General features: G+C 63.2%; 61 protein-coding genes and 2 tRNA genes (2 of these 63 cut by a window edge). 24 read left to right on the forward strand and 39 right to left on the reverse strand.

The window, feature by feature from the left end; genetic code table 11:
• The 26 genes from NKH33_RS07590 to NKH33_RS07715 form a co-directional block, all read right to left on the reverse strand.
• On the reverse strand, nt 1–248 hold the start of the coding sequence (locus tag NKH33_RS07590) for a hypothetical protein (RefSeq protein WP_352918742.1). 514 nt of this gene lie to the left of the window's left edge; only the first 248 of its 762 coding nucleotides appear in the window; it begins with the start codon at nt 246–248; its stop codon lies off the left edge, out of view.
• The gene (locus tag NKH33_RS07595; protein ID WP_352918743.1) at nt 245–676 is read right to left on the reverse strand and encodes a hypothetical protein; all 432 of its coding nucleotides are present in this window, start codon (nt 674–676) and stop codon (nt 245–247) included. The genes NKH33_RS07590 and NKH33_RS07595 overlap by 4 nt, the downstream gene beginning before the upstream one ends.
• A gap of 52 nt (nt 677–728) precedes the next feature.
• Nucleotides 729–1757, reverse strand: coding sequence for a major capsid protein (locus NKH33_RS07600; protein WP_352918745.1), 1029 nt, complete (start codon nt 1755–1757; stop codon nt 729–731).
• Between the two features lie 95 nt (nt 1758–1852).
• Nucleotides 1853–2521 (reverse strand): head decoration protein, encoded by a 669-nt coding sequence (locus NKH33_RS07605; RefSeq protein WP_352918747.1) that lies wholly within the window; start codon nt 2519–2521, stop codon nt 1853–1855.
• A gap of 46 nt (nt 2522–2567) precedes the next feature.
• Entirely contained in the window at nt 2568–3617 is a 1050-nt protein-coding gene (locus tag NKH33_RS07610) for a head maturation protease, ClpP-related (RefSeq protein ID WP_352918749.1), read from the reverse strand.
• Complete coding sequence (locus NKH33_RS07615) at nt 3598–3897, reverse strand: hypothetical protein (RefSeq protein ID WP_352918750.1); 300 nt, start codon at nt 3895–3897, stop codon at nt 3598–3600. The genes NKH33_RS07610 and NKH33_RS07615 overlap by 20 nt, the downstream gene beginning before the upstream one ends.
• A complete protein-coding gene (locus tag NKH33_RS07620) occupies nt 3897–5501 on the reverse strand; it encodes a phage portal protein (protein ID WP_352918752.1) in 1605 nt (534 codons plus the stop codon). Before NKH33_RS07620 ends, NKH33_RS07615 begins: the two co-directional genes overlap by 1 nt.
• Nucleotides 5498–7600 carry a phage terminase large subunit family protein gene (locus NKH33_RS07625; RefSeq protein ID WP_352918754.1) on the reverse strand — a complete coding sequence of 701 codons (2103 nt, stop codon included), beginning with the start codon at nt 7598–7600 and terminating at the stop codon, nt 5498–5500. Before NKH33_RS07625 ends, NKH33_RS07620 begins: the two co-directional genes overlap by 4 nt.
• Nucleotides 7597–8226 (reverse strand): hypothetical protein, encoded by a 630-nt coding sequence (locus NKH33_RS07630; RefSeq protein WP_352918756.1) that lies wholly within the window; start codon nt 8224–8226, stop codon nt 7597–7599. The genes NKH33_RS07625 and NKH33_RS07630 overlap by 4 nt, the downstream gene beginning before the upstream one ends.
• A 143-nt stretch (nt 8227–8369) precedes the next feature.
• Nucleotides 8370–8906 carry a phage tail protein gene (locus tag NKH33_RS07635; RefSeq protein WP_352918758.1) on the reverse strand — a complete coding sequence of 179 codons (537 nt, stop codon included), beginning with the start codon at nt 8904–8906 and terminating at the stop codon, nt 8370–8372.
• A gap of 93 nt (nt 8907–8999) precedes the next feature.
• A complete protein-coding gene (locus NKH33_RS07640; RefSeq protein ID WP_352918759.1) occupies nt 9000–9836 on the reverse strand; it encodes a hypothetical protein in 837 nt (278 codons plus the stop codon).
• Nucleotides 9837–10196: 360 nt separating this feature from the next.
• Complete coding sequence (locus NKH33_RS07645; protein ID WP_352898178.1) at nt 10197–11984, reverse strand: DNA primase family protein; 1788 nt, start codon at nt 11982–11984, stop codon at nt 10197–10199.
• Nucleotides 11985–12004: 20 nt separating this feature from the next.
• Nucleotides 12005–13246, reverse strand: coding sequence for a DUF7146 domain-containing protein (locus tag NKH33_RS07650; RefSeq protein WP_352918761.1), 1242 nt, complete (start codon nt 13244–13246; stop codon nt 12005–12007).
• A gap of 1 nt (nt 13247) precedes the next feature.
• Entirely contained in the window at nt 13248–14465 is a 1218-nt protein-coding gene (locus NKH33_RS07655) for a phosphoadenosine phosphosulfate reductase domain-containing protein (protein ID WP_352918763.1), read from the reverse strand.
• Nucleotides 14462–16645 carry a DNA cytosine methyltransferase gene (locus tag NKH33_RS07660; RefSeq protein WP_352918765.1) on the reverse strand — a complete coding sequence of 728 codons (2184 nt, stop codon included), beginning with the start codon at nt 16643–16645 and terminating at the stop codon, nt 14462–14464. Before NKH33_RS07660 ends, NKH33_RS07655 begins: the two co-directional genes overlap by 4 nt.
• The gene (locus NKH33_RS07665) at nt 16645–16890 is read right to left on the reverse strand and encodes a hypothetical protein (protein WP_352918767.1); all 246 of its coding nucleotides are present in this window, start codon (nt 16888–16890) and stop codon (nt 16645–16647) included. The genes NKH33_RS07660 and NKH33_RS07665 overlap by 1 nt, the downstream gene beginning before the upstream one ends.
• Nucleotides 16878–17168 carry a hypothetical protein gene (locus NKH33_RS07670; RefSeq protein WP_352918769.1) on the reverse strand — a complete coding sequence of 97 codons (291 nt, stop codon included), beginning with the start codon at nt 17166–17168 and terminating at the stop codon, nt 16878–16880. Before NKH33_RS07670 ends, NKH33_RS07665 begins: the two co-directional genes overlap by 13 nt.
• A complete protein-coding gene (locus NKH33_RS07675; RefSeq protein WP_352918771.1) occupies nt 17158–17460 on the reverse strand; it encodes a hypothetical protein in 303 nt (100 codons plus the stop codon). The genes NKH33_RS07670 and NKH33_RS07675 overlap by 11 nt, the downstream gene beginning before the upstream one ends.
• The gene (locus tag NKH33_RS07680; protein ID WP_352918773.1) at nt 17453–17713 is read right to left on the reverse strand and encodes a hypothetical protein; all 261 of its coding nucleotides are present in this window, start codon (nt 17711–17713) and stop codon (nt 17453–17455) included. The genes NKH33_RS07675 and NKH33_RS07680 overlap by 8 nt, the downstream gene beginning before the upstream one ends.
• Nucleotides 17710–20421 (reverse strand): DNA methyltransferase, encoded by a 2712-nt coding sequence (locus NKH33_RS07685; protein ID WP_352918774.1) that lies wholly within the window; start codon nt 20419–20421, stop codon nt 17710–17712. Before NKH33_RS07685 ends, NKH33_RS07680 begins: the two co-directional genes overlap by 4 nt.
• A complete protein-coding gene (locus tag NKH33_RS07690; RefSeq protein WP_352918775.1) occupies nt 20418–21008 on the reverse strand; it encodes a DUF1643 domain-containing protein in 591 nt (196 codons plus the stop codon). The genes NKH33_RS07685 and NKH33_RS07690 overlap by 4 nt, the downstream gene beginning before the upstream one ends.
• Nucleotides 21005–21505, reverse strand: a complete 501-nt coding sequence (locus tag NKH33_RS07695) for a GcrA family cell cycle regulator (protein WP_352918776.1) — start codon at nt 21503–21505, stop codon at nt 21005–21007. Before NKH33_RS07695 ends, NKH33_RS07690 begins: the two co-directional genes overlap by 4 nt.
• Nucleotides 21502–21936 carry a hypothetical protein gene (locus tag NKH33_RS07700; RefSeq protein ID WP_352918778.1) on the reverse strand — a complete coding sequence of 145 codons (435 nt, stop codon included), beginning with the start codon at nt 21934–21936 and terminating at the stop codon, nt 21502–21504. Before NKH33_RS07700 ends, NKH33_RS07695 begins: the two co-directional genes overlap by 4 nt.
• Entirely contained in the window at nt 21933–22424 is a 492-nt protein-coding gene (locus NKH33_RS07705) for a hypothetical protein (protein WP_352918780.1), read from the reverse strand. Before NKH33_RS07705 ends, NKH33_RS07700 begins: the two co-directional genes overlap by 4 nt.
• 134 nt (nt 22425–22558) lie before the next feature.
• Nucleotides 22559–22756, reverse strand: coding sequence for a hypothetical protein (locus NKH33_RS07710; protein WP_352704973.1), 198 nt, complete (start codon nt 22754–22756; stop codon nt 22559–22561).
• Entirely contained in the window at nt 22753–23037 is a 285-nt protein-coding gene (locus NKH33_RS07715; protein WP_352704975.1) for a helix-turn-helix domain-containing protein, read from the reverse strand. Before NKH33_RS07715 ends, NKH33_RS07710 begins: the two co-directional genes overlap by 4 nt.
• 73 nt (nt 23038–23110) lie before the next feature.
• Between NKH33_RS07715 and NKH33_RS07720 the strand changes: the two genes are divergently transcribed.
• The 18 genes from NKH33_RS07720 (at nt 23111) to NKH33_RS07805 (ending at nt 34408) form a co-directional block, all read left to right on the forward strand.
• Entirely contained in the window at nt 23111–23497 is a 387-nt protein-coding gene (locus NKH33_RS07720) for a helix-turn-helix domain-containing protein (protein WP_352918782.1), read from the forward strand.
• A 419-nt stretch (nt 23498–23916) separates the two neighbouring features.
• The gene (locus tag NKH33_RS07725) at nt 23917–24186 is read left to right on the forward strand and encodes a hypothetical protein (protein ID WP_352704979.1); all 270 of its coding nucleotides are present in this window, start codon (nt 23917–23919) and stop codon (nt 24184–24186) included.
• 116 nt (nt 24187–24302) lie between these two features.
• Entirely contained in the window at nt 24303–24797 is a 495-nt protein-coding gene (locus tag NKH33_RS07730) for a hypothetical protein (protein WP_352918783.1), read from the forward strand.
• A complete protein-coding gene (locus NKH33_RS07735; protein WP_352918785.1) occupies nt 24797–25315 on the forward strand; it encodes a hypothetical protein in 519 nt (172 codons plus the stop codon). Before NKH33_RS07730 ends, NKH33_RS07735 begins: the two co-directional genes overlap by 1 nt.
• Nucleotides 25312–26058, forward strand: a complete 747-nt coding sequence (locus tag NKH33_RS07740) for a hypothetical protein (RefSeq protein ID WP_352918786.1) — start codon at nt 25312–25314, stop codon at nt 26056–26058. Before NKH33_RS07735 ends, NKH33_RS07740 begins: the two co-directional genes overlap by 4 nt.
• The gene (locus tag NKH33_RS07745) at nt 26055–26258 is read left to right on the forward strand and encodes a hypothetical protein (RefSeq protein WP_352859743.1); all 204 of its coding nucleotides are present in this window, start codon (nt 26055–26057) and stop codon (nt 26256–26258) included. Before NKH33_RS07740 ends, NKH33_RS07745 begins: the two co-directional genes overlap by 4 nt.
• A complete protein-coding gene (locus NKH33_RS07750; protein ID WP_352918788.1) occupies nt 26258–26509 on the forward strand; it encodes a hypothetical protein in 252 nt (83 codons plus the stop codon). The genes NKH33_RS07745 and NKH33_RS07750 overlap by 1 nt, the downstream gene beginning before the upstream one ends.
• 1 nt (nt 26510) lies before the next feature.
• Nucleotides 26511–26795 carry a hypothetical protein gene (locus NKH33_RS07755; RefSeq protein WP_352918790.1) on the forward strand — a complete coding sequence of 95 codons (285 nt, stop codon included), beginning with the start codon at nt 26511–26513 and terminating at the stop codon, nt 26793–26795.
• Complete coding sequence (gene ssb / locus NKH33_RS07760) at nt 26795–27274, forward strand: single-stranded DNA-binding protein (protein WP_352918792.1); 480 nt, start codon at nt 26795–26797, stop codon at nt 27272–27274. Before NKH33_RS07755 ends, ssb begins: the two co-directional genes overlap by 1 nt.
• A gap of 107 nt (nt 27275–27381) precedes the next feature.
• Nucleotides 27382–27726 carry a YfdP family phage-associated protein gene (locus tag NKH33_RS07765; protein ID WP_352704999.1) on the forward strand — a complete coding sequence of 115 codons (345 nt, stop codon included), beginning with the start codon at nt 27382–27384 and terminating at the stop codon, nt 27724–27726.
• Between the two features lie 34 nt (nt 27727–27760).
• Nucleotides 27761–28723: a DUF2303 family protein gene (locus NKH33_RS07770; protein WP_352918793.1), complete on the forward strand. Its 963-nt coding sequence runs from the start codon at nt 27761–27763 to the stop codon at nt 28721–28723.
• Nucleotides 28720–29850 (forward strand): DNA polymerase III subunit beta, encoded by a 1131-nt coding sequence (gene dnaN, locus NKH33_RS07775; protein ID WP_502906726.1) that lies wholly within the window; start codon nt 28720–28722, stop codon nt 29848–29850. The genes NKH33_RS07770 and dnaN overlap by 4 nt, the downstream gene beginning before the upstream one ends.
• Nucleotides 29850–31169, forward strand: a complete 1320-nt coding sequence (locus tag NKH33_RS07780) for a hypothetical protein (RefSeq protein ID WP_352918795.1) — start codon at nt 29850–29852, stop codon at nt 31167–31169. Before dnaN ends, NKH33_RS07780 begins: the two co-directional genes overlap by 1 nt.
• Nucleotides 31162–32238, forward strand: coding sequence for a DUF5131 family protein (locus NKH33_RS07785; RefSeq protein ID WP_352918796.1), 1077 nt, complete (start codon nt 31162–31164; stop codon nt 32236–32238). Before NKH33_RS07780 ends, NKH33_RS07785 begins: the two co-directional genes overlap by 8 nt.
• On the forward strand, nt 32235–32507 hold the full coding sequence (locus tag NKH33_RS07790; RefSeq protein WP_352918798.1) for a hypothetical protein: 273 nt from the start codon (nt 32235–32237) through the stop codon (nt 32505–32507). The genes NKH33_RS07785 and NKH33_RS07790 overlap by 4 nt, the downstream gene beginning before the upstream one ends.
• Nucleotides 32504–32965 carry an ASCH domain-containing protein gene (locus tag NKH33_RS07795; RefSeq protein WP_352918799.1) on the forward strand — a complete coding sequence of 154 codons (462 nt, stop codon included), beginning with the start codon at nt 32504–32506 and terminating at the stop codon, nt 32963–32965. Before NKH33_RS07790 ends, NKH33_RS07795 begins: the two co-directional genes overlap by 4 nt.
• Entirely contained in the window at nt 32962–33177 is a 216-nt protein-coding gene (locus NKH33_RS07800) for a hypothetical protein (protein ID WP_352918801.1), read from the forward strand. The genes NKH33_RS07795 and NKH33_RS07800 overlap by 4 nt, the downstream gene beginning before the upstream one ends.
• A gap of 169 nt (nt 33178–33346) precedes the next feature.
• A complete protein-coding gene (locus tag NKH33_RS07805; protein ID WP_352918803.1) occupies nt 33347–34408 on the forward strand; it encodes a site-specific integrase in 1062 nt (353 codons plus the stop codon).
• 99 nt (nt 34409–34507) lie between these two features.
• Here NKH33_RS07805 and NKH33_RS07810 read toward each other — a convergent pair.
• Nucleotides 34508–34583 (reverse strand) — tRNA-Val (locus NKH33_RS07810).
• A 217-nt stretch (nt 34584–34800) separates the two neighbouring features.
• Here NKH33_RS07810 and NKH33_RS07815 point away from each other — a divergent pair.
• Nucleotides 34801–34877, forward strand: a tRNA-Asp gene (locus NKH33_RS07815).
• A gap of 93 nt (nt 34878–34970) precedes the next feature.
• Here NKH33_RS07815 and rbsK read toward each other — a convergent pair.
• From rbsK to NKH33_RS07830, 3 genes are read right to left on the reverse strand one after another with little or no spacing between them, the layout of a single operon-like run.
• A complete protein-coding gene (rbsK, locus tag NKH33_RS07820) occupies nt 34971–35912 on the reverse strand; it encodes a ribokinase (RefSeq protein WP_352501556.1) in 942 nt (313 codons plus the stop codon).
• A gap of 4 nt (nt 35913–35916) precedes the next feature.
• Entirely contained in the window at nt 35917–36369 is a 453-nt protein-coding gene (locus NKH33_RS07825) for an RbsD/FucU family protein (RefSeq protein ID WP_352471958.1), read from the reverse strand.
• Between the two features lie 31 nt (nt 36370–36400).
• On the reverse strand, nt 36401–37459 hold the full coding sequence (locus NKH33_RS07830) for an ABC transporter ATP-binding protein (RefSeq protein ID WP_352449436.1): 1059 nt from the start codon (nt 37457–37459) through the stop codon (nt 36401–36403).
• 293 nt (nt 37460–37752) lie between these two features.
• Between NKH33_RS07830 and NKH33_RS07835 the strand changes: the two genes are divergently transcribed.
• The 3 genes from NKH33_RS07835 (at nt 37753) to NKH33_RS07845 (ending at nt 41598) form a co-directional block, all read left to right on the forward strand.
• A complete protein-coding gene (locus NKH33_RS07835; RefSeq protein ID WP_023674663.1) occupies nt 37753–39417 on the forward strand; it encodes an ABC transporter substrate-binding protein in 1665 nt (554 codons plus the stop codon).
• Nucleotides 39418–39545: 128 nt separating this feature from the next.
• The gene (locus NKH33_RS07840) at nt 39546–40667 is read left to right on the forward strand and encodes a carbohydrate ABC transporter permease (protein ID WP_352456633.1); all 1122 of its coding nucleotides are present in this window, start codon (nt 39546–39548) and stop codon (nt 40665–40667) included.
• Nucleotides 40668–40680: 13 nt separating this feature from the next.
• Entirely contained in the window at nt 40681–41598 is a 918-nt protein-coding gene (locus NKH33_RS07845; RefSeq protein WP_352575954.1) for a carbohydrate ABC transporter permease, read from the forward strand.
• A gap of 48 nt (nt 41599–41646) precedes the next feature.
• Here the strand turns inward: NKH33_RS07845 and NKH33_RS07850 are convergent, their stop codons facing one another.
• Together NKH33_RS07850 and hxlB are read right to left on the reverse strand one after the other, a co-directional pair.
• Nucleotides 41647–42390 carry a creatininase family protein gene (locus NKH33_RS07850; protein WP_352918806.1) on the reverse strand — a complete coding sequence of 248 codons (744 nt, stop codon included), beginning with the start codon at nt 42388–42390 and terminating at the stop codon, nt 41647–41649.
• 5 nt (nt 42391–42395) lie between these two features.
• Nucleotides 42396–42962 (reverse strand): 6-phospho-3-hexuloisomerase, encoded by a 567-nt coding sequence (hxlB, locus tag NKH33_RS07855; protein ID WP_352918808.1) that lies wholly within the window; start codon nt 42960–42962, stop codon nt 42396–42398.
• Nucleotides 42963–43146: 184 nt separating this feature from the next.
• On the opposite strand from hxlB, the gene NKH33_RS07860 reads away from it, so the two are divergent.
• On the forward strand, nt 43147–44169 hold the full coding sequence (locus tag NKH33_RS07860; RefSeq protein ID WP_352918810.1) for an aldo/keto reductase: 1023 nt from the start codon (nt 43147–43149) through the stop codon (nt 44167–44169).
• A 74-nt stretch (nt 44170–44243) separates the two neighbouring features.
• Here the strand turns inward: NKH33_RS07860 and NKH33_RS07865 are convergent, their stop codons facing one another.
• The 7 genes from NKH33_RS07865 to NKH33_RS07895 all read right to left on the reverse strand — a co-directional run bounded on the left by NKH33_RS07865 (nt 44244) and on the right by NKH33_RS07895 (nt 53625).
• Nucleotides 44244–44516, reverse strand: a complete 273-nt coding sequence (locus NKH33_RS07865; protein ID WP_006201846.1) for an HU family DNA-binding protein — start codon at nt 44514–44516, stop codon at nt 44244–44246.
• Nucleotides 44517–44712: 196 nt separating this feature from the next.
• Entirely contained in the window at nt 44713–47124 is a 2412-nt protein-coding gene (gene lon, locus NKH33_RS07870) for an endopeptidase La (RefSeq protein WP_352501552.1), read from the reverse strand.
• Nucleotides 47125–47403: 279 nt separating this feature from the next.
• Nucleotides 47404–48678, reverse strand: coding sequence for an ATP-dependent Clp protease ATP-binding subunit ClpX (gene clpX / locus NKH33_RS07875; protein ID WP_006332719.1), 1275 nt, complete (start codon nt 48676–48678; stop codon nt 47404–47406).
• Between the two features lie 293 nt (nt 48679–48971).
• Entirely contained in the window at nt 48972–49601 is a 630-nt protein-coding gene (locus NKH33_RS07880) for an ATP-dependent Clp protease proteolytic subunit (RefSeq protein ID WP_023674655.1), read from the reverse strand.
• A gap of 345 nt (nt 49602–49946) precedes the next feature.
• The gene (locus tag NKH33_RS07885; RefSeq protein ID WP_352918812.1) at nt 49947–51041 is read right to left on the reverse strand and encodes an HlyD family secretion protein; all 1095 of its coding nucleotides are present in this window, start codon (nt 51039–51041) and stop codon (nt 49947–49949) included.
• Entirely contained in the window at nt 50972–52246 is a 1275-nt protein-coding gene (locus NKH33_RS07890) for a glycosyltransferase family 2 protein (protein WP_352918814.1), read from the reverse strand. The genes NKH33_RS07885 and NKH33_RS07890 overlap by 70 nt, the downstream gene beginning before the upstream one ends.
• Nucleotides 52243–53625, reverse strand: a complete 1383-nt coding sequence (locus NKH33_RS07895; protein WP_352918816.1) for a TackOD1 domain-containing metal-binding protein — start codon at nt 53623–53625, stop codon at nt 52243–52245. Before NKH33_RS07895 ends, NKH33_RS07890 begins: the two co-directional genes overlap by 4 nt.
• Nucleotides 53626–54011: 386 nt before the next feature.
• Here NKH33_RS07895 and NKH33_RS07900 point away from each other — a divergent pair, with 386 nt between their 5' ends.
• Nucleotides 54012–54489: the 5' portion of a hypothetical protein gene (locus NKH33_RS07900; RefSeq protein WP_352918817.1), read on the forward strand. It continues 113 nt past the right edge of the window; the window shows 478 of its 591 coding nt (coding positions 1–478); its start codon is at nt 54012–54014; its stop codon lies off the right edge, out of view.

The raw sequence follows: 54489 nt of genomic DNA on the forward strand, positions 1-54489 counted from the left end.
ATGGTGCGGCCGTTCCTCGCGACACTGCCTTGGCCTTGGCCGCGGCGCGGCGATTCCGACTTGCGGGTGAACAGCGACAGCACCGGCGTGTATTCCTCGCCGGGGTCGAGTTCGTCGATCGAAGGCCGGCGGCTGTCGAAGACGCGGTGGCGCGCCAAGGTCGGCAGCGTGGTGCCGGCAAGCATCGCGACAGTCGGGCACAGGCCTTCGATAGCGGCCAGCCGGGTGATTTCGGCGGCAATGGTCATGGCCGGCCCTTGGTGCGGTTGACGAAGATGGCAAGCCGACTGCCGCCGTCGACCGGAATGGCCGCGACAATGAAGCGGCCCTTCTCAAGGCCGGTCTCGAGGTCAAGCCAGACGATCTGGTCTTCCACCTTCACCGGCTCGAGCCAGTTGGTCGACAGCGCGGTAACGACCGCCTCATGCGCCGGCATTTCGCGCGCCCGGTCGCGATCCGAAGACAGCATGGACGGATGCGAGAAGCCGGGCGCGAGAGCGGCCGGGCCGAAATGGATCGATCCGAGGAATGGGAAGCCGATACGGTCTGGATCGGCCATGCGTGTATCGTTGACGCCGACGCGCCGCGCCGTCGGCACGACGCGGAAGCTCTCGCGGTCGAAGACTTCGGCGACGGTCGATTCGAGCGCCGCCGAAGCCTCGTTCCAGTCGATCATAACCAAGCGCCTCGGTACAGGGTATTGGCGGCGCCGAGCGCCGCCGGGGCGGTCAGGTGTTGCAGGCGCCCATCAGCGCGCCGGGACGGGTGCAGAGCTGCAGCGCATTCATCTGCAACTCGCCATTGATCCCCTTGTCGTTCGGCATCTGCCACTGCTTGGCGTAGAGACGCTCGCCGAGCGTGTTGACGGTCTCGATGTAGTCGGCCGGCGAGATGTAGGTCTTGAACAGGTTCGGCACACCGACCGGGAAGAAGCGCGCCTTGGTCGCGGCGATGCCGACGCCCTCGCCGTCGATCTCGCCGTAGTTTTCCCAGACGATGCCGCCGAATTCGAACGTCGGATTCGATGAGCGGTTCTTGCCGACGAAAGAGTCTCGCAGGATCTGGGCTTCGGACCATCCCTTGTAGGTGTCGCGAACCTCCTTATGGGTCAGCAACTGGTCGAAGAAAGTGTCGCCGACAAAGGCGTTGACGGAGGCGAACGGCACGGCGCCGAGCGCCTTCTTCTCAGCTCGGATGACCTTGGTGCAGGCGAGGCGAAGGGCGCCATCGGCAGGGGTGGGGTTGTCCAGGTCGAAATCGACTTCGGCGACCTGGCCGATGCCGAATTCGGTGAACAGATTGAGGGTCGTGCCATCGGCATAGGTGATGATGCCGGTGACGGCTCCAAGGCGGGCATGCTCCTCGGTCAGGTCGAAATCCGAGGTATTGGCCGCAATGACGGCACCGACTATCTGTTGCACCGTCGCCAACTGGTCAGACGTCCCTTTTGCGCGAACGTTCTGCACCTGGTCGGCGAGCACGCCCCAGTCGCGCTGGAAGTGCGGCACCTTGAAATCGGTCATCTTGCGCTTGGGCATGTCGCGGGTCTCGCCGGGACCGCCTCGGGCGCTCGGCTTGACCAGCTGCAGGATGTCGCCAACGCGCTCCATGGCGATGCTTGTGGTGGTGACGGGATGCGAAGAAAAAAGGCCCATCTCACCGATGCGGCCGGGCCTGTATTTCAGGTCATTGACGAAATCGGTCAGCGACGTGCAGCTGAACGCGTCATTCTTGAAGATGTCGAGGATGTTGTCCATTTTGGGTTTCCCTTGGAAATCCTGACTGGCAGGAATGGTTCGGCGCGGCGGGCCGCGGGCTCAATCGGAATGGCCGGCGGTCACCCGCCGCACCGTCAGTTGCGGATGATGATGCCGCGCGCCTCGAGCGCCTGGACCGCGTCGGCCTTGTCGGCGGCAGCGATGCCGGCCGGCCATTCGAGCTGGTGGCCGTTGACTTCCGCCGAGCGGGCGATGATGGCGATGGCCGCCGTCGCGTCGGCCGGCGTGACAGCGGGATAGAGCGCGATTGCCGCCGCGACCTCGGAACCGTCCGTGCCGGCCGGGTTGTAGGCGACATACTGGAAATCATCCGCGTCGGCCGCGACCGTGACGGTGAAGCGGTCGCCGGCGACGAAGTCCGTGGCGTCGGCGATGGTGAATTTGATTTCCTTGTTGAAGGCGACGCCGACCGCCGCCTTGCCGATCGACTTGCCCGTCGGATCGGTCACCTCGAACGTGCCGCCATTGGTCGCCGGCTCAGTGCAAATGATGTTGTAGACGCCGTCTTTGACCCTGGACGAGACGGCCGGATTGGCGAGCGTCAGCGCGCCTGAGCCGGCGGTGTTGCCAGCATCGGCGGCCGCGGTGGTGACAACGCCGGCAACGACCGCGATGCGGCCGAGCACAGTGCCGGCAAGAAGCGTCTGCAAAAAGGCGACGGTGGCGTTATCGCGCGAGCGGTGGAAATTCGCCTCGCTGAGCAGGAATTCGCCGGCATGCCGGCCTTCGGTAACAGTCGTCATGGCTTCAGCCTTTCACGATTTTGAGGATGGTGCGCGAAAGGCTCGATCAGCCGTTGCGCTTGTTGATGCTGTCCGCCGCCTTCTTCCAGCCGGCCGAAGCATCGGCGGGTTTCTGGCCGCCCGGCAGCGAGAGCCCGGCAGCGTTGAGCCGCTGCTGCTCATAAGCCTTCTGGTCGGCTTCACTGGCCTTCGGCGCCGCCGCGAGCGCCGCCTTGATGTCTTCGACCGACAGCTGCGTCGCGATCAGCGTGTCGGCAAGCGCCTCGCGGCCCTTGGCTTCGTCCAGTGCCATGACCGCCGTGCGCCGGGCGCGATCGGCAGCGATAGCGTCGGCAGCAGCCTTGGCAAGCGCAGCCGTATGGGCGGTCTTCATCTGTTCAAGCTCGGCGGCCAAGGCGTCCGCGCGTTCTTTGTCCGTCATGGAAGTCTCCTTTTGCTGACGGTTGGTCTCAGCGGACTTCGCCGCTGGCGAACTGGCCGCTTCATGCGACCAGCCGTTTTTCTTGGCCAGAGCGGTGAGCCGCTTCGGCGCATGCGCGTAAATTCGGTAATCGAAGGCGGCGACTGCGCCAGCCTTGCCGTCGCCGGCATCGTCGGCGAAACCTTGCTCGACCGCTTCGGCGGCTGTCAGCCAGGTCTCGCGCTTCATGATCTCGCGGCACTGGTCGGCCGTCAGGCCGGACTTCGCCGCATAGACACGGGCATAGGCGGTTGCCAATGCCTCGAGGCCTTCGATCGACTTGGCGTGATCGTCGGACGTGCCGAAGGTGATGCCGGACGGATCGTGGATCATCATGATCGACCCCTCGGCCATGGTCACCGTTTCGCCTGCCATGGCGATCAGCGAGGCGGCCGACGCCGCGATACCCTCGACGACAACAACCGTGCGGCCGCCGCGGCGGGCGAGCAGCGCGTGGATTGCAGCGCCCTCAGTGGCAATGCCGCCCCCGGAATTCAGCCGGACAGTCAGTTCGGCATCGTCATCGATCTGCGCAAGCAGAATGACGACCTCGGAATAGGTGAAGCTGTCGCCAAACCATGCGTCGCCTACATCGCCGGAGAGCGTCAGCTCGCCGTCAGCAAGAATTGCCGCCATTAGGATATCCTCGGATGAAACGCATGGACTTGGCGTAGCGTGACCGCTTGCCGGACAGTGCCGAACAAGCCGCAGCAAGCCGCATCAGCTCGGCATCGAGCGCGGCGACGCTGCCGACCGAGACGCGGACGCGCTGGTGGGTGACCGGCGAGCGCACCTCGGTTTCCTCGACACGTTCGCCGGCGATCAGCTTCAGCTTGGCCGCATAAAGCGCCTGATAGAGAGCACACGGATCTTCCGCGTCGACAGTGACGCCAGCGATCTTGACCAGAATTGTCATTATGCGGCTGCCTTTTTAACCGGCTCTTCGGGCGCGGCGGTGTCGGGCGGGCCGGCATTGCGCGGCACGAAGGGCGAAGGCATTTCGGCAGCGACATATTTCTGGTGCTCGCGCACGCGCTGCTCGAACACTTCTTCAGGGTCGTAGCCGAGTTCGGCGCATTCGTTGGCTAGCGTCGAGGTGCCGTTGACCAGGCGCTCGGTGGAGGCCTTTGCGCTCTTGCCGTCGTCAGCCGAAGGTTTCGCCGGGCCCTGCCAAAGCGCCCAGCATGCCAGATCGCGGTTTGCTGCGAAGGTCATGTAGCCGCCCTTGAATGGAATACGCCCCTCGCCAACGCTTTCGTCGAGCCAGTTCTCATAGGTCGACTGGCAGATCGGGCCGGCGATTCGCTCGCGGCGGCGCACGACGACGGGCCAGATCGATGCATTCTCCATGCGCGTCGACGAATAGGTCGCGTTGCTATGGTCCATCGTCAGGCCGCCATAGGTGATCCCAATTGCGCGAGCCATGTCGCGCGACAGCGCCTGCCAGACCGGCAGGAACTGCGGACCCGGTGTCTTGGCGCCGTGCAGCATAAATTCTTCGCCCGGCGCGAGATGCGAGATGCGCGGGTCGCCGGAAACTGTAATGTCGCCGTCCCGCGCCCTTTCGAGCGCTCCGCCGAAATAGGCGAGGAACTCGTCGCGCAGTTCGGACTGATCGTCTGGCAAAGCCTCCAAGGCTTCGAAGGCTTCCTTCGACGGCGAGGCGCTAGTCAGGGTTGCGGCGAAGATCGTCTGCAGGATCTGCGTCTGAATGGTCGTGTCGACCAGAACCTCGTGCTGGATGTGCTGGCGAAAGGCCGGCGCCATCCGCGAGATGCCGCGCACGTCGGTGGCATCCATCGGATCAAAAGCATGGATGACGACCGGTCGACCCTGCGCGTCGATGGCCGGATAGTCCCGCTTGTCAAGCATGCCGGCATTGCGTTCTTCGAACCGGTAATGTGTCGGCCGGCCATTGGCGTCGTGGAAGATGCCCTGGTAGAGGCCTTCGAACTCGCTGGTATCCTGGACAAGCCTGTGCGGCGGGACCATGCAGAGCTTGGTGCCGCTCCGGATGCCATAATGGCGGCGCGTGGCGGCACTCATATAGGACATGACGCCGGTCGCCTCGCCATAGGCCATATCCCAGCGCAGCGCGATATCGACCAGCTGCGGGATGGTGAACTTGCCGCGCAGGTCGCATTCGCGCGGGCTCCACGACCAGCGCTTCCATTCCTCCTTGACCAACTTGATCCAGTCGGCGACTTCCTTTTCGCTCCAGCCGAGGCGGGCGAGGTTCGGCCGCGGGCTGAGCACCAGTTCGACCCCGACTGTATCGGCAATGACCTGGTCCGCGGCGCCGCGCAGCCGGCCGGAATTCTGGATCAGGTCGACCGCAATACTGGCCGAACGGCGCCATGCTTGGCGAATATCGTCACGGCTCTCCCGCAGATAGGCCGCCCGTGTGTTGATGATCCCGGACCGGCTGTCGCGAAGGTAGGATGCGGTCATCGGCGGGCGCTGGACAGCGAGTGCCTGTGACGATGAGCCGGCCGGCACTCTGATGCGTGGCTTGCTCATTTCCGTTTTGCCCAGGCTTTCCGTTTCTCGCTCATGTCGCGAGCTGGTTTCGGTTTCTGTGTGAACGGCCCGGCGTCCGCCGCTTCGAACAGATCTGGTTCGGTCGACTTGCCATGCACTTCGGTCAAGAGATCGGCCCAGCGCTCGGTGTTGAGACGGCGCTTATGCTTCAGATGCCAGGCCAGCGCGAAGGCATAGACCGTGGTGTCGAACCAGTCGTTGGCGCGGCCTAAAATCTTCTTCCACTCGCGCGGCGCCTTCGGGCTGATCAAATTGCGGGCCCGCCGCGAGACCGTGGCGCGCGCTTCCTCGTCCGGGTCGACCAGCCGCTCGGCCGTCATCTCCTTGGCGAACTCGTCGTCGCAGAGCTCGTTCGACAGGTGGATGGTGTTGCGCGGCCAGCTGCCCTTCTCGTCGGGACCGAGCACGAAATTGGCCAGTGCTGCCATCACCGAGGTCTTGATGTCGTAAAGCCCGACCGGATAGAGCATCACCTTGGCGATGATGATGCGCTTGCGCTGGTCGCGAATATCCTTCTTCACCGGGGTGCCCAGCCAGGGCAGGCCGATCTGATGGCGGCCGTCGAGCGCATAGACGTTCGGGCGCGAGGCGCAGAAGCGGTAGACGCGATCGGTGGCGAAGCCCGAATCGACGCCGGAAATGTCGAGGCCCTTTTCGCCGCCGCCGGCGGTCCGGTAGGTCTTGCCGAGTGCGTCGGCGAGTTCGATCCAGGCATCGTCAACCTGGTCCGGCGCGCCCATGAACACCTGGCGGTCGATCAGCCAGGCGCGGTCACGCGGCCCGATCGCCCAGACCGACCATTTGATGCCATAGCCCTGGACGTCGGCGGCCGAGACGATGATGCCGGCCTCGGCCGGGATGGTGCCGCGCGGGAACGGAAACTTGCGCGCCGCCTCGACGATCTTTTCCCATTCGACGGCGACGCCGCCGGGATCATAGGGCAGCGCCAGATCCTGCTGGTAGAAGGTGCGCAGCTTGGTCGTGTCGCCTTCGGCATCCTTGAAGCGGTGCCAGATATCGGCGAAGCGTTCGCGCGGCGCGTAGGCCGCCCACAGATGGTAACTCGGCTGCCAGTCGCGGCAGCGGCCCTCGCACGGGTCGCAGCGCCAGCGGGCGATGTCGTCGGGCGCGATCGCCTCCGGCACCTTCTCCTCGCCGTCATGGACGCGGCGGGCGATCCAGTGCGCCCGCGCATTCATCTCGGCCTTGTGACCGTCGAGGATCGCGCCGTTGCAGGCGATGCAGGCCATGTGCACCGGCAGATTGGCCGCCGGGTCGGCCTCGCGCATCTGATCGAATTCGAGCACCTGATAGATGCCGCAATGCGGACAGGGCACGTAGTAGTAGCGCTGGTCGCCGACTTCGAAATCGCCGGTGATTGCACATTCTCCGGAGATGCCGGGCGTCGAGCCTTCCCATTCCTTGGCGAGGTCGCCATACATCTTCTGGCGGGCCCGGGCCTGGTCGCGCGGGCTGCCACGGCCGTCGACGTCGCGCGGATAGCCGGTGACCTCGTCCATCGCGAGGTATTTGATTGACACCATCTGCAGGCCCTTGGAGGAGCCCGCATTGACGATCTGGCAGAAGCCGCCGGCATAGCGCTTGAACGAGGTGGTCGAGCCCTGCTCGTCGCGGCTGTTGACCGGCATCACCTTGTGCGCGATGCGCGGGCTGGCCTCGATGGTCGGCTGCAGCTTGACACGGTTGAACTTGGTCGCTTCCTCGAGCGTCGGCAGCACGATCATCATCGAGCCGGGCGCCTGGTCGACGATGAAGCCGAACCAGTTCTCGATCGCGGTCGACTTGCCGAGCTGCGCCGCCCAGCGGCAGGTGACCCGGCGCGCCGGATGGTCGGGATGCAGGCAATCCTGCGGCTCGCGCAGGTAGGGAACGCGGTCGGTCTTGAACGGGCCGGGCCAGGGCGATCCCGATTCCGGCGAGACGACGCGGTAGCGGTCGGCCCATTCCGAAATCGTCAGGTCGGCGACTGGCCGGCTGGCGGCCTCGAGGCCGGTGAAGAGGATTTCGGCGCCATGCGGCAGCTCCGGAAAGGACAGCCGCGCGTCGTGATAGCTCATTGCAGGGCGGCCTGGTCGAATGGCCCGGTGTCGCCGGATGCGCGCTCGCGCGCGTGCTGGTCGAGCCGCTCGCGGATCTCTCGGTTGAAGTCGTCGAGGCCGACGCGGACAAATCCTTTCAGTGCAATGCGCGCGACACGCTCATCCCAGCCATACTTGACCGACAGGCTCGCCGCCTCGCTCTCGATCGCCCGGTCGAAGGCGCTTTGCATCAGCGCGATCGCATCGCGGCCGGCCTTGTCGACCTCTGCCGTCGGCGTCAGTTCGCCGCGACGCTTGGCGAGGTCCATCTCGCGCATCTCGGCATCGGCCTGCGCCTTGCGGGCAAAGCCGTCCGACTGGCTGCCGGCGAACCGTGAGGGCGGCTTGGCCGACAACTTGCCCGCGCCTGGAGCGGCAACAGGCAGCGCGCGAAGACGAATGTTCTCGCCACGGTGCGCAATCAGCGCGCCGAACTCGACCAGGTGGGACTTACCCTCCTCACGCGTCGGCAACGCTTGCGCGTGCTGCTTCAGGTAGCGCGACAGGGTCGAGCGGTCGATCCGGTCGCCGGCCGCGCTCAAACGCGCCGCGGCGTCCGTGATCGAAATCCACTCGCCGGCGCCGGCGTCGGTTTCGATGACCATCTCGTGCAGTGTCCCGTGCGGCACGCGTGCATCACACGTTCTTGCGTGTACCGCTTTCCGACGCGCCTACTAGAAAAATCCCGGGCTCCCCCGGGCCCGTCTGGGTCGGAGACGCTGGTACGGTCCCTACACCGGGGGTGGGGTCAGCGGGGCAAGAGGTTCTCGACCTCGTGCAGGTAGCGAGGCATCAGGCTCTGTTCGATGATCTCGGTCAGCACCTGGAGGTAGACCTCCGGGTTGTTGGTGATGTCGTGCGCAGGGTTGGGTCCGAACAGTTCGCGGATGGGCAGCCTTGCCTTGCCCTGTCGCCTGAACACACCCGTGTGGCCGCTCTTCATCCCTGCGATGAAGGCGGAGCGATATGATCCTCTCAATCGCACGCGCACGCCCTTGGCCGTCTGGGTGGCGCCGAGCTTGTAGAGCGGTATCCAGCCGGAGCGGACGATCACGTCGGACGTGTTGCCGCCCGCGTTGAAGTGCGCCGTGGTCACCGCCCTCACCCGCGATGGCGGGATATCGATGCGCTCGGCATCGCGCTTGATGATGCGGCTGCGCGCCATCTCGGTGACGCGGCGCATGGCGCGGGCAGCAGCCTTGGCCTTGATCTGCTCCGGCAGGCGCGCAATGGCGCGGCCAAGATCAGCAAAATCGGACGCATCGACATGAAGCTCGACGGTCACGGCCTTTTCCCAATGAAAAACCCCGGTCGCTTGGGGCGCCGGGGTGATTTCTTTTTTACCGTGTTCAGATGTATGTCAAGTTTCTCCCGCACGTCAACAAGCAACGGCAGTTTTTTTCGCGGGCCGATCTGCTGCCCTTTCGACGATGGCGACGCCAGGCCTGTCGGCCTCAAGCCATGGCGTCATCGAGCGATCCGAATAGACCAGCCTGTGCCCGGTCAGCTGCATGGCGATCTCGACCTCGAGCCGGCGCAGGGCCGCGACCCATATCTGGTAATCGAGCCGGCCGAGGATGTCGCCGGTCGGATCGGTCGAGAACTCGTATTTACGATAGGCGCCCTTCACCGGCCTTTGCTTGCGCTCGTCATAGCCGTGAACCTCCAGGTCATAGGTCTGGTTATGGATGTCGGTCAGCCGCTTCATGACGAACCAGGCCGGCTTGCCGCTGCGTTCCATCATACGCGTCTTGGACGGCTCGGCCGCGAAGTCCGGCTCGCGCCCGAGAATGGCCGTGCCGACGACGAGGCTGATGATGCCGGCCGCGCGCCGCTGCGGCGTGCGCACCATGTAGCGCTCGACGGCCTTCTTGACCGCCGCTTCGGCCATGCCTTCGGTATCGGGCCAGTCGGCGAGAGCATACCAGTTCGCAGGGATCGCCACGTCGCAGCGCGACAGCCCGGCAACCGCCCGCCCGACCGCAACCGCGTCGTCATGCGGCTCGCCCTGCTCGATCCAGTAATTCTCGGTATCGCCCCTTCCCCTGTCGATGATCGCGCCAAGCTCGGCAAAGCTGGTGATCTTGCCCCATGACGACGCCTCCAGCATCCGCCAGGCCGAGTTAGCGTTGTCCAGCCCGTCAACCCCGCCGCCCTTCGGCAATTCATTGACGAAGGCCCAGGTCAGCAATTCCTCAATGGTCACGGTCTTCATCTTCTTATCCTTGCGACAGTTTGCGATAGTTTGCGTGAGTTTAGCGATAGTTATGAAGCGACAGCTTTGTTTAGCGATTTCAATGCGTTGACGTGTCGTTGCGGGAGTAGCGATAGTTATTCGATGCCTATACGCATAAAACTTTTTCTCCCCCGGACCCCTCTTCACACCTATAGCCCTCGCCAAAGTGGTGCAGACTGTCGCAACCCTTTGTTTTCGCTGTCTTATTCACTGCGAAGCGAGTAGCGCGAACTGGCGCGAGTGTCGCCAAGTGTCGCCATGGAAAAGCCAATGAATTCAAGGCGCGCATGGGTTTGCGGGCCAAAATGCAAGCCAAACGAGGGGTCACGGGGAGACGCTTCATGAGCGGAGATGCTCCTCGAAATCATGCTGACCGGACCCGCCTTCGCGCTTGGGCGGCGGCACGTCGACGAGGCGGATGCCGTGGTAGTGGACGATCCGGCCATCCTCGCGCCGGTACTTCTTCTGCATGATCAGGCCGAAGCGGGTCAGCGAGACCGGCTTGCCGCCCTGGTCGACCGTGAAGTCGACATACGCCTGATAGAACTGCTTGGCCGTCACCGGCTCGCCCTCCTCGCGCACCACGCAGCGCGCCACGAAGGCGGCCGTCGGGTCCATCTGGTCGCGATACTCCTGCGTCTTCGCCAGCACCGCATCGGGCACGACGAGGCCTTCGCGCAGGAAGATCATCACGCCCTCGACCAGCCAGTTCAGGATGCCGGGGTGCTCCGGCAGGAATTCGGAAACGACCTCCTCGAACTCGCGCTGCTCACTCGCCTCGAGAACGACCGGCCAGTGGACGACGGCCATGCGCCGCCAGATGCCGTTGTCGGTGCCGGAGATCTTCGGATAGCCGTTGCCGGACATGTGGCCGGTGAAGATCGGCTTGAAGTCGAAATAGCCTTGGAACAGGTCACGCACGGCAAAGTGCTCGCCGCCGGTCAGGTCCTTGACCAGGTTCTCGCGCAGATCCTCGCCCTCCGGCATTTCCTTGACGCGCAGGAAACGGCGGCCATAGAGCCGCGCCATATCCGGATTGGCCGAACCGCCGGCCTTGCCCTCGCCGGTGAACGATTCTGACGGCAGCGTGACCGAGACCTCGCCGAGCAGGCGGCAAAGTACCTCCAGAAAGACCGACTTGCCGTTGGCGCCGAAGCCATAGTGGAAGAACAGCTTTTGCACCGTAAGCCCGATCAGGCCGAGCCCGGCCGCCACCTGGACCATGCGCCGAACCTCTTCGTGCGGCAGCATGCGCGTCATGAAGGCGAGCCATTTCGGGCAGTCGGCCTTTGCGTCGTAATCGACCGGCACGACCTGTGTGATCAGATCCTGCCGGCGATGGCCTTTGACCACCTTCAGTTCGGCAACGGGCGCCACGATGAATTCGGGCAGGTTTTCGCGGTTGTCGTCGGGATCGTCGAAGGCCGGATTGCGCACCGTCTTGATCACTTTGCGGAAGCACAATGTATGGCCGCGCAGCGCGACCTTCAGCGGGTCGGCGTTGAATTCGTCAGGCCCGCGCATGACGTGGGGTGCTGCACAGGCGAGCATCGCCTCGAGCCGCCCCTTGTTCTTCGAGGAGACGGCGTGCGACATGCGCCGGCTGATGCGCGCAGCGAGGTTCTTTTGGGCCGCCTCCGCCATCTTGGCGACTTTCTTCTCGCCAGGAGAACGCTCTTGCTCCAGCTTCTTCAGCGCCTCATGGCCGCGCTCGATCGCGATCTTCTCAGCCGGTGTGTGATCGATGTACTCGATCTCCAGCGCGATACGCCCGCCGAGGTTCTGTGCCACCGCCAGCGAGCGCGGATCGCCGGTGTCGATATCCCAATGCGTGCCAGTCCAAACCGCATAGGCGGCCTTGCGCGCCTTCGCCTGGGCCAGCACAAGCAGATCCTCGCCGAAGTGGGCAAGCAGACGCTCGGCGTTGTCGGTATCGGAATGGTCGAGGCCTGCACAAGCCTTGACCGCCTCCATATCGACCTTGCTGCCGCGGCGCGGCCCGGTGCCCGGCTCGCCATCATCCAGTTCGTCGACAGTCACATCGACATCGAGCGGGGTGCGGGGCAGCCCGGCTGCTTCGGCCTGGCGCGTCGCTTCGTCGAGAATGGTGGCCACCTCTTCAGGCATGCCAGTCTTTTTCTTGCCCACTATTCCCCCGTCTCGACTGCCATGCGTGAAAAGTCATATCCGGCGCGCGGCCAGACGACCGGGATGATGCGCCCCGGCCGGGCATGCCTTGCACGGGCCCGAGCCATTGCGGCAGCCGTCATCACCCGCTCGGAATCTCCGTCGGAAAGCAACACCAGCTCGCGGACGTGATCGGCCACCCACATGGCGTCGTCGGCATCCTGGTCGCGCTTCGGTATAGGCCCGGCGACCATCACCGGCCGCGCGACGCCCTTGGCGTCAGGCTTCTTCAACGTCGGATGCGCGAAGCGCGACGAGGGATCGGCCGGGCCAGACAGGTTGCCGAGGTCACCGGCCGCGAAATAGAACGTATCCTCGCGATATCCTTCCCACGCGGCGAAGGCCGCGCCGTTCTCGATCCCCTCGCCGCCAACCCAGCGCTGCGCCTCTGGATCGCCGACGATCGGGATCAGCCCGCCCTTCTTCGAGCCGCGCATCTTCTTGGTCGGCAGCACCTCACCCGTGGCGGGATCGGTCAACAGCGGCCGGAACTTCGGCGGCTGCTTCAGGTCGATCCAGGTGATGTGGCAGCCGATCGGCAACAGGTCAGGGCCGACGAAGGGCGCCACCATCGCCACACCGGTATAGAGGACGGCAGGGCTGCCGCGTTCGTCCTGTCCGTGCCAGTATGGCTGCTCGGCCGAGGCGCGCAGCCAGACGCCGGGCGGCGCGTCGCAACCGCGACGGTGCAGATATTCCACGACCATGCTGGCGGCCAGGCGATCGGCGCGAAGCAGCATGGTCGCCTGATAGATGCCGCGCGCCTTGGTGCGCTCCTTCTCGCGAAAGTCGGCCTGGCTATCTGCCCGCGCGGCGGCGTCGGCATCGTTCTGCAGGCGGCGTTCTTCCAGCCGTTTCTTGCGCGCGGCGCGATCCTCGTCGCTTTCGCGCTCGCCCTCGGTCGGAATGTCGCGGGCGAGCACGATCGAGCAGGCCTCGAGGAAGCCCTCGCGGCTCTTGATGTCGAGATCCTCGCAATGAGCCGCCATACCGATGGCGTCATTGCCGCCGATGCCGCCGGTGCGGCAGTTCCACTTTTCCTTGCTCGTGTTGAAGGAGAACGTGTCGGTGCCACGGCAATTCGGGCAGGGCTGCGGATGCTCGAAGCCGGTCCGCTTGAACTTGAGGCCAATGATCTTCGCGGCCTCCTCGATCGACACCGCGCGCGCGTCTTCGATGAACAGCTTGATCGCTTCGCTCATGTCAGAACAGAAGCGGCTGAACAGAGCCGTCCCTGAAAACCGTGCCCATTGGCGTGTCTGCCGTCGGCTCGTCGCCTTCCCATCCTTGCGGCCAAGTCTCAGCGGCGATCAGTTCCCGAATTCTGGCTTCTTCCTCCGCATTCAGCAGATCGATTTCCGGCCGACCGATCTGGCGAGCGCTCTCATTCACCTGGTTTTGAATGCCGAGCACACGATCGAGGCCCATCAGCCGAGCTTTGAACGTCAAAGGGCCCATACGTTGCGGATTTGACGCCGCGGACCCGTCTTTGCGAAACTCAAGACCCGTCTTCTTCAGTCGGTTTTTCGGAAGCCGCAGTTCGCGATAGAGCGGTTTGAGGCCCTTGAGTGGGGCGAGGTATGTCCAGGCTGGCGTTGCCACGATCGTATCCAGCGCCAGGTCCTTGCTGGCCAATGGACAGCCCGCACAGCCAGTTCTGGCGTTTATCTCGTTGGCTTCGTCGCCACCATAGGCATCGGCAATGGCAGCTGTCGCCCAGCCGCCATATTCCCGCATCGGCGCATAGATGCGCAACCAGTCCCAGACATTGCAGACGCGCCAGTGAAGCAACGGCGCAAGCGTCGCCAGCCTGCCCCTGATGCCCTTCGCGTTGGGCAGAACCTGCTGGTACCAGCCCTGCCCGCATTCGGCGCCGTCTTTGCCACAGGACATCGCGATCCGCTGGTCTCGGATTGCGCTTTCACCTTGCCTTACGCCGGTGATCATCAGGATGTTGCCGGCAAGCTCGTCGAGGCGCGCCTCCAGCGCTTCGGACATCGGGTCGATCTTGATCTGGCGCGTGCACCATCTCAACGTGTTGTTGTTTGGTGGCGGCACACCACGACCGAGGATGTAGACAAGAAAGCGCTTATCGAGCGGGGCACAAACGACTTCGCAGCGAATGCCACGCTCGGCCAGCTGCTCCATAATGCGCGCGGCCGCGATCGCCAGCGGCGGCAGTTCCTGGCGCGTGTCGGCATAGAATACGGTAAGCGTCTTTGGTGCCGCAATCCGGCCAACATCGATCAGGTGCACGATCAGCGTCAGGGTCGCGCTACTGTCCTTGCCCCCAGACCAGGCGATACCCCAATGTGGATGATCGGCTCCGTAAGCCTGAAGCGACTGAAGCGTGAGTTCGATCGCCTCGTCATAGACCAGGCGCTTTGATCCTCCGAAGAGGGTCGGCTGAAAGGCTTTCACTCCGCCGCCTCCCGGTACCGCACCAGATGCCCGCAATTGGCCGCGACCAGCGCCGCCGCCATCGGCGGCGAGACGCTGTTGCCGCAGCAGGCGATCTGGTCGCTCTTGGGCAACGGCTTGCCCTTGTGTTCAAGGTCGATGATGTAGTCTGGCGGGAAGCCTTGCGCCGAGAACAGCTCGCGCGGCGTCAACATCCGCATGCCGATGTCGATGATCGTGAACGTCTCGCCGTCGATATCGAGTGTCACGAACTCGCGCTCGTCCCAAAAACCGTGCGCGCGCATGAAGTCGGCAACCTGGCGCGCGCGTGCGGCTTGCTCTTCCGTGAACGGCGGCCAGCCGATCTCGCCTTCGACAAAGCCGAATCGATCCTTCGTGGTTACGGAATGGCAAGGATCATCGACGCGGGCCCCATCGCCGGTGCCGTAGTATTTCTGCATGAACGGCGCGACGACGCCGATGCCCGCACCGCCGGCCGTGATCGTATGCGTCGGCTCGTGGGCACCGTTGAACGGCTTACCAGAATTGCGCATCGTCATCAGGTGCGGCGCGACGAGCATCGACTTGTTGACCTTCGCCGTCGCGGTATGCGTCGGCTCTCCCATGTCGTGCCCGACAGAAGTGCCGAACTGGCGCGACATGAATGCTGCAATCACGCCCTGCTGCGGATTGGCGGTGATCGTCGAGACAGGTTCATCGGCCGGTCTGCCCGGATTGACGCCGCCGGTGCGCCGGCCATCGTTATTGTGCTGGGCGAGGAAGGCTGCTGTGACGCAGACATCGGCCTTGGCCGTCTGTGTCGCCGTCGGCTCGTCGCCGCCCCGTGGCCGGCTCTGCCCGGCCCGCCCGCCGCATCCGATCAGCGTCGGCACCGCCAGCGCATGCTTGACCCCGCCGGCGACGACGGTGCCGATAGGCGCGCCGATGTCGAGCACGCGCGGCGCCTGCCCTTCGCGCTCGCCGTAACCCATCTGGATCAGCGTCGGCGCGATGACGGCGTTCTGGTCTTTCTTGCTCGCAGTGATCGTATGCGCCGGATCCTCGACGCTGCGGTTCGCGCCGCCCTGCTGCGCATAGGACAGAACCGGCGCGACGACACCCAGTGGCGCGGCGCCGCCCGGCCGCTTCTTGAAGCTGTTGGCAGTGACCGTGGCCAGCGGCTCGCGCACATCGTGGCCGGTCGCGCCGGTGTTGAAGCGAATGACCGACGGCGAGACCACCGCGTGCGAGATGCCGCCGGCGGTGACGACGCCAAACGGATCATCGATCGGATATTCTCTGCGCCCGCCGCTATGGCCATGCGCAACGCTGACCAGGAACGGCTTCTTCGCCTTCAGCACATAGCGATCAACGCCCCGCGCGACCCTGCTCATGGTCGCATCGGCAAGCGGCCGCACGGCGCGCAGGCCGAGCTTTTCCATGATCTCGGCGCCAGTGTCGAAGATAGACGGGCATGGCAGCGACCAGTCGATGATTTCCGCCGCCGTCCGCCAAGGCTGCTTGCGCCCGGCGATGACATCGGGATCGTCCGGCTTGCCATGCGTCGGCTTCGGCCAGACGATCGGCATGCCGTCAAAGCGAACGATGACGAACAGGCGCTTGCGGATGGTCGGCGCGCCGAAATCGCAGGCACGCAGCTCGCGGTGTTCGATCCTGCCGCCAAGCCGGCGAAGCGCCTTGCACCATTTCTGGAAGGTCAGCCCGCGCCCGTCCGGGTCTGGCATCAGGCCTCGTTCGGTGTCGAGCAGCGGCCCCCAATCCTGAAACTCTTCAACGTTTTCGAGGATCACGACATCGATGCTGCCGCCGCTGTCCTGGATGCGCTCGACCCAGCCCGGAATGATCCAGGCGAGGTCGCGAATGTTGCGCTCGACCGGCTTGCCGCCCTTGGCCTTGGAAAAGTGCTTGCAGTCGGGCGAGAACCAGCCGAGCCCGATATGCTTGCCGGCGACATGGTCGAGCGGATCGACCTTATAGACGTTCTCGGAAAGGTGCAGCGTCTCGGGATGGTTCGCCGCATGCAGCGCAAGTGCTGCCGGATTGTGGTTGATAGCGAGGTCCGGCGAGCGGCCAAGCGCCATCTCGATGCCGGTCGATGCACCGCCGCCGCCGGCAAAGCTGTCGAGGATCAGCGGCGGATAGTCCAACTGGGCAAGCGGTGCGGCAAAGTCGAGCAGCATCACATCCCCTCCGCGACGACATTGACATCGCCGCCGCGCGTGAACGGACGCGCCTCGTCGAGGATCTGGTTGATTGTCCCCGACGACAGGCCGAGGCGAGCCTTCACCTGGCTCGCGGTCAGGCCCATTTCGAACAGCAGCCTGATACCTTCGGCCTGCATGGCGAGCGGCAGCTTCATCAGCCTGGCCGGATCGATGCTGCCCGGCTTGCCAAAGCCGGGTGCGGGTCTATTCATAGCGGCCATGCTTCGGGCTCCCAGCAAGGTTTGTGATAGGATTGGATGGAGACCAGGCCGGCGACGCCGAACATGAAATCGGCGCGGCCGCGGATCAGCCGCCCGCCCTTGCCGTCGTCGACCGTGTCGAGCCGCGAGCCATTGACGACGCCATGCTGGCGCAGCTCACGGTCGATATCGGCCGTGGTCGCGAGCGGGCATTCGAAGATGACGACGAACGCGCGGGACTTCGGACCGAAGCCGTTGACCAGCTGGACCCAGTAGACGTAGCGAGGCTCACCCGACATCAGCTTGCCCCTCTGTTTCAGTGCTCTTCCCGTGAAACATTTGTTGTGTTTCACGCTCCGGCTCGGGTGCCTGCGGCGGGTCGTAGAAGGCGCGGAACGACAGTTTCAGCCAGTCGCAGACAGCGATCGCCTTCGGCGCCGACACGCTCTGCCCGTTGCAGATGCGCGACAGGTCGGAGGCGCAGACGCCGATCTCGGCGGCGCATGCCCGCCAGCCGCGCCCGTCATCTTCCAGCCGGGCGCGCAGCAGTCGGCCCAGCCCGCGATAGTCGTAGGTGGCGAGCCTAGCCATGCCTGAATTCCTTCTTCAGGAAGAGCGCCGGCTCCTCGCCGATCCAGTCGCAAAGCGCGAAGAACTCATAGCTGCCGGGGTTGCGCCCGCGTGCCGCGCGCAGCACGGCGTCAAGCTCGACCTCGGCTTCTTTCGCGACGCGTCGCTGCGTCTTGCGGCGGTGGACGCGGCGCGCCTCGAGGAACATGGCGAACACGTCGAAATCGACATGGCTGGGATCGAAGGCGTCCGTGCAGATCGGGGCGAGGTTCATTCCGCCGCCTCGTCTATTTCCGCCCCGGCCTGCTCGGCCGCCAGCAGGTCGAACAGGCCTGGGCCCTGCCCGCCGCCGGCGGCGATCTCGGCATAGGTGACGCCGTCGGCGAAATAATCCGGGTTGAGTTCGACCGCGACCGCCTTGCGGCCCATGCGCAGCGCGCAATACGGCACGGTCATGATGCCGCCGAACGGGTCGAACACCGTCTCGCCAGGCATCGAATGCTGCTCGATCGCCCTCTCGACGATGTCGAACTGCAGCGGGCACAGATGCATTTCGCGGCCCTTGCGCTGCTGCAGCATGTTCAGCGTGCGCATGCGCGCCACGTCGGTCCAGATCTCGGGATGGTCGCTATGCGGCGGCGCGATCATGAAGGTCGGCGGCAGCCTGCCTTCGGCGTCGAGCACCTCGGCGAATTCGACGTGCAGTGCGTGATCGTAGACGTTCTCTTCCGCCCATTTCTTCCAGCCGCGATAGATCAGCTTAGCGTCGAGTTTCACCAGGCGGCGCAGCTCGTCGGGCAGCAGCGGCCGGTCGCCGCTCGACCGGCGCACGCCATGCGCGTCGATCTGCCAACGGCCGCGCGAATAGCCGGTACCGGGCACGCTGCGCAGCGCGCGTTCGAACGTCTGGGTGCGCACGCCCTCGCCCAGCGGCAGCGACTTGTCCGGCTGCTCGGTGTGATCGGTGAACGACAGCGGCTTCTGCTTGGCAACCGGATGGTCGGCGTAACCGTTCGACCGATCGGTCGGCGGCTTGCGGAAGGTCAGCGTGTATTCCGGCATGCCGTTGCCCTGCCGGGTGCCATCCTTGCATTGCTCGCTCCAGCCGAGGCGATAGGTGCCGTTGTTCTCGCGCACGACGTCGGTGCCGATGGTGACGCGCGACATGAAGGCGAAGCCGTGCCGGCGGAAATGCGAGCAGCAATCGTCGGAGAACGGATTGACCGTCTGGAAGCCGAAGCCGTTGACGCCGCCAGGCACGATCCTGTCCTTGACGTGGATGACGGCGAGCCGGCCGGGCTTCAGCACGCGCAGCAGCTGCGGCGTCAAAAAGTCCATCTGCGCCCAGAAATGCGCGTCGTCGTCGGTGTGGCCGAAATCGTTGAAGGACGGGGTGTATTCGTACTGCGTCGAGAACGGGATCGAGGTGACGATCAGGTCGACGCTGTTTTCAGCCATCGACCGGGTTTCCTCGACCGTGTCGTTGTGCACGACCAGGTAGTTTTCGCCGCGCACTTCGCGCCTGATAACACCCATCGAGCGCTTCAGCGCGCCCTCGATCGCCTGCTCGGCCAGGCCGAAACGGCGGATGATCCCCGCCATCTTTTCCGACTGCGCCTCGAACTGGCGCCAGCGCCGTTCCAGCGTGCGGCGCATCTCGCGCTCGGCCTCGGTGTAGATCAGGTCGAGGCGCACGGTATGCGTCTGTCCGAATCTCTGGATGCGGAACACCGACTGGATGAAGTCGTGGAACTTGAAGCCGATGCCGGTGTAGATCGCCAACCAGCAATAGTCCTGGAAATTGCAGCCGGAGCCGTTGATGACCGGCTTGGTCGCCAACTCTTCGAATTCGCCCTTGGCAAAGCCGACGACGCGCTTTTCCTTGGTGTCGTCGTCGAGCGTGCCCCAGACCGATTTGACGGTCGGGATCGCCTTCTCCAGCGCGTGCCGCTCGGCCTCCAGATCGTGCCAGAGAATGCGATGCGCGCCAGGATCCTCGGCGCGGATTTCCATGACCTTGGCGATGCGAGCGTCAAGGCTGCGCTTCTTCTCGCGCGCGGCCTCGGTCACGCCATGCGCGGAATTGGCGAACAACCTGCCCTGCCCGTCGCGCTCTTCGCCGGCAGCGCTATGGTCGGACGGAATCTCGTGCCAACGGATATCGAGCGGCGGCAGGTCGTAGCCTTGGTCGGAATAGCCGAGATCTGACGGCTTCTGGACGAACAGCGCCCAGCTCGCGACCCACAGCCAGAACTCTTCCTCCTTGTGCGGATGCAGCGTGAGCGCGTCGGCCTTCTCGCTGTCTCGCTTGAAGAAGCGGGTCTTTGCCTCGCCGACATCCATGACGCCGAGAAAGGCGGCATAAGCGAGCAGCTCGATATATTCGTTCGGGTCGGGCACGGCGGTGGCGACGAAGCGATAGCGCACGCCGGCATGCTTGCGCCCGGTCTTGCGATCGTCGCCGGCAAAGGTCGCCATGAACTCGCGAAACGTCTTGGTGCCGCCGAAGCCGCGCAGCACGGCAGCCTCGTCGAGCGAGGCAGCGGTGAACAGGCAGGGGTCGAGCTTGCCGTCGCGGATCGTCTCGTAATTGGTCAGGTGGATCAGCACGCTCTCGGCGCCGATCTCGTTCGGTGCTTCCATCTGCCCGGGCCGGTTGATGAACTTCAGCCTTATGTTCGGATGACGCTTCTCGACCTCGAGGAAGAATTCATGGCGCACGCCAAGCGGCACGACGATCAGCCCGTGACCTCCGGCATGCACTAGGCATTGCCGGATCACCTCGAGCTGCGTCGATGTTTTGTGCAGGCCGAAGCGCAGGAACAGCGCGCGCCGGCCGCCGCGGCAGGCCCATGGCACGATCGCCTGCGTCATCGGCTTCAGCAGCGGGTTGATTGTCGCCGGCTCGACGTCGAAGCCAAGCGCCGGCGCCAGCCGCACCTTGGCCTTGAGGAATTCGGAATAGTCGGGATGCGCGGTCATGGCCGGAACCTCGCCAACTGCGCGTCTTTCGGCAGGTAGAGCGGATGCTTCGGATGGCCGTCCTTGGTCAACCCAAGGGAATAGCGCGGCAGGTCTCCCATCCAGCCTAAGGCCGTCTCGTCCTGGCCAAGGAATGTGCCGTGCTGGCCCCATGCGCAGATGACCGTGCCGACCGGATAGTTGCTGACCAGGACGTGGTCGAACGCGGCTCGGTTGCCTTCGCCGACGGCATCATCGTCATGGTTGAGCGCCAGTAGCGCGCGCGGATCGGTGGCCCGGTAGGCGAAGAGGTTGAGAACATCGAGGCGATCGTAACCCCAGGCCTTGGCGAACCCGACGCATCGTCTGATGGTCGGATCGTCCTCATTCCCATCGGCTCTCGACGGATTGAGCATGACGAAAACGCAAGTCTTCGGCTCGCCAAGCTGCGCGCCGGCGCCATCGACCACCGGCTTGCCGCGTTCATCGGTCCACATGTCCCACTGGGCGGGAGCGGGGTGGAGCCGCCATTCCCGCCACAGCCGGTAGCGATAGGTGCCGCAGGACGATAGTTGAGCGCCCTTCTCGATGTAATTGAGGCCTTTCATGCCGGCACCCTGGGCTGGCGCTCGCTGAGCAGGTGCCGGCGGCAGTAGCGCGTCTCCAGCACGTCAGCGCGTTCGGCGCCGCAGACCGGCATGTCGGGGCCGTCAGGCGCAAACCAGTCGCAGGCATAATGCAGGCAGCGATTCGCCATCACCGCAGTGAGGAAGGTCATCGGCAGCGTCGCCGGGAGGTTCGCGACCGGCTTGGCTTCGAACAGCCGTGCTATCGGCGCTTCGATCGATGGTGCTGTGACTGCGCGCCGGACGGGCCGATACTTCCGCTTTACCGGCTTCTCGGATTTGGGCGTGGCCCGGCCGATCGCCTGGTTCTTCGGCTGGCCAAGCAACGCGCCATGGCTGCCTTTGCCGCGCTTCAGCTTGCCGATAACGGCATTGCGGCTGCGATCACCCGGCAGGCGAGCGGCAATCTGTGCGGCGGACAGGCCTTGGCCGGCCAGATCGCGCAGCGCCTGCAGGTCGTCGGCGGACCAGTCGCTCATACCGGATAGCCCTTCAGGGGCAACACCAGCCATTCGACCCAGAACTGGCCAACATCGGTCGGGCCGACGATGCCGCTGTCATCAAGCGACGGATCGTGGATGATGCGATCGTCGCGGGCGATCACCACGTGATTGGTGCCGTTGCGGCTTTGGCCGGAGAAGAGGTAGGGCAGCCCGTCGCTCAGCGTCGCGGCGACGGCAAGCGCGCCGTCGACATCGCCGCCATTCAGCGCGATGCGGATCGTGTGGACCCCTCTATCCCGCAGGAAGGCGTCCATCGAGCCGCACTGCTCTTCATTGCTCAGCACCTCGTGCCGATGCGGCACATCGTCATGATCGAGGTCGAGCAGGCAGGCGACGACGGTGCGGTAGCAGTCGCCATAGACACCATTGGCCGGATCGTGCCGGAACAGCTGCTTGACGAACCTCATGCCGCACCGCTGACCAGGCTGAGGCCGCCGGCGCCGCGGGCTGCGGCCGCCGCCTTGCGCAGTTCGGCAAGTGCGACTTCCAGTTTCGCCGCACCCCGGTCGATGCCGGCAAGCTCGGCCGGCGTCAGCCTGCCGTCGGCGAAAGCCATGGCGGCCGACGCGATCAGCTCGCCGAAGTGCACGACGACATCGGCATGCGCCGCCATCATCGTGGCGTTGGCGGCACCCGGCGCATCGGCGTCGGCAAGGCGCCGGCCGTTGAGTTCGGCCATGACGCTGGTGACCAGCGGCGTGCCGCACTCGGCTTCGAGCAAAAGCACCGCCGAGAGCGGCATCAGCTCGGGATCGCCGGCATTGTTGAAGCGGCCCATCTGGCTTTTGGACAGCGAGGCGATGGAAGCGGCGCGCTCGATCGTGCCGCAGCGCTCGATCAGGTCGCGCTGGGCTGCCTTGATGCGGTAAAACCACTGACTGGAAATTTCGGCCATGTCGGCCCTCTTTCTCGTTCAAACAAAATGCGGGCACAGTTTTCCCGGCGCGGGAAATGCGGTCTGCATTTCCCATGGCGGGAGGAGGTGGAAAGCGGTTCAACTCGCGGGCATGAAAACCCGCATTCACAGCCTCACGGCGGTTCCCTCGGCAAACGCAGCGTCCGCCGAGCCTCGTCACGCAACAGGCGCGCCAGAAGGTCGGCAGGATGCTCGCGGGCAAAGGCGGCTAGCAGCTTCAACAGCCGCAGCGTCTTTGGCGGCAACCGGCGCACCGGCTCAGCCGGTGGCGGCAACAAGGTCAACGAAGGCGAGCAGCGGAGCGCGGTCATTCGGCCGCCTCGCTAGAAAGAGGGTGGCCGGTCCCGGCTTGGGGGAATTTTTCGGGACCGGCCGCGACGCCGCCGGGGCGAGCAGCATCGGAAAGCGAAGCCTGGAGTTGGCGCAACAGGATCAGCGCCGGCCCCTTGGTCGGCGGCCTGGTCTCCCAGGTGGAGACGGTCGAGCGGTCGACGCCGCAATGGTCGGCGAGCTGCTGCTGCGTCCAGCCGAGCTCGCCTCGCAGGGCGACCACGTCGACAACCGTCTCTAGTTCGAACGAATGATCCATCATGACCGATAGTGTGAGAAAGTCACATCGATCTGTCAAGTAGAAACTCACACCAGAAATGTGAAAAAGTCACGCCATGACGGATATAACCCGAGTAGACGAGCAGGCGGCGCGGCTGCGCCAGGCGCGCGAGATGCGCGGCTTCGACAATGCGAAGGCCGCCGCGAAGCGTTTCGGCTTTAACTACAACACCTACATCCAGCACGAAAGCGGCCGGACCGGCATCACCCGCGCGGTCAAGGACTATGCCCGCGCCTACAGGGTCAGGGAAGCCTGGCTCATCACCGGCGAAGGCTCACCGCAGGATATAGACGGCAGCGACGAGCTGCGCGAGATTTTCATGCGCTTGGCGGCGGCGCCACGGGAGGTCCAGGCCGCCGTGCTGACCTATGCCAGATTCGCGCTGGGCGAGCCGAGCGGCACCGAGAAATCCCGCGAAACCGCGACCACGCCAACATCGTGATCGATAAGCACGCGCCAGTGCCCACCATGGATTTCCTTCATCGCCTCGGCGATTGATCGCGTGTCCCTGGCAATGCGCTCGGAGATCGTCGCTGCTCTTGATTGAGGCGATGTCGCGATCGCTCGCAATTTGTCCATTGCCTGATCGCCCGCAGCTTCGCGCGATTCGTACTGGATCACTTGTCTCTTCTCCCAAACCGAACGGCAGTGAAGTTAGGAACAATTTCCTCTAGGCTGTCAAATCAGTTTTTTCACGCCGTCCAGTGTCCCATTTCGGTACGCATACAACCATTGCTGAATGATCACCAGATTGTTTCAACCTGTAACGATGCCCTGTGAATAGCGGGGAAAGTAGTACCAGTTTTCTGCAAAATCTGGAACCATTTCGAACACTTGACCTTTCGGCGATAAGTCGGGGTCATGTCCCGACCGTCACGCCCCAGCTTCCATGTCCGCCTGCCGCCCGAACTCAAAGCACGGCTCGAGGCGGTTCGCGGCGGCAAGAGCCTCAACCGGGAGGTGGTCGACAGGCTGGAGCGATCGTTCGGAGAGGATCTGGCCTCGCAGTTCGGAGAGGTCATCGCCGCCTACCTTGCGCCGCTCGACGATGAGGAGCGCGCCAAGGTCGTCGATCTGGCGAGCGAACTGGCGGCAGTGCTAATGGCCAAGCCGCGCAAACGGGCCCCATAAAAACCCGCATGATTCTCACTCCCGCATTTTGAAGTGTGAGTTTATCACATTTGCGCTTGACACTGTGATGTGAGTAATTCACACTTTGCGCCATCGTCAAACCGATGGAGCGTTCAGTGTCATCGCAATCCAAGATCCTCGTCGGTCACAAAACCGCGACAGCCCTTTTGGGCGCCGTCAATGACGAGGATGGTCTTTGCCGCAAGGGAAGGACGCCCGATGATAACCGCGTGGTCGCCCTTGCTGGCAACGCACGCCATCAGGCGAAGGACCATTTGCGGGTCGGTCTCGTGCACACCGGCCCGAATGAGCGCCAGCCCTTCCCTCCACGATTCGTAGTCCAGCCAAACGTAGACCCGTTCCATGCCAGACCGGCCGAGAACGGAAGGATCGTCTGCTCGCCCCTGTCCGGCCCAAGCCGCCACCAGCGTCGCCGCCAGTATCAACCGTCGCATCCTGTCCCCCCGCGCAATCTCGGCGTCATCGAAGGTGAGCGCCTGCAGCGCGCACGAGGCTATCACGAGGATTACTCGCTGGCCAAGAACCTCGCCTCGCTAGCGGCGGTCACTGCGATCCTGTTCTGCGCCTCAACCTTCTTTGGAGCACTCTGATGCTGAACCAAGCTGACTTCCGCTCACCGCAAACGCGGCCGATCTTCCCCGAGGATGCCGACGACGCGCATCCGCGCTGCCGCGAAATGGCCGAGGCGATGCGCGAGCTGTTTTCGGTCGGCGGCGGCGTCCGGTCCAAAGATCTGATCGGCGCCGGCTTCACCTGGGCCGAGATCGCCGAATTTGGGGACGCGGCAGCAAAACTGGCTAACACCGCCAGCGTGCGGCAGGTCAACGCCAGGCCGGACCTTATGGCCGACATCATCGAGAAGGCGCGCGCGCCGCTGCCGAACCGGCCGCCGCTGCCGCGCGACACCAAGGAGACGCAGGCGCTACTCGTCGCCTGGGGCCGCTATTGCACGGCACGCGCTGCCCTTGTCCTCGATCCATGGTCCGGCCAGCGCGAGCGCTGCCTCAAAGTTCTCTCCGCCTATCTGGACCGGCTGCCGATCTTCCCGGCCAGCCGCGAGATGGTGATCAAGGCGGTCGAACAGGCGCTGCCGCAGGTGGCTCAATGAACCAGGAGGTGCGGCACATCTCCCCAACGGTCGACAAGGAGGCGCGGCGGGTCGACCAGCAATCGGCCCGTCGCGCCGGTACGGCAGCGCGCAAGCCGAAATGCCCGATCGTCATGTTTGACGGGCAGATCGCCGATCTTGCCGACATGCAGGCAGGCCAGATCGACTTCGCCCACATTGGGGCCGCCTTGTCGAAGACGGCGCGCTTCACCGGCCGCCATCGCGGCGGCGCTATTTCAGTAGCGCAGCACTGCGTCATGGGGGCCGATGCCTTGTTCCGCGAAAGCGGCGACGGCGTCTTGGCCGGCTACTTCCTGCTGCACGACGCCCATGAATATCTGCTCGGCGACATCGGCCGGCCGGCTGTTCTGGATATCGACCTCAAGACAGCGGAATATCTGATCGAGAAAGGCGTTCCCGCCGCGATCGCCCACGGCGCTGTGGCCGAAGGCACGAAGCGCTCGAAGCGCGCTCTGGACGTGCCGATCATCGAGGCAGCGCGGCTACCGCCCATCTCGCGCATGCCGCTATACGCCCGCCAGGTCGCCGAGATGGACGAGCGCATGTGCTTGGCCGAAGCGCGCGCGCTCTACGGCGCCAAAGGCGATTTCCCGCTCGTTCGCTGCGATCTGCCTCCGCCGAGGCTGACCGGCGCGATCGAGCCATGGGGCGCGATGAAGGCCGAGATCGCCTTCCTCGACCGGCTTGATCGCTATCTCGGCATTGTGGTGAGGGCGGCATGACCAGCGGCCGCTCCGACCTGATCGACTTGACGCTGGCGCTGCACGCCACAACCGGCAAGGCCGTGCGCGTCTCCGAAACTGGGGACGACGCCAAGGCCGTCTGGGTGCCGGTTTCCGAAATCGAGATGGTCAAGAAGCCGGGCGGCCTCGTCGTCGTCACCATGCCGGAATGGCTGGCGCTGTCGAAGGGCTTCATCTGATGAGCGAGGCCGCGATCCGCCATTGGCACGACACCGTCGAGCGCTTGCGCGCCAATGAGCCGCTGCGCCTGCTGATCGGGGAAAAACTCTATAATTCGAGCGAGATCATGCTCGCTGCTTCGTTCGCGGTCAGCCTGCGCAACGACCTGATCGCCGACATCGAGGCGCAGATCTCCGGCCTGACGCCGAACGACCCGAACGCTCCTGCCGGCCATGCGCTGGTCACCCTCCCCGAAGAAAGGACAGCCTGACATGGCCTTCTCACTTGGCAAGTCGACGATGCTTGCGGCCGCGATGTTCGCCTCGGCGGCGGCGGCGGCACTTCACCCGATGCCAGCGTTCATGCCGCAATTCCCGGCGCCGGTCGGCCAGCCCGTCAGCCGGAAGAAGCGCAAGCCTGCGAAGAAGCGGACGCCGGTCAGATGGGGCGCGGGTAGTGCCAAGACTTTCATGTCGCGCCGCAGCCGGCCAGCCGGCTGCTCGTCGACACTCAAGAAGACGGCGAAGCTGCTTCGTCTTCAGGCGGGAGGTCGCTAATGGCCGGCAGCGTCAACAAGGTCATCCTCATCGGCCACCTCGGCGCCGACCCGGAAATCCGCCGCCTGAACAGCGGCGACAGCGTGGTCAATTTCCGCATGGCCACGTCGGAAAGCTGGCGCGACAAGACTTCCGGCGAGCGCAAGGAAAAGACCGAGTGGCATACGATCGTCGTCTTCAATGAGAACCTCTGCAAGGTCGCCAAGCAGTATCTGAGGAAGGGCATGAAGGTCTATGTCGAGGGCCAGCTGGCGACCCGCAAATGGGAGGACCAGGCGGGCGCGGCGCGCTACTCGACCGAGGTCGTGCTGCAAAAGTTCCGCGGCGAAATCCAGATGCTCGACAAATCAGACCATCCCGCCCGCAGCCCCGACGATTACGGCACGCAGCGCGGCGGCTCAAGCCGCCAGGAGCGCGGGCCGGACCAGCAGCAATCGCCCGGCATGCGCGAAGCGCTCGACGACGAAATCCCCTTCTAGCCCGCACTGCGGGCCGGCGAGCGTTCGCCGCCCCGTCCGGAGGCCAGCCTGCCGGCACCTTCGGTTCGGTCACACTCGACGGCAGGCACACGGCCCGTGAGGACACCATGAAGAAAATCCGCGATGCGCAGACCATCATTGGCATGCTGGAAGGCGGCGAAGTCGCCGCCGCCATGTCGACCGAGATCACCGAGACGCTGGCCAAGCTTAAGGAGCTCTCCGGCGACCGGCCGAAGACCAAGATCAAGGGCAACGTCACCCTCAAGCTCAATCTCGAGGTCGAAGCCGGCACGGCGACGATCTCGTGCGAGATCGATTCGAAGCGGCCGAAGCCGGCGCGCGGCTCGTCCTTCTACTGGGTGCTGGATGACGGCTCGCTGTCGACCGAGCATCCGCAGCAGACCGACATGTTCGGCGGCCCGCGCGCGGCATCCGAACGCCAGCAGTCTTGACCCCCAAACCCTCAAACCTGAAGGAAACTTCCCAATGGCCGACAAGACCTCCAACGTTGCAGGCGAAGCGCTGCTTTCGCCCTCGCCCTTCACCGTCGACCTCAACGTCGCGGCATGGCTCGGCGCCAAGGCGGAAGGCGTCGAGATCGCAACCCTTGCCAACAGCGCCAAGGTTCCAGGCCTGCCCGGTGCTGTCCCGGTCCTACTCAAGCGCGGCACGGCACCCGGCGTCGAAGCTCTTGACCGCCTGTTCGAACCTTACCGCCAGTTCCCCGCCCGCAAGGCCGGCCAGGCGGTGGCGCAGACCTTCGAAGCCTTCTGCAACCTGACGCTGCGCCATCTGACCGATCACAGCGCCATCTTCGCCAATATGGACTGGAAGAAGCCGACGCTGACAGCCGTCATCGACTATCACGAGCTTGCCGAAGGCCATGCCAATTTCGGCAAGCACCGCGTGCACTATGCCTTCCCGCTGTCGGAAGAATGGCAGAAATGGGTTGCGGGCGACGGCGTGAAGATGGACCAGGGCGACTTCGCCTGGTTCCTCGAGGATCGCGTCGCCGAATTGTCGTCGCCTACCGAGGAGGAGAAGCTCCAATACGAGCGCGACTTCGCCACCACGATCGCGACGCCGGCGCAACTGGTCGAGCTGTCGCGCGGCCTGCAGGTCAACGTCGAGAGCAAGGTCAAGGCCTCGACCACCCTGCAGAGTGGCGAAGGCCAGATCGCTTGGGAAGAGACGCATAGCGGCGCCGACGGCAAGGCGCTGAAGGTGCCGGGCATCTTCATGCTCAACATCGCGCCGTTCTTCATGGGCGACAAGGTGCGCATTCCGGTGCGGCTGCGCTACCGGCCGGCGGGCGGCAAGGTCACCTGGTTCTATCAGATCTACAGGCCCGACCAGTTCATCACCGAGCACGTCCGCGACGTGCTCGCCGCAGCGCGCGACCAGACGGGCCTGCCGACCTATGAAGGCACGCCGGAGATGTCGGCGTGAAGACGCCCAACACCATCATCATGGCGCGGGAGGCTTTGCTTCCCGCGCTCGGGCTCGTCAACAAGGCGGTCGAGCGGCGCACCACGATCCCGGTGCTGGCCAACGTCATGCTCACCGTCGACGCCGCGGCGGGCACGATGACTCTCACCGGCAGCGACCTGGATTGCGAGCTGCGCGCCACACTCGCCTGCCAGGCCGGCAAGGACGAGGCTTTCACGCTGCCGGCGTCGATCCTGCATGACGCCGTTCGCAAGATGCCGGAGGGCGCCGAGATCGCGCTGCTGGCCGAGAAGGATTTCGCCACGCTGAGCGCCGGCCGGTCGCGCTTCAAGATCCAAGTGCTGCCGTCGACCGATTTCCCGACGATGAGCGAAGGCACCTTCAGCCACAGTTTCGATCTGGATGCCGGCCTGTTCGAGCGGATGCTCGACACCGTATCCTTCGCCATTTCGAGCGAGGAGACGCGCTATTACCTCAACGGCATCTACTGGCATGGCGGCGAAACGCTCAACGCAGTCGCCACCGATGGCCACAGGCTGGCCAAGTTCACCGCGCCCCTGCCCGAGGGCGCCGCCGGCATGCCTCCCATCATCATCCCGCGCCGGACGGTCGGACTGATCCGCCAGATGCTCGGCGAGAAGGGCGCAGTCAAGGTCAGCATGTCGGACACCAAGATCCGCGTCGAGACCGGCCAAGGCACGCTGCTGTCGAAGCTGATCGACGGCAGCTTCCCCGACTATGTCAGGGTCATCCCGACCGGCAATTCGAATCATTTCACCGTCGAACGCGAAGCACTGGCCAGCGCCGTCGACCGGGTCGGCACCGTGTCGAGCGGGCGCGGCAGCGCGGTGAAGTTTTCCTTCGAGGCCGGCGGCAACCTGACGCTGACCACCAACAACCCCGACGCCGGCAGCGCCAATGACGAAGTCACGATCGAGCATGGCGAGGGCGACAGCGTCGAGATCGGCTTCAACGGCCGCTACTGCCTCGACCTGCTCAACGCCGCGAAAGGCAAGCGCCTGGTGTTCAGCCTGGGTGAAGCAGGCTCGCCGACGCTGATCCAGCCGGAAACCCCCGACGAGACCGGCCTCAAGCCGCTCTTCGTCCTGATGCCAATGAGGGTTTGATGATGGACGCCACGCTCTCCAGAAAGAATCTCCATCTCAAACTCGCCTACACGAATTGGCGCGGCGAGACATCAATCCGGACGATAACCCCGGACAAGGTCTACTATGGAACCACCGAATGGCATCCCGAACCGCAATGGCTGTTAACCGTCTATGACCACGACAAACTTGCTGTTCGCGATTTTGCGCTGAAGGGCTTTGGCCTCTCTCCGGATCGGGAACGCGAGCTCCTCGACGCCAACAATCGCTACCAGCAGGAGGCGCGCGACGCCCGCGCCGCGCTGAAGGGCGACTTTCAGGATCGGGTCCGGCCGTTCATGGTCGATTGCTTCGGCGAAGCGGTTGCTGCGGACGGGATCGAGCGCAACCACCGCTTCCTCGAGGAATCGCTCGAACTGGTCCAGTCGCTCGGCTGCACCGCCAGCGAGGCGCACCAGCTCGTCGACTATGTCTTCGGACGTCCGATAGGCGATCCGCACCAGGAGGCTGGCGGCGTCATGGTCACGTTCGCGGCCTTGTGCAATGCGCACGGGATCAGCGGCGCTGTAGCCGCCGAGAACGAACTGACCCGTTGCTGGGGCAAGATCGACAAAATCCGCACCAAGCACGCGGCGAAGCCGAAACACGGGCCATTGCCGGAGCATCAAACTCTTGCACCGCCTACGCCCGTAGCTCCCACTGGAGAAGTGCTTAAAGCGCTCAAAGCCAAGGCCGAGACGCAGAGAGCTTACTTCAATGAAAAACAGCACCAATTTCCGTCGGTAGAAGATTTTACTGACGCCGATGGCAACCTGACATTGCCAGACGACATTTCCCCGCTTTTGCAGCATGCAGAAGCAAACGGTCGATATAATGAGGCAGATTGGTGGCTTTACACGATCAGCGCCGCCCTCGCTGGCGCCGCCCCAATAACAACCCGTGAAGTTGCTTGGCTGATCGAACGCAAATTTCCCGACGAACCCCGCTGGTACGCCGAAACGCCGAAAGGCTGGCATTGGTGGAGCGTGACTGCTTCAGATGCAAAGCGCTTCGCATCGAAGACTGAAGCCGAGGCTTATCCATCCTACCAGATGATCGCCAGCGACCCCGCAATTAGCGTGACGGAACATGTGTTTCTCATCTCCGACGCGCCCGCCCCAACGTCGGCGGTCGATGGGGAAGTGGTGGAGGCGCTGACCCCGAAGATGGCCGAAGCAGGCCGAGCCAAGCTTGTCGAACTTGGTTACGAGGAGGTCGATTTTACCGACGCGCAAAAGGTCTATCTCGCGATGCGCGACGCCGCCCTTGTCACCAACATCGCGGGAGCGGAAAATGGCTGACCATTCCTCGATCGAGTGGACCGACGCGACCTGGAACCCGATCACCGGCTGCGCGGTGAAGTCGCCCGGCTGCAAACGCTGCTATGCGATGAAGCTGGCAGGCACGCGGCTGAAGCATCATTCCAGCCGCGCCGGCCTGACCATCGACACGAAGAACGGTCCGGTTTGGTCGGGGGAAGTCCGCTTCAACGAACATTGGCTCGACCAGCCTATGAGATGGTCCACGCCACGCATGATCTTCGTCTGCGCCCATGGCGACCTGTTCTATGAAAAGGTGCCGCTCGGCTGGACGATGCGTGTCTGGGACGTGATGGCGCAATCGTGGCGCCACACGCTCCAGGTGCTGACGAAGCGGCCCGACATCATGCTGGAATTCTGCCGGCGGTGGGCCGATGTCAACTGGGAGCAAGATCTCGACTTCAAAGGCGCGCGCGGCCCGGCAGAGGTTCGCGCCGCCCACACCAGCGGGCGCGGTCAGCTCTTCGCCGACATGCTCGAGGCGATGGGCACGCCGCCTCCGGGCTGCGCTTACCCCCTATTCGATTGGGCCGGCGGCATGTCGCGCTGGCCGGACGTGTTTCCGCACATCTGGCTCGGCTGCTCGATCGAAGACCAGAAGCACGCGGACGAGCGGCGCGAGCCGATGCGACAGCTCGCCGAAATGGGTTGGCTGACATGGGTGTCCTATGAACCTGCGCTGGGCCCGATCGACTGGACGGGCTGGGAATTTCTCCGCTGGATCGTCTCCGGCGGCGAGAGCGGTGTCGATGCGCGACCAAACCATCCGGCTTGGCATCGCGCGACCCGGGATTTCGCGGCCTCCAATCGTATTCCTTATCTGTTCAAGCAGTGGGGGGCGTTTGCACCGGCAGGGAATTTTCCGGAGCTCGACCCGATCGACGCCGTAACGGTGCTGCCCGACGGCAGGGTGCGCGAATGGCAGCCCGACTTCCCTCACGCCAGGCTCACGGATCCTCGGATGGTGCCGATGTTCAATCTCGGCAAGAAGCGCGCCGGCCGGCTGCTCGACGGCGTCGAACACTCCCAATTTCCAGAGGTGGCAGCATGACCCCGGCACAGAAGGACCTCGCGCGACACGCGCTCGGTCTGCCGAACAGGCAACGGCGCTCGTACCGAAACCACTTCGTCACAGGCTCAGGCGGCAACGATCATCGCGAATGGATGGCGCTGGTTGAGGCCGGTCACGCATGGCGGCGCGCCGGCTCGGAACTAACCGGTGGTAGCGACCTGTTTCGCCTCACCCGCGCCGGCGCCGAACTCGTGCTGGAAAAGAGGGAAAGCCTCGATCCCGAGGCCTTCCCAGCGGTGTCGCCATGAAAGCCCTGACCATCTGGCAGCCATGGGCGACGCTGATCATCGCCGGCGTCAAACCCTACGAGTTTCGCGGCTGGCCGGCGCCGAAGGCGCTGCGCGGCACAAGGATCGCCATCCATGCCGGCGCCCGGCCGGTGAGAAAATCCGAGCTGGCGGATCTGATCCTGCGCCTGCGCTCTGCCGAATCGTGGTCGACGGCGTTGAAGCCGGAAGCGCTGGCCATGCTCGAGCGCTGGCATTCCAATCCGTTCGCCCTGCCCCTCGCCTCGATCCTCGGCACGGCCGTGCTCGGCGAGCCGAAGCGCGCCCATGACATCGTCGCCGAGTTCGGCGCGAAGCTGAACGACAGCGATCGCGATGGGCATAGCAACTGGGCGTGGCCGCTGACCGACATCGTGCCGCTGGAGCCGATCCAGCCCGCGAAGGGTGCGCAAGGCTTCTGGGACTGGAGGCCGGCTTGACCGCCCTTTCCTACCTCTACCGCTGGGATCGCCAAGGCCGCAAAGGCCAGCCCTGCCGCGTGACCGCGCGCAGCCGAGCCGGTACCGCCTCATTCGCCTTGCCGGGCTTCGGCCGGCCAAAGCCGGCGCGCTTCAACTCGATCCGCGTCGAGTTCGCCGACGGCACTGCGATGATCACCAGCGGCAACGCCATCCGGAAGGCGAGGCCGTGAGCGACGACGACACGCCGATTCGGCTGCAGGAAGCCTGCGACCGCTTCTTCGGCGGCAGGCTGACGCCAAAGGCCTTGCGCGCCGAGGCGCGGAAGGGAAATTTGACAATCGAGCGGTTTGCCAACAAGGATTTCGTCACGCCTTCAGCCATCAAGGAAATGCGCCTCAAATGCCGCGTCGGAAAAGTCCTCCCCGCATCGTCCCCCGCCTCGACCGGGACGGCGTCAAGCGGCTCGTCATCCGCGACGGGTCCGTTTACAAGCGAACGGGATGCCTTGTTGGCGAAACTGAGATCGCGGCGGAAAAGCTCGCGGAATATATCGGGCAAAAAAAGCAAAAACCCGTCGCCGTCGAACGTGGTCCTGATCACATCGCGTGCGCCGCAGCGCTAGACTACTACGTCACCGCCAAGCAAACCCGCGATGAGGATACCGGCCCGCTGGAGGGTCGGGTCGCCTTCCTAACCATCTTCTGGGGCGACAAGCCGCTGTCGGCGATCGACGGCGAAACCTGCCGCGAATACGCCGAAAGCCGCATCCACCAGGCGGCCGCGCGCCGCGAGCTCGAGGACCTTCGTGCCGCCGTCTACATGTTTTGCAAGGAGAAGCGGCTGAACTTCAGGCCGTATTTCGACCTGCCCGACAAGCCCGTCGCCCGCGAGCGCTGGCTGACCCGCCAGGAAGCGGCCGAGCTGCTGCGCGGTGCGCTCCGCCTGCGGCGAGCCAGGCCGAAGACCTACCAGTGCCTGCCGCGTTTCATTCTGATCGGCCTCTACACCGGCACCAGGCATGCCGCGATTCTCGATCTCAACTGGAACCGCGGCCCCTCCGGCGGCTGGCCGGACCTGGACGCCGGCGTGCTGTATCGCCGCGGCGAGCGCGTGCGCGAGACCACGAAGCGGCGACCGCCGATGCGATTGCCGCGACGACTCATTGCCCATCTGAAGCGCTGGCGCCGGATCGACGGCGGCAAGGGTCCGGTCATCCACGCCAAGGGCGGCGTGCCGATCGGCCTGATGCGCAAGTCGTTCGACGCCGCGCGCGTCGAGGCCAAGCTCGGCGAGGAAGTCACCCCGCACATCATGCGCCACACCCGCGCGACCTGGCTGATGCAGCGACGCGTCCCGATCTGGGATGCCGCCGGCTCGCTCGGTATGACCGTCAAGCAGATGGAATCGACCTATGGTCACCATCATCCGGACTTCCAGCAGGCCGCCGCAGATGCCTATTGATGCGCCCCAAAAACGTTGTTTCTGGGCGCATAGCTGGGCGCATCAGCTACCGGCCGGTTGGCCGGCTCGATACACCATATTGAATTCATTAAGAAAAAGTGGTGGGCGATGACGGGCTCGAACCGCCGACATCTTCGGTGTAAACGAAGCGCTCTACCAACTGAGCTAATCGCCCGCTCCGGGCCGGACCTTTAAGCAGTTAGGACCGGCTTCGCAAGGCCAAATGAGCGGCCAGTGGCTTGGCCGGGAGCCGGTTTCGGCAACAAAGTTCGGCTTGTCAAAAAACCTTCTGCTGTTTGCTGTTATGCTGTCCGGGTCCGCTTGACACCCGGTGGCTTACCCCTTATCCACCGCCCCAACGACGAACACGGCTGACACGTGCTCGTCCATGCGCGGGTGTAGCTCAGTTGGTTAGAGTGCCGGCCTGTCACGCCGGAGGTCGCGGGTTCGAGCCCCGTCACTCGCGCCATTTCTCCTTTGGGGTCACGTCCCCTGGTGTCGGAGAAATGTCGACGTTGATTTGTCAAAAACCGTCGTCGTTCATGATGTAATCCATACGGTCTCACCTCTTGGCGAGCAGCGCCTCGACTTCCTGCAGCGTCGGCATGGACGGCGCGGTGCCTGGGCGCGTCACCGAGATGCCGGCGACGGCGCAGGCGAAGCGCACCGCTTCCAGAGGTTCGATCCCCCTCGACAGCGCGGCAGCCAGGCCGCCGTTGAAGGCGTCGCCCGCGCCTGTGGTCTCGACCACCGGGCCGGCGGCGACCGCTGCGACATGCTCGGAACGGTCGGCCGTGTGCAGCAGCGCACCGTTTTCGCCAAGCGTCACGATGACTGCCCCAACGCCCTTCTCAAGCAGGCTGTCGGCGGCACGGCGGGCGTCGTCGATCGAGGACACCTTGATGCCGGTCAGTTCCTCGGCCTCGGTTTCGTTCGGCGTGACATAGTCGCAAAGCGTGTAGATGCGGTCCGGAAGCCTGGCCGCGGGCGCCGGGTTGAGGATGGTGGTCACCCCTGCCCCGCGCGCGATCTCCAGCGCCCGCAGCGCCGCCTCGATCGGCTGTTCGAGCTGGGTGACGAAAACGCCGGCCGCGCGGATCAGGCCGGCATTTGCCTCGATATCGGCGGGCGAGATCAGCATCGCCGCACCCGGACTGACGATGATCGCGTTGTTGCCGCTCGTCTCCTCGATGAAGATATAGGCGGCACCGGTGTAGCTTTCCGGTGTGTCGATGACGGCGCTCTTCACGCCGGCGTGCGACCAGGTCTGTCTCGCCATATCGGCAAAGGGGTCGACGCCGAGGCGGGTAAGGAAGGTGACGTCGGCGCCGAGCCGGCCGGCCGCCACCGCCTGGTTCGAGCCCTTGCCGCCGGGGCCGAGCGTGAAGGACGTGCCCAGGATCGTCTCGCCCATGCGCGGCTGGCGGGCGGCGCGGTAGGCCGTATCGGCGACGAAGACGCCCAATATGACAACCGGCTTCATGACGATCGGATTCGCCGGCATCCCGCTACTCCGCATCCGGTGGCACGACGCCCTTGCGGAACGCAAAACAGCCATAGAAGCGGCGCTCGCCGGTCTGGATGACGCAATAGGCCTTCTTGGCGCGTTCGTAGAAGGCGTAGCGCTCGACCGAGATCATCGGCCAGGCCTTGCCCTCGGCGGCATCGATCTCTTTTTGCACTTCCTTCTGCACGGCGGGAATGTCGTCCGGCTTGCCGACGATCTCCATGCGCGCGGCGGCATCGTCGACGAAGGTGTCCAGCGGATAGAGCGACAGTACCGCCTTGACCACGTCGGCCGCCGACGCATCGATGCGCAGCAGCCGGCCAAGCACGGTCTGGCGCGCCACCGAATCGGACGGGAAATTGGTGTCGGCGATAATCAGATCGTCACCGTGGCCCATCGCCCGCAGCGCCTGCAGCACATCGGCATTGAGCAGCGGATTGATTCCTTTGAGCATGGTATTCCTCGCGAAGTTTGCTGGGGCGAAATCAGAGACGCTTGCCGGTCTCTGCGTCGAAGAGATGCACCTGGTCGAGCCGCGGTTTCAGGTGCAGTGTGTCGCCCGGCTTGAAGTCGTGGCGCTCACGGAACAGCGCCACCATCTCGCCCTCGCCGAAGCGCAGGAACACCAAAGTCTCGGAACCGGTCGGCTCGACCACCGAAATCTTCGCCGGAACACCATCGGGATGGATTTCGAGATGCTCGGGCCGCACGCCGTAGACGACATTACGGCCATCCTCGACGGCACTGGTCGCCGCAATCGGGAACGGCGTCCCGGCGATCTCGACGACAGGCTTGTCGCCCTTGCGCACGACGCCCTTGAGCAGGTTCATCGAGGGTGAGCCGATGAAGCCGGCGACAAACAGGTTGGCCGGCCGGTCGAATAATTCCAGCGGCGCGCCGACCTGTTCGATGCGACCGTCGCGCATCACCACGATCTTGTCGGCCATGGTCATCGCCTCGATCTGGTCGTGGGTGACGTAGATGGTGGTGGTCTTCAGCCGCTGGTGCAGTTCCTTGATCTCGGTGCGCATCTGGACACGCAGCTTGGCGTCGAGATTGGAGAGCGGCTCGTCGAAGAGGAACACCTGCGGGTTGCGCACGATGGCGCGGCCCATGGCGACGCGCTGGCGCTGGCCGCCAGAGAGCTGGCGCGGATAGCGCTTGAGGTAGGGATTGAGGTCGAGGATGTCGGCGGCGCGCTTGACCCGCTCAGTGACCACCGCCGGGTCGGTTTTGCGCAGCTTGAGAGCAAAGGCCATGTTCTGCTCGACCGTCTTGTGCGGATAGAGCGCGTAGTTCTGGAACACCATGGCGATGTCGCGCTTGGCCGGCGGCAGATGGTTGACGATGCGCTCGCCGATGGCGATGGTGCCGCCGGAGACCGTTTCCAGCCCGGCCACCATCCTCAGCAGCGTGGACTTGCCGCAGCCGGAAGGCCCGACCAGCACCACGAACTGCCCGTCGGCGATGTCGACGCTGACATCGTGCAGAACCTTGACGGTTCCGAACGCCTTGGCCACATTGCGGATCGCGACTTGAGCCATCATTCCCCCTTCAGTTGCCGTGAAGCTAACCAACGCAAACGGCGAGGGCAAGTCAGTCTCTTATAGATAAAAAACCCATTCACGTTGACACCGCACTTCGTTGTGCGAATAGTGACAGTGTCCGGCTTATGACCCTGTTCCGGGCGCACCGGTACGCTTGTCCGGCACTGAATGCCAAGCGTCGCGGGAGGGAGAATTCGGGCCGCTATTTACCGGAGTCGCTGTCGTTGGGGAACATAATCGGCGCTCCACCATCTGAACCAATTCACAATTGACCTTCTGGGAGGAACGAAATGAAAGTCAGCCTTTATAACCAACTTGTCCGCGCCGGGGCCACCCGCCGCGACGTGCTGAAGGGAGCGGCCAGCATGGCCGCCCTCGCGGCGGCCTCAAGCGCCGGACTTGGTGCGCTGACGCGCACGGCTGCGGCCGCCGACGACCTGCGTGCGCAGATCCTGCAGATTCCGGGTGTCGGCAAGGGTCAGCCGACCGATGCCGACTTCCAGCAGGTCGGCGAGCTTTGCCTTGGCGCCACCAAGGCCAATGTCAAGGAAGGCGAATTCGCCGGTGTCGAACTCACCTTCATGGGCCTCAACAACCAGAACCTGCACAATGTGCTGTTTCGCGGCTTCCTGAAGCCGTGGGAGACCTATACCGGCGCCAAGATCAACTGGATCGACCTGGCGCAGGCTGACTACAACGCCCGCCTGCAGCAGTCGATCGCGACCGGCACCGTCGATTTCGACATCATCGAAATGGGGGCACCGTTCGAAGGCGACGTCTGCGGCAAGGGTCTCACCTCCGAGATGCCGGACTGGGTCAAGGACCAGATCGACATGAAGGATGTCGTGGCCTATCTGCAGCCGCCGGTGGGCACATGGGACGGCAAGCAATATCGCGTGACCGTTGACGGCGACGCACATAATTTCAACTACCGCACCGACGTGTTTGCCGATGCCGACCTCGCCAAGGCCTGGAAGGACGGCGGCGGAGAAGGCGAATGGGGTGTGCCGAAGACCTGGCAGCAGGTGCAGGCGGTGACGAAGTTCCTCAAGGGCAAGCAGGTGAAAGGCCAGGATGTCTTTGGCTATCTCGATGCGCCCAAGCCCTGGGGCGGTTTCGGCTTTTATTTCCTCGGCAGCCGCGCCAGCGCCTACGCCAAGCATCCCGATGACAAGGCCTGGCTGTTCGATGCCGACACGATGAAGCCGCGCGTCAACAATCCGGCATGGGTGCGGGCGATCCAAGACGTCATCGATGCCCTGCCCTCCGAACCTGCCGACCAGATCAACGCCGACCCGAACACCACCGCCTTCCAGCAATTCCTGGCAGGCACCGGTTCGATGGTTACCTGGTGGGGCGACGTCGGTTCGAACGTCAAGACCAACGATTCCTCGGTCGTCGGCGACATCACCGGCTTCTCGATCCTGCCGGGCTCGGACGATGTCTACAACTCCAAGACCGGCCAGTGGGACAAGCTCGCCAGCGGCCCGAACCATGCGCCGAACTGCGCCTATCTCGGCTGGGGCGTTTACGTCATGGCCCGCGTCGACAGCGACGAAAAGAAGAAGAAGGCGGCATGGTCTGCCGCTGCCCACCTCGGCGGCAAGGACCTGTCGCTCTGGTGCGCGGCCTATCCGTCGGGTTTCCAGCCCTATCGCAACTCGCATTTCAACATTCCGGAATGGGTGGCGGCGGGCTACGACGAGGCGTTCATCACCTCGTATCTGAAGTCGGAAGCCGACAGCTACAACCATCCGAACGCGGCGATCGAGCCGCGCATCCCCGGCATCTTCCAGTACTACAGCGCCGCCGAGGACATTTTGGCCAACACCTTTGCCGGCAAGATGAAGGCGCAGGAAGGCGCCGACGCCATCGCAGCCGCCTGGGAGAAGCTGACCGACCAGATCGGCCGCGACAAACAGGTCAAGCTCTACAAGGCATCGCTCGGCATGTAGGCTGAGATCGTGAAACCTGGTCCGGCGGCGCACAGCCGCCGGACATCCGCTTTACCGGCCCGGCCTCGATCGGCTCGGCCGGTCATCGAGCCTCCTGTGAACAGGCAAGACGCGTGGCTGACCGGACCCTGGCTGACCAGACTTTGTCGACAAGTGAATGGCCGGCAGGCGCCGTGCCATCCGACCTGATTCCGCGGAGCCGCAAACGGCTTGGCTGGGCGCTGATGGCTGCTGCGACGCTCGGCCTTCTGGCGGTGATCGCGCTGCAAATCCTCTACAAGAGCGAGGTCGACACTATCGGCTTCGACACCTGGCGGCCGGTGGTCTACGCCTACGTGCTGTGGGGTGTCGCGCTCGGCATCGGCCAGGTGCTGACGCGCGGCGAGGACGGCCAGCGCGCTCTGTTCCTGCTGCCGGCGCTGCTGTTTACCATTGCCATGGTGATCTTCCCGACGCTGTTCGGCTTCTACATCGCGCTGACCGACTGGAACCTCAGTTCCTTCAGCGGACGGCAGTTCAACGGGCTCGACAATTTCTGGCAGATGCTGAACGACGCCTATTATCGCAATGCGCTGTTCAACATGGTGCTCTACGTGCTGGCGGTGTTCGTCGAATATGTCATCGCCTTCGGCCTGGCGCTGCTGCTCAACGCGCAGATTAGGGCACGAAAATTCTTCCGCGTCGTGTTTCTCATGCCGCTGATGCTGTCGCCGGTGGCGGTGTCGTGGATGATCGGCAAGTCGCTGATGGAATACCGCTTCGGGCCGGCCGCGACACTGGCACGGCATCTCGGCTGGGAAAACCCGGCCTTCTTCTCCAACCCGATCACCGCCCGCATCTCGATCATGGTGCTCGACGCGTGGACGTTCATCCCGTTCATGATGATCATGCTGCTCGCCGGCCTGCAGGCGATGTCGCGCGAGGTGCTCGAGGCAGCGCGTGTCGATGGCGCCACTGCCTGGCAGACCTTCTGGCAGGTCACCTTCCCGCTGATGCTGCCGGTGTCGGTGACAGCGGTCATCCTGCGCATCATCTTCAAGCTGAAGCTCGCCGATATCATCATCACCGTCACCTCCGGCGGGCCGGGCGGCGCGACCGATTCGGTGTCCAGTTTCATCTACCGCGAATATCGCGACCGTTCGAACGTCGGCTACGGCACGATGCTGGCGATGGCCTATTTGATCATCATCATCGTGTTCGTGACCTGGCTGCTGAAGTTCGCCAGCCGCTTCGTGCGCAACGTCAACTGATCGGGCCGGCAAGATGAGCGTTCAGACCACCGACTATGCCGCTTCCGAAATTCGCTCGCCGGCGAGCTTCGTCGCCAACCGCGTCTTCATCTACGGCGCGCTCATCTTCTGGGCCTTCATCTGCCTGTTCCCGATCTATTGGACAATAACCACTTCGTTCAAGACCGCGGTCGACGTCACCCAGGGCCATCTGATCCCGTTCGTCGACTTCCGGCCCGACTGGAAGGGCTGGCGTTCGCTCGGCCTGTCGCCGGACTCGATCTTTCGGACGTCGACGGTGCGCGACGAATTCATCAAGCGTTTCATGAATTCGGTCATCACTTCGGTCGGTGCGTCGACCCTCGCCATCGTCATCGGCAGCCTCGCCGCCTACGGGCTGACCCGCTATCGTTACAAGTTTGCCTGGTTCAGGAACGAGGATATTTCCTTCTTCTTCCTGTCTCAGCTGATCCTGCCGCCGGTGGTTTTGGCCTTGCCCTTCCTCGTGCTTTACCGGGAGGTCGGCCTGCTCGACACACGCGTCGGGCTGATCCTGCTCTATACGCTGATGGTGCTGCCGATCGTCATCTGGATCATGCGCGACCAGTTCAACTCCATCCCGGTGGAGCTGGAGGAGGCAGCACTCGTCGATGGCCTGTCGATCTGGGGCGCCTTCTTGCGCATCGTCATGCCGATCGCGCTGCCGGGCATGGTCGCCGCCTTCATCCTGGCGATGGTGCTGTGCTGGAACGAGTATTTCTTCGCCGCGCTTTTGACCTCGACCGACGCAAAGACCATTCCTGTCATGGTGGCCAGCCAGACCGGCTCACAAGGCATCAACTGGTGGTCGATGGCGGCGCTTGCCACCGCCGCCATCACACCGCTCGCCGTCATCGGCATCGCGCTCGAGCGTTACCTGATCATGGGCATGACAGCGGGCGCGGTGAAATAACTGCGCCGGCTCTCTCTTCTCCCCTTGTTGTGGGAGAAGGGAAAAGCGCTAACCCGAAAGCGTTGCCCGCAAATGCTCGAGGATCATGGCAACCCCTTTTTGCCCCAATTCCGCCGAGGCTTCGGGCGCACTTGCCGTGTACCAGCCGGTGTTGTCGGCGAAGCGGCCGGAATCCACCGCTTCCGGGTACAGCGCCAGCATCAGCGACGTCTCGCCGGTGCCGGCATGGTCGAACGGGTACCGGCTGTGCATTGAAGCCGGCATTAGGGGATGCACCTGCACCCAGTTGAAGAAATTGCTGCCCTCGGCGTGCTCGGCATAATAGTCGGCCATCGCCGCAGAGCCCCACCAGCCTTCGCCACGTTCTTTCTCCAGGAAGCGGAAGATCGCCTGCCGGCCGGCGGCCTTGAAGGCGAGATCGGTTGGCATGCCGGCGGCAAAATTTTCGGTCTGGTGGTGAATGATGGCGTGGATGTTGCGGAAGCCGATGCGCAGCAGGCTATAGAACAGTTCTTCCGCAAATGGCGCCAGCACATTGCCGCCGACCTGCAGCGAACCACTGCCCTCCGGTGCTGCAACAGCATAGCTCGCCGCGCCGTAATAGAAGGGCGGCAGAATGACGATCTCGGCTTCTTTTTCGAACAGTTCCAGGCTCTTGACCACCGCCAGCGTGTCCATGCCGACGGCCATGTGCTCGCCGTGATATTCAAGCACACCCAGCGGCAACACGACCGGCCAGTTTTCGGCGATCACCTTGCGTATCTGATGCGGCAGCATCAATTCGTAGCGCATGACACCTACTCCATATTGGTGTGGCGGGCGCGCATCGCTCCCGGCGAGACGCCGGTCAGATCCCTGAGCTTCAGCACCATCACTTCGAAGAGGACGAACAGCACGCCTTCGAAAACCGAGCCCATCGGCAGGACGGATGTCTTTTCGGGACCCTGGTCGTCGGCCATGGTCTGAGCCGGGATAAGCAATGTGAAGTCGGCCAGCTTTGCGGCAGTGCTGTCGGCTTGCGCGGTGAGCAGCAGGACTGTGGCACCGGCCTCGCGCGCGACCTGCATCAAGGTCAGCACCGTCGACGTCTCACCCGGGCCGGAACTGGCGAGGAAGACATCGCCCGCGCCCAGCGGCGGCGTGGTCATGTCGCCGACGACCGACACCGGCAGACCGAGATGATAGAGCCGCATGGCAAAACCCTTGACCTGCAGCGCCTCGCGGCCGCAGCCATAGGTGACGATCTTTTTCGCACCGGCCAAGATGGCGCAAGCGGCGTCGATGCGGCTTGCGTCGATACGCTCCAGCACGGTGCCAAGCTCGTTCAGCGCAATCCCAAACAGGTTTTCGCCGGCGTCTGTCATGACATTTGCACCAGCCTGCAGGTGCCGGAGAACCATTTGAATATCTTAGTCACCTTTGCCCCGAACAGCTTGTTTTCATTCATGCTATCACCGCGAAAATCGGTGTCCAACGACACGCAGTGCTTTTGATGCGCTACAGCCGTGATAGTGTCACGGCAAATCGTGAATGAGGAAACGACGACATATGAAGACACGGCATTTCGACCGCATCGGCAATGGCGGCATCACCTTCACCGAGCTCGGCTTCGGCACCGCACCGCTCGGCAATCTTTACCGCGCCGTCTCCGACGAGGATGCCAATGCTACGCTGGAGGCGGCATGGCGGGTCGGCTGCCGCTACTTCGACACCGCGCCGCTTTATGGGCTAGGCCTAGCCGAAACGCGGCTCAATCCGTTCCTGCGTTCGAAGAAGCGCGACGACTACGTGCTGTCCAGCAAAGTCGGGCGCATAATGCGCGCCTGCCCGCCGGAACAGCGCACCGGCATCGGCAAATTCTTCGACACCCCATCGCGCCGAGAGGTCTACGATTACAGCTATGACGGCGTCATGCGCTCCTTCGAAGCCTCGCTGGAACGGCTCGGCGTCGACCGCATCGACATCCTCTTCGTCCACGATGTCGACATCTTCACCCATGGCAGCAAGGAAGCCTCGGACCAGCGCATCCAGGAATTCATGAGCTCCGGCTACTACGGATTGCTGGCATTGCGCGACCAGGGCGTGATCAAGGCTTTCGGCGGCGGCATCAACGAGTGGCAGATTGCCCAGACGCTGGCCGAGCGCGGCGATTTCGATCTGTTCCTGCTTGCCGGGCGTTACACGCTGCTGGAGCAGGAAGCGCTGCAGTCTTTCCTGCCGCTATGCCAGCAACGCGGCATCGGCATCGTTCTCGGCGGGCCTTACAATTCCGGCATCCTGGCAACCGGGCCGAACCCCGGCGCCTACTACAATTATTCGGAGGCGCCGCAGGACATCATCGACCGCGTCACCCGCATCGAGGCCGTCTGCAAACGCCACGGCGTGCGCCTGATCGAGGCGGCGCTGCAGTTCCCGCTGCTGCATCCTTCCGTCGTCTCGGTAATCCCCGGCGGTCAGCGGCCGGGCGAAGTCGAAAGCAATCGCTCCCTGCTCGACGCAAAGCTGCCATCGGCGCTGTGGACCGATCTCAAGAAAGAAGGCTTGATGCGCACCGACGCGCCGACGGCATAGCGCCGCCTTTTCCAACAGAAAAGAAAAACCGGATATGCCGGCTTTTCTTTTCTCTGAAAGACTTAAGGAGGCGCCTAGTTGACCGCGTCCTTGAGGCCCTTGCCGGCCGAGAACTTCGGCACGGTGCGCGCCGGGATCTTCACTTCCGCACCGGTCTGCGGATTGCGGCCGGTCGACGCGGCGCGTTTTGACACGGTGAAATTTCCGAAGCCGACAAGCCGGACATCGCCGCCCTTTTTCAGTTCGCCGGTGATCACGGAAAACACCGCATCAACCGCCGACTGCGCGTCACCCTTCGAAATACTCGCGGCATCGGCGACAGCGGACACCAGTTCGTTCTTGTTCATAAAAATTCCCTTCCATGAGAAAACCGGAACACTCGACTCATCCGGCAGGAAACGGACTTTAGAAAGAAGCGCTCCGGCAACCAAGTCGAAAAGCGCCAGGAAAGTCGAAAAAAGCCCGGAAATCCGCGGTTCTTCACATGAAAAAGCCGGGCTCAAGGCCCGGCTCTCTCTTTGTGCATTGCAACTTTAGCAAGCACTAATGCGCCAGCGATTTACCAGCCTCGTCTCCGACATCGACCACGGCCGGCGCATTGACGGGTTCGACCCACTGGATCGGTTCCGGCATGCGCACCAGCGCATGGCGCAACACTTCGCCAACCCGTGAGACCGGAATGATCTCCATGCCGCTCTTCACGTTCTCCGGAATCTCCGCCAGATCCTTGGCGTTCTCTTCCGGGATCAGCACCTTCTTGATGCCGCCGCGAAGTGCGGCAAGCAGCTTTTCCTTAAGGCCGCCGATCGGCAGCACCCTGCCGCGCAGCGTGATCTCGCCGGTCATCGCCACATCGGCCCTGACCGGGATACCGGTCAGCACCGAGACGATCGCCGTCGCCATCGCCACGCCAGCCGACGGTCCGTCCTTCGGGGTTGCACCCTCTGGCACGTGGACGTGGATATCGCGCTTGTCGAACAGTGGCGGCTCGACGCCGAAATCGATGGCCCGCGAGCGGACGTAAGAGGCCGCCGCAGAGATCGATTCCTTCATCACATCGCGCAGATTGCCGGTCACGGTCATGCGGCCTTTGCCGGGCATCATGACGCCTTCCACCGTCAACAGCTCGCCGCCGACTTCCGTCCAGGCGAGCCCGGTGACCACGCCGACCTGATCGTCGCTCTCGACCTGGCCGAAGCGGAAGCGCGGAACACCAAGGTAATCGGCAAGATTGTCCGCCGTGATGTTGATCGTCTTCTTCTTCGTCTTCAGGATCTCGGTCACCGCCTTGCGCCCGAGCTTCATCAGCTCGCGCTCCAGGCTCCTGACGCCCGCTTCACGGGTGTAGGTCTGGATGATGCCGCGGATCGCGTCCTCGCCGACGGAGAACTCCTTCGGTTGCAACGCGTGGTCGCGGATCACCTTGGGCATCAGGTGACGCTTGGCGATCTCGATCTTCTCGTCCTCGGTGTAGCCGGCGATACGGATGATCTCCATGCGGTCCATCAAGGGCGCAGGGATGTTCAGCGTGTTCGCCGTCGTCACGAACATCACGCTCGACAGGTCGTATTCGACCTCGAGGTAATGGTCCATGAACGTCGAGTTCTGCTCGGGATCGAGCACCTCGAGCAAAGCCGATGACGGATCGCCGCGGAAATCCTGGCCCATCTTGTCGATCTCGTCGAGCAGGAAGAGCGGGTTGGATTTCTTCGCCTTCTTCATCGACTGGATGACCTTGCCGGGCATCGAGCCGATGTAGGTGCGGCGGTGACCACGGATCTCGGCCTCGTCGCGCACGCCGCCCAGCGCCATGCGGATGAACTCACGGCCGGTCGCCTTGGCGATCGACTTGCCGAGCGAGGTCTTGCCCACGCCGGGAGGTCCGACGAGGCACAGGATCGGCCCCTTCAGCTTCTTCTGGCGGCTCTGCACAGCGAGGTATTCGACGATGCGGTCCTTGACCTTGTCGAGGCCGAAATGATCGGTATCGAGCACATTCTGGGCAAAGGCCAGGTCCTGCTTGACCTTGGAGTTCCTGCCCCACGGGATCGACAGCAGCCAGTCGAGATAGTTGCGCACGACGGTCGATTCAGCCGACATCGGCGACATCGTCCGCAGCTTCTTCAGCTCGGCTTCCGCCTTTTCGCGGGCCTCCTTGGAGAGCTTGGTCTTCTTGATCCGCGCCTCGATCTCGGCGGCCTCGTCGCGGCCGTCCTCACCCTCGCCGAGTTCCTTCTGGATCGCCTTCATCTGCTCGTTGAGGTAGTATTCGCGCTGCGTCTTCTCCATCTGGCGCTTGACACGCGAGCGGATGCGCTTCTCCACCTGGAGCACCGAGATTTCGGCTTCCATGAAGCCCATCGCCTTTTCCAGCCGTTCCTTGACGGACAGCGTGGCGAGCATCTCCTGCTTCTCGGGGATCTTGATGGCAAGATGCGAGGCGACCGTGTCGGCGAGCTTGGAATAGTCGTCGATCTGACTGGCGGCACCCACCACTTCGGGCGAGATCTTCTTGTTCAGCTTGACGTAGTTCTCGAAGTCGGTGACCACGGAACGTGCCAGCGCCTCGACCTCGACCTCTTCCTCCTCCGGTTCGACCAGCGCCGCAGCACGGGCCTCATGGAAGTCGGGACGGTCGGTGAACGCGACGATTTTCGCGCGCGAGGCACCTTCGACCAGCACCTTCACGGTGCCGTCCGGCAGTTTCAGCAATTGCAGCACATTGGCGAGCGTACCGATGTCAAAGATGGCATCGGGCTCCGGATCGTCGTCGGCGGCATTCATCTGGGTCGCGAGCAGGATCTGCTTTTCCTGACCCATCACTTCTTCCAGCGCCTTGATCGACTTTTCACGCCCGACGAAGAGCGGAACGATCATGTGCGGGAACACCACGATGTCGCGCAGTGGGAGGACTGCGAAGACGCCGTCGCTGGGAGCCTTGGATAATTTGGCCATTGTCCAACCTTTCATGTCGCGGCCGCCAATCGGCCAACCGCGAATCTCATATTAACGACCGGGGATCGTTCCGCCTACCACCGTTTGTGACGGGAGTTTTACAGCACAGAATTCGGCACCACGGCCTTCCGCCTTTAGTTGGAGGCACAGGGGGTAAAGATCAAGGGTCAACACGGTCCGTCCTCCAATCCGCAGCCATTACGCGGCGCCGTACGCGGTGTGCGACAGCAAAACGGCGCCCTGCGGCGCCGTTTCAGAAAAATCCATTGCCGGCTCACGTCAGGCGCTGACGTTGCCCTTCTTTTCCTTCTGCTCGGAATAGATGTAGAGCGGCCTGGCGTTGCCTGACACCACCTCTTCCGAAATAACCACTTCGCGCACGCCTTCCAGTGCCGGCAGCTCGAACATGGTGTCGAGCAGGATCGCTTCCATGATCGAACGCAGGCCGCGTGCGCCGGTCTTGCGCTCGATGGCGCGTTTGGCGATCGCCGACAGCGCGTTCTCATGGAAGGTCAGGTCGACATTCTCCATCTCGAACAGCCGCTGATACTGCTTGACCAGCGCGTTCTTCGGCTCGGTCAGGATCTGGATCAGCGCCGGCTCGTCGAGATCCTCCAGCGTCGCCAGGACAGGCAGACGGCCGACGAACTCGGGAATGAGGCCGAACTTCAACAGATCCTCAGGCTCGACCAGGCGGAAAACATCGCCGGTGCGGCGATCCTCGGGCGAAGCGACGATGGCGCCGAATCCGATCGAGGTCTTCCTGCCGCGATCGGAGATGATCTTGTCCAGGCCGGCGAAAGCGCCGCCGCAGATGAACAGGATGTTGGCGGTATCGACCTGCAGGAATTCCTGCTGCGGATGCTTCCTGCCGCCCTGCGGCGGCACGGAGGCGACGGTGCCTTCCATAATCTTCAAAAGTGCCTGCTGCACGCCCTCGCCCGAGACGTCGCGGGTAATCGAGGGATTGTCCGACTTGCGCGAGATCTTGTCGATCTCGTCGATATAGACGATGCCGCGCTGGGCGCGCTCGACATTGTAGTCGGCCGACTGCAACAGCTTCAGGATGATGTTTTCGACGTCCTCGCCGACATAGCCGGCCTCGGTCAACGTCGTCGCGTCGGCCATGGTGAAGGGGACGTCGATGATGCGGGCCAGCGTCTGCGCCAGCAACGTCTTGCCGCAGCCGGTCGGGCCGATCAGCAGGATGTTCGACTTCGCCAGCTCGACGTCGTTGTTCTTGCCGGCATGGGCGAGGCGCTTGTAGTGGTTGTGGACGGCCACCGACAGCACGCGCTTGGCGTAAGGCTGGCCGATGACGTAGTCGTCGAGAACCTTGAGGATTTCCTGCGGGGTCGGCACGCCCTCGCGCGACTTCACCATCGAGGTCTTGTTCTCCTCGCGGATGATGTCCATGCACAGTTCGACGCATTCGTCGCAGATGAACACCGTCGGCCCGGCGATCAGCTTGCGCACTTCGTGCTGGCTTTTACCGCAAAACGAGCAATAAAGCGTGTTCTTGGAATCACCGCTGTTGTTGCCGACCTTGCTCATTTTCATGTCCTTTCATGGCCGCCCGCCGATGGTCTGGTTGAAAGGGCGCATATTCAATCTATCGCGGGAATCCGCCGCCGCCAGTGCCCCGGCTCCCGCAACGCATTCCGTACGAAACACAAATCGGAAAACGAGGCAATGATTCGAACAACCCCACGCAAAGCTAAGCCGTCGAAAATCAACATAGCCTTAACGTAGGCAATTGCACCCGTCGAGGGAACAGCCAATTGTGGCCGAAATGCCGCAAGCTGCGCCAAAAGCGCGTGATCCCGCCACTCATTGCCACCGCGGGCCTATAAGGCAATACCTTCGACCGGCTCACGTGACGAAATGACCTTGTCGATGAGGCCGAAATCCCTGGCCTCGTCGGCAGTCATGAAATGGTCACGGTCGAGCGTTTTTTCAATCTCATCATAACTCTTGCCGGTGTGCTTGACGTAAACCTCGTTGAGGCGGCGCTTCAGCTTGATGATGTCCTGGGCATGGCGCTCGATGTCGGAAGCCTGGCCCTGGAAGCCGCCGGAAGGCTGGTGGACCATGATGCGGGCGTTCGGCGTGGCAAAGCGCATGTCCTTGTGGCCCGCCGTCAAGAGCAGCGAGCCCATCGAGGCGGCCTGACCGATGCAGAGCGTCGACACCGCAGGCTTGATGAACTGCATGGTGTCGTAGATCGCCATGCCGGAGGTGACGACGCCGCCGGGCGAGTTGATATAGAGGTTGATTTCCTTCTTCGGATTCTCCGCCTCGAGGAACAGCAGCTGCGCGCAGACCAGCGTCGCCATGCCATCCTCGACCGGGCCGGTGATGAAAATGATGCGCTCCTTGAGGAGCCGCGAGAAAATGTCGTAGGCCCGCTCGCCGCGATTGGTCTGTTCGACCACCATCGGAACGAGGTTCATGTAGGTTTCGACGGGGTTCTTCATGGACTATCCCTTTTTGAGGATGGGATTCCGGCGCCGGAGATTTGCAATCGGGCAGAATCGGTTCTGGATCGTTATTGTGTAAATAGGATGCCGGCTCACCCTAGCGCAAGGCCGCCTCTCCTAGCCACTTGGTTAAAACGAATCAAGCTTGCCGGACGGTGCCCGGAGGACGCGGCACGGATCCTGGTGGATTGACTTCACCTCTTTGATCCCACGGTTTCGCGCGGCCATGGTGGCACTGGCGTTGCTCGCAACGCGAAGGGCCTGGAACGTCGTATCGGGCGAGGAAGATTGACTGCGTTCCCGGGACGGCTAAGTAGCTGCCTCCGCAGGATTAAGCAGGCATTACCTGGCCCAACAGAAGCCGAACGCGCAACCACTCACTGATACTTTTTGCGAGACCGCGAAGGAATTCGCCTCATCGAGTGCGATACGGATCAGCCTTGACCTGTCGCGGGGCCGGAACATGTTCTGAAACTCGTCCGGCAACGCGTCGGCGACCGACAGAATCTTTTCGACTGTTCCTCTTGCACGCTCGGTTCCGTTACCCACGTCGACCGCCATTCCTTCGCGCAGCGAAAACAGATAGTTGTCCGGCAGATAGGCGAGGACGTAGGACTTGCCGCCGTCGATCTGTAGAAGCGGATCGCCGAACCGCAGCACCTGGCCAGGGACCGGCACCTTCGCGCCAACGACCCCCTCCGTGACCGAGCGGATGTTTCCGCCGTCATATATGGCCTTTACCTCATCCATAGCCCCGCCCGATCTCGCACGGAATTGCGCCACCAGGGCGAGTTCGGATTTGGTCGCTTGCAATTGACCGGTCAGATCAGCCAGATGTTCGGCGGCCTGGAAGCTGCCACGAACGGCTTCGTCCTTCGTCGAAGTCGAGACGATGCCTGCCGTGACGATGGTGTCGATTCTCGCAAGTGTCGTCCTGGTTTCACGCGCTGTCCGCTCGGCCAGCGGCATCACGGACTGGATCGCTTCGTGTCGGCTGTGGAGCTGGCCCTCGCGAACGGCGAGTTCACCCTGTCGCAACAGCAGCTCCGCGATCTCCTTGACCATGTCGAACGATTGAAGCTCGACGAGCAATGTACCGGGCTCGACCTTGTCTCCCGCCTTGACAAAGACATGCGTTACCTTGGCCGGATAGGCGGCATCGACGGCATACCGATCCTTCAGGACAATACCGTCCGCTGACAAGACGACCGCATCACCAATGAGGTAGTAGACGATCGAAGAGGAAAACAAACCGAGGAGAGCGAGGTAAACGATGCGATCCCAATTTCCCACACTCGCGCGCTGCTGTTTTCCCAGATTGTCCACTCGGACGTGTTTTCGAATGTATTTCATCTGAAGCTCGTTCTCTACCAGGGCCGCTCTAGCCGAACTTTGATCGGCGTGTAGTTGTCGCGATGTGAACCTGAGAACACCCATTCATCGATATAGGCGATCAATCGAACGGGTCTCATCACATAGGTCATGAACAGGGAGTAGCCGGGCAGGAACCATATGCTTCGCCAGAACCCCTGCCGCTCGGTGGTCCAACTGGCCAGCGCCAGCACAAACACGTCGAGAACCAGGAGGCCGCACTGCATGCCGATGAGGATCGCGGGCGTGAAAGAGCCGTACTGGAGGGCAAGCCAGACGAGATAGAGCGGGAATATCGCGGCACCAACGACGTTGAAAAGGAGGAAATCCCATTGGTGTAGGGCCTCCGGAAGCCGGAAACCCGAGTCCGAGACACGAAACAGGCGGTAGTGTTTGCGAAAGCGTAGCCAAATGGCATCGCGTTCCCAGCGCAATCGCTGGCGGATATATTGGTATGCGGTTATCGGGACGTCCGTATAGCAGATCGCATCCGGTACATAGGCCATGCGCCAGCCCGCCCGTCGCAATCTCAGCGTGACATCCAGATCCTCGCCACCGCCTACGTCGAACCCCCCAACCCCCAAAAGGGCTTTGCGCCTGAAGGCGCTGAACGCTCCCGAAATGCAAACGACCTGATCGAGAGCTCCAGCAATACGCTTTCCGACCGAAATCGACTGCAAATATTCGATCTCCTGAAACTGGGCGACGATACTCGCGTGGCCGTTGCGCGGTGCAATATCGCCGCATGCCGCTCCAACCGCTGGATCCGAAAAGGGGCCGAGAATATTTTCGATCGCGTACCGATCAAACGAACAGTCGCAATCGACATTGATCAGTATGTCGCCTTTGGCTACGCGGCACGCCAGATTGATCCCGCTCGCCTTGCCGCCCCTCAGATCCGTCGAAATGATGCGCGAGGCATAACCTCTCTTGACCAGAGCTTGCGAGACCCTGCTCATCCGATCGGTCGAACCATCACTGACAATGACAACTTCGAAGTCATTGAAAGACTGTTCCCGCAACGAGCGGACGCAGGTTTCGATGGACTCAGCCTCATTATGGCCAACCAGAATGATGCTTACATTGGGCCGTAATGGTCGCTCATGCTCAATCGAACCCGCGGCATCACGCGAACGCATGGTCACAGCGGCCGCGACGAACGGAATGATGTAACGGGGGAACTCAAAGACCAGCGTGTACCAGAAAACGGAGGCCAGGCTCGCCGTCGATTGAGCTAGCAGGAATGCAAATCCGAGTTCGAGATCATTCAACGCGAGGCTTGCCCCGTTTTGGTCGCCACCCGAGGGCGAGGGTCAAGCTTTTCGCCCAAAGACGCCTCGCAGATTGAAAGCATTGCCGATATCTGCTCCGACAATGTCTCGTCGCCCTTCGCCGTCATGATGAAATAGTCGGCGGCGGCGCCTTTGTGCACCGATCCTGTCTCCGCAAGGTAATTGCTCAGGTTTTCGATGAAGAGACGGCGCAGTTTCTCAAACACGTCCTGGCCCTTTGATTTTATGAGCGAATCTCGTGCTCCGTAACGCAATTCCGTGACCGCCAACGGCGGGCCCTTCGCTCCGGTCATGCGTGCGCGGTCGAGTTCCTGAACCAGGGATGGCGGCAACCCCAACAAGGACGTTGGCAGCTTTTTCTCCGGACTGGTGAGCAGAGACAGCGCCTGATCCGTGAGTGCGTAGGAAAAAAAGTCGATACGTTTAACGCTGTCGCCATCAGCCCGCGCATCACAATCCTGGCAGACGAATCCAACAGCCGGCTCCGATGTCGAATCCTTGCACCTCCTGCAGATTTGCGAGTGGCCGGGCTTGTCATAGTCCTTTCCATAGTGACGCAATTGCTGGCTGCATTTGGGGCAGACCAGTGCGCTTCCCTGCCGAAAATCGCCTTCAGGACGAAGAGCGGCGCAACGATAATGATGAATAAGCTCGGCCTCGAACATATCGGCCGAACGGCAGGAGGGACATTCCTCGCGAACGGTAAGCCGCCGCGACCCGCAGGCGCCGCACTCATGCACGCGGTCGAAGAAGGTCTTAAGCAGAAGTCCGCGATGGGAGAGATCTTCGGCGATCGGGATCGTCTTGGCCGCCGACGGAAAGCCCGGATAGCTTATGGAGGCCGACGTCATCGGATAGCGCTTGGCTTCGATGCTTCTGCCGGCGACGAAGGCATGCGCAAGAAAGCGCGTTTCGGGCGTATTTGTCGAACGGATGTGCGCGGCAAGCTGTTCGCGGCGGCGGCGAAAATCGAGAATGCATTTTGCCGTCTCCGCCCAAGTCGTTTGCTGCATCAGATCGAAATGTACATCCGCGAACCGGCCGGCACGGCCGCCCAGATCGATGACAGGCACCATCGCCAGCGGAATGTGGTCACGCAGGTTGTCCAGCGGCGAGTTACGCCGCTCATCGGCCAGAAGAACGGCATCGATGTCCCCTTCCGACGAGGAGTCGAACATCGTGCGGTAGATCGCCGAATGCAGAACGACCACGCGTGGGAACCATTCGACGGCAGGCTTCCAGGACAATCCCATTCTGGCCCAGAGTGCCAGGCAAAGGTCGGTGAGTTCATGGCTTGCGGTGGAAGCCGTCGGTGCCGGCAGTTGCACAACGGATTTCGGAACAAGTTCTGCGGGCATGTCGGCCTCCATTTGCCCGGCGCTCGCAAAGGAACGCCGCCACAGGTACGACTTGCAGCCTGGGTGGAGGATCCAAGGGCAACGTCACATTTACTGAAAGGATTATTGCAGGACGAGATATGCGGAAAACACGGGATCGCATGCGACACCGGATGGCCAGCTACGTCCCCCCACGACGTTCCTGACCAGCGACCAAGTCAATCAACTCGAATACGTCAAATGTTATTCGTTGATTGTTAGCGGATGCTTAATTGGCAGCAAGAATTTGTCTGTCGGACTCAGGTAGTCGAATTAACGAAGTTTGATGAATCGCCTTTTCCACGACATGGCTTTCCCTACAGTTCAACGTTGAACCCGCTTCATGCGGTCCAAACAGGGGGAGTTCCATGACCAGGAAAGCTTCTTCCTTCGCCATTGCCGGCCTGACCATGCTCGGCACAATGTCGGAAACGGCGGCCGGCGGACGCGCGGTCGAATGCTACGAGCAGGTCAATCGGCCGGCCTTCTACGACACCGTCTACGAGGACGTGCTCGTCAGCCCAGCCGGCCAGCAGGTGCAGTATGAAGCGCCGATCTACGGGACGCGCGAGCGCGTGGTGCAGATCGCGCCGGCGCGCGTCAGCTACGAGATCGTGCCCGCCATCACCCGCACCATCTACCGGTCCGTGAGGGTCGATGACGGCGGCTATTCCTGGGAATGGCGCATCATCGATGGCCGCCAGGTGCTGTGCAAGGTCAGGCACAAGGCGCGCTATGAACGCGTGGCCGAGATCGTCGTGGTTGAGCCGGAACGCCGGCGGCGCGTTGTCCTCCCCGCCGAATACGAGAGCGTCGCCGAAGAGGTTCTGGTGCGGCCGGAGCAAC

Origin of the sequence: Mesorhizobium sp. M1182 (assembly GCF_040318335.1) — a bacterium.
In the GTDB taxonomy this organism is placed as follows: domain Bacteria; phylum Pseudomonadota; class Alphaproteobacteria; order Rhizobiales; family Rhizobiaceae; genus Mesorhizobium.

What these genes read in the sequence shown, in the direction of transcription:
- NKH33_RS07665 (WP_352918767.1), bottom strand. Translation starts at nt 16,890, where the DNA reads ATGGCCGCTATGAATAGACCCGCACCCGGCTTTGGCAAGCCGGGCAGC.
- clpX (WP_006332719.1), bottom strand. Translation starts at nt 48,678, where the DNA reads ATGAGCAAGGTCGGCAACAACAGCGGTGATTCCAAGAACACGCTTTAT.
- NKH33_RS07790 (WP_352918798.1), top strand. Translation starts at nt 32,235, where the DNA reads ATGACCCCGGCACAGAAGGACCTCGCGCGACACGCGCTCGGTCTGCCG.
- NKH33_RS07705 (WP_352918780.1), bottom strand. Translation starts at nt 22,424, where the DNA reads ATGGCCGAAATTTCCAGTCAGTGGTTTTACCGCATCAAGGCAGCCCAG.
- NKH33_RS07895 (WP_352918816.1), bottom strand. Translation starts at nt 53,625, where the DNA reads ATGCCCGCAGAACTTGTTCCGAAATCCGTTGTGCAACTGCCGGCACCG.
- NKH33_RS07755 (WP_352918790.1), top strand. Translation starts at nt 26,511, where the DNA reads ATGGCCTTCTCACTTGGCAAGTCGACGATGCTTGCGGCCGCGATGTTC.
- NKH33_RS07610 (WP_352918749.1), bottom strand. Translation starts at nt 3,617, where the DNA reads ATGGCGGCAATTCTTGCTGACGGCGAGCTGACGCTCTCCGGCGATGTA.
- NKH33_RS07740 (WP_352918786.1), top strand. Translation starts at nt 25,312, where the DNA reads ATGAACCAGGAGGTGCGGCACATCTCCCCAACGGTCGACAAGGAGGCG.
- NKH33_RS07645 (WP_352898178.1), bottom strand. Translation starts at nt 11,984, where the DNA reads ATGCCTGAAGAGGTGGCCACCATTCTCGACGAAGCGACGCGCCAGGCC.
- ssb (WP_352918792.1), top strand. Translation starts at nt 26,795, where the DNA reads ATGGCCGGCAGCGTCAACAAGGTCATCCTCATCGGCCACCTCGGCGCC.
- NKH33_RS07605 (WP_352918747.1), bottom strand. Translation starts at nt 2,521, where the DNA reads ATGACGACTGTTACCGAAGGCCGGCATGCCGGCGAATTCCTGCTCAGC.
- NKH33_RS07650 (WP_352918761.1), bottom strand. Translation starts at nt 13,246, where the DNA reads ATGAGCGAAGCGATCAAGCTGTTCATCGAAGACGCGCGCGCGGTGTCG.
- NKH33_RS07880 (WP_023674655.1), bottom strand. Translation starts at nt 49,601, where the DNA reads ATGAAGAACCCCGTCGAAACCTACATGAACCTCGTTCCGATGGTGGTC.
- NKH33_RS07780 (WP_352918795.1), top strand. Translation starts at nt 29,850, where the DNA reads ATGATGGACGCCACGCTCTCCAGAAAGAATCTCCATCTCAAACTCGCC.
- NKH33_RS07750 (WP_352918788.1), top strand. Translation starts at nt 26,258, where the DNA reads ATGAGCGAGGCCGCGATCCGCCATTGGCACGACACCGTCGAGCGCTTG.
- NKH33_RS07845 (WP_352575954.1), top strand. Translation starts at nt 40,681, where the DNA reads ATGAGCGTTCAGACCACCGACTATGCCGCTTCCGAAATTCGCTCGCCG.
- NKH33_RS07725 (WP_352704979.1), top strand. Translation starts at nt 23,917, where the DNA reads ATGTCCCGACCGTCACGCCCCAGCTTCCATGTCCGCCTGCCGCCCGAA.
- NKH33_RS07715 (WP_352704975.1), bottom strand. Translation starts at nt 23,037, where the DNA reads ATGATGGATCATTCGTTCGAACTAGAGACGGTTGTCGACGTGGTCGCC.
- NKH33_RS07615 (WP_352918750.1), bottom strand. Translation starts at nt 3,897, where the DNA reads ATGACAATTCTGGTCAAGATCGCTGGCGTCACTGTCGACGCGGAAGAT.
- NKH33_RS07805 (WP_352918803.1), top strand. Translation starts at nt 33,347, where the DNA reads ATGCCGCGTCGGAAAAGTCCTCCCCGCATCGTCCCCCGCCTCGACCGG.
- NKH33_RS07600 (WP_352918745.1), bottom strand. Translation starts at nt 1,757, where the DNA reads ATGGACAACATCCTCGACATCTTCAAGAATGACGCGTTCAGCTGCACG.
- NKH33_RS07865 (WP_006201846.1), bottom strand. Translation starts at nt 44,516, where the DNA reads ATGAACAAGAACGAACTGGTGTCCGCTGTCGCCGATGCCGCGAGTATT.
- rbsK (WP_352501556.1), bottom strand. Translation starts at nt 35,912, where the DNA reads ATGCCGGCGAATCCGATCGTCATGAAGCCGGTTGTCATATTGGGCGTC.
- NKH33_RS07700 (WP_352918778.1), bottom strand. Translation starts at nt 21,936, where the DNA reads ATGAGGTTCGTCAAGCAGCTGTTCCGGCACGATCCGGCCAATGGTGTC.
- NKH33_RS07670 (WP_352918769.1), bottom strand. Translation starts at nt 17,168, where the DNA reads ATGTCGGGTGAGCCTCGCTACGTCTACTGGGTCCAGCTGGTCAACGGC.
- NKH33_RS07835 (WP_023674663.1), top strand. Translation starts at nt 37,753, where the DNA reads ATGAAAGTCAGCCTTTATAACCAACTTGTCCGCGCCGGGGCCACCCGC.
- NKH33_RS07735 (WP_352918785.1), top strand. Translation starts at nt 24,797, where the DNA reads ATGCTGAACCAAGCTGACTTCCGCTCACCGCAAACGCGGCCGATCTTC.
- NKH33_RS07695 (WP_352918776.1), bottom strand. Translation starts at nt 21,505, where the DNA reads ATGAGCGACTGGTCCGCCGACGACCTGCAGGCGCTGCGCGATCTGGCC.
- NKH33_RS07680 (WP_352918773.1), bottom strand. Translation starts at nt 17,713, where the DNA reads ATGAACCTCGCCCCGATCTGCACGGACGCCTTCGATCCCAGCCATGTC.
- NKH33_RS07690 (WP_352918775.1), bottom strand. Translation starts at nt 21,008, where the DNA reads ATGAAAGGCCTCAATTACATCGAGAAGGGCGCTCAACTATCGTCCTGC.
- NKH33_RS07710 (WP_352704973.1), bottom strand. Translation starts at nt 22,756, where the DNA reads ATGACCGCGCTCCGCTGCTCGCCTTCGTTGACCTTGTTGCCGCCACCG.
- NKH33_RS07770 (WP_352918793.1), top strand. Translation starts at nt 27,761, where the DNA reads ATGGCCGACAAGACCTCCAACGTTGCAGGCGAAGCGCTGCTTTCGCCC.
- NKH33_RS07785 (WP_352918796.1), top strand. Translation starts at nt 31,162, where the DNA reads ATGGCTGACCATTCCTCGATCGAGTGGACCGACGCGACCTGGAACCCG.
- NKH33_RS07720 (WP_352918782.1), top strand. Translation starts at nt 23,111, where the DNA reads ATGACGGATATAACCCGAGTAGACGAGCAGGCGGCGCGGCTGCGCCAG.
- NKH33_RS07660 (WP_352918765.1), bottom strand. Translation starts at nt 16,645, where the DNA reads ATGCTGCTCGACTTTGCCGCACCGCTTGCCCAGTTGGACTATCCGCCG.
- NKH33_RS07795 (WP_352918799.1), top strand. Translation starts at nt 32,504, where the DNA reads ATGAAAGCCCTGACCATCTGGCAGCCATGGGCGACGCTGATCATCGCC.
- NKH33_RS07860 (WP_352918810.1), top strand. Translation starts at nt 43,147, where the DNA reads ATGAAGACACGGCATTTCGACCGCATCGGCAATGGCGGCATCACCTTC.
- NKH33_RS07595 (WP_352918743.1), bottom strand. Translation starts at nt 676, where the DNA reads ATGATCGACTGGAACGAGGCTTCGGCGGCGCTCGAATCGACCGTCGCC.
- NKH33_RS07675 (WP_352918771.1), bottom strand. Translation starts at nt 17,460, where the DNA reads ATGGCTAGGCTCGCCACCTACGACTATCGCGGGCTGGGCCGACTGCTG.
- hxlB (WP_352918808.1), bottom strand. Translation starts at nt 42,962, where the DNA reads ATGACAGACGCCGGCGAAAACCTGTTTGGGATTGCGCTGAACGAGCTT.
- NKH33_RS07825 (WP_352471958.1), bottom strand. Translation starts at nt 36,369, where the DNA reads ATGCTCAAAGGAATCAATCCGCTGCTCAATGCCGATGTGCTGCAGGCG.
- NKH33_RS07830 (WP_352449436.1), bottom strand. Translation starts at nt 37,459, where the DNA reads ATGGCTCAAGTCGCGATCCGCAATGTGGCCAAGGCGTTCGGAACCGTC.
- NKH33_RS07620 (WP_352918752.1), bottom strand. Translation starts at nt 5,501, where the DNA reads ATGAGCAAGCCACGCATCAGAGTGCCGGCCGGCTCATCGTCACAGGCA.
- NKH33_RS07850 (WP_352918806.1), bottom strand. Translation starts at nt 42,390, where the DNA reads ATGCGCTACGAATTGATGCTGCCGCATCAGATACGCAAGGTGATCGCC.
- lon (WP_352501552.1), bottom strand. Translation starts at nt 47,124, where the DNA reads ATGGCCAAATTATCCAAGGCTCCCAGCGACGGCGTCTTCGCAGTCCTC.
- NKH33_RS07630 (WP_352918756.1), bottom strand. Translation starts at nt 8,226, where the DNA reads ATGGTCATCGAAACCGACGCCGGCGCCGGCGAGTGGATTTCGATCACG.
- NKH33_RS07640 (WP_352918759.1), bottom strand. Translation starts at nt 9,836, where the DNA reads ATGAAGACCGTGACCATTGAGGAATTGCTGACCTGGGCCTTCGTCAAT.
- NKH33_RS07765 (WP_352704999.1), top strand. Translation starts at nt 27,382, where the DNA reads ATGAAGAAAATCCGCGATGCGCAGACCATCATTGGCATGCTGGAAGGC.
- NKH33_RS07625 (WP_352918754.1), bottom strand. Translation starts at nt 7,600, where the DNA reads ATGAGCTATCACGACGCGCGGCTGTCCTTTCCGGAGCTGCCGCATGGC.
- NKH33_RS07745 (WP_352859743.1), top strand. Translation starts at nt 26,055, where the DNA reads ATGACCAGCGGCCGCTCCGACCTGATCGACTTGACGCTGGCGCTGCAC.
- NKH33_RS07685 (WP_352918774.1), bottom strand. Translation starts at nt 20,421, where the DNA reads ATGACCGCGCATCCCGACTATTCCGAATTCCTCAAGGCCAAGGTGCGG.
- NKH33_RS07885 (WP_352918812.1), bottom strand. Translation starts at nt 51,041, where the DNA reads ATGGGTGTTCTCAGGTTCACATCGCGACAACTACACGCCGATCAAAGT.